This window comes from Streptacidiphilus sp. BW17 (genome assembly GCF_041262485.1).
In the GTDB taxonomy this organism is placed as follows: Bacteria; Actinomycetota; Actinomycetes; order Streptomycetales; family Streptomycetaceae; genus Streptacidiphilus.
Genome location: NZ_JBGCCR010000003.1, coordinates 1 through 57671, shown reverse-complemented (window position 1 = coordinate 57671; position 57671 = coordinate 1). Strand labels below are relative to the sequence as shown.

Annotated in this window: 53 protein-coding genes, 1 tRNA gene and 1 pseudogene (1 of these 55 running past the window's edge); 18 read left to right on the top strand and 37 right to left on the bottom strand. The window is 69.8% G+C overall.

From position 1 onward, the window contains the following. The 16 genes from ABH940_RS04320 to ABH940_RS04245 form a co-directional block, all read right to left on the bottom strand. Positions 1-809: the 5' portion of a LuxR C-terminal-related transcriptional regulator gene (locus ABH940_RS04320; protein ID WP_370104353.1), read on the bottom strand. Its footprint begins 7 nt before the window's first position; the window shows 809 of its 816 coding nt (coding positions 1-809); it begins with the start codon at positions 807-809; its stop codon lies off the left edge, out of view. A gap of 347 nt (positions 810-1156) precedes the next feature. Next, entirely contained in the window at positions 1157-2500 is a 1344-nt protein-coding gene (locus tag ABH940_RS04315; RefSeq protein ID WP_370061467.1) for an FAD-dependent oxidoreductase, read from the bottom strand. Positions 2501-2732: 232 nt separating this feature from the next. Further along, a complete protein-coding gene (gene galK, locus ABH940_RS04310) occupies positions 2733-3890 on the bottom strand; it encodes a galactokinase (protein WP_370104533.1) in 1158 nt (385 codons plus the stop codon). 61 nt (positions 3891-3951) lie between these two features. Beyond that, positions 3952-4935, bottom strand: a complete 984-nt coding sequence (gene galE / locus ABH940_RS04305; RefSeq protein ID WP_370104351.1) for a UDP-glucose 4-epimerase GalE — start codon at positions 4933-4935, stop codon at positions 3952-3954. Then, complete coding sequence (gene galT / locus ABH940_RS04300; RefSeq protein WP_370104348.1) at positions 4932-6074, bottom strand: galactose-1-phosphate uridylyltransferase; 1143 nt, start codon at positions 6072-6074, stop codon at positions 4932-4934. Before galT ends, galE begins: the two co-directional genes overlap by 4 nt. A gap of 239 nt (positions 6075-6313) precedes the next feature. Beyond that, on the bottom strand, positions 6314-6988 hold the full coding sequence (locus ABH940_RS04295) for a LuxR C-terminal-related transcriptional regulator (protein ID WP_370061473.1): 675 nt from the start codon (positions 6986-6988) through the stop codon (positions 6314-6316). 221 nt (positions 6989-7209) lie between these two features. After that, positions 7210-7282 (bottom strand) — tRNA-Thr (locus tag ABH940_RS04290). Between the two features lie 192 nt (positions 7283-7474). Continuing rightward, positions 7475-8872: a type VII secretion-associated serine protease mycosin gene (gene mycP, locus ABH940_RS04285; RefSeq protein ID WP_370104346.1), complete on the bottom strand. Its 1398-nt coding sequence runs from the start codon at positions 8870-8872 to the stop codon at positions 7475-7477. Positions 8873-8909: 37 nt separating this feature from the next. Next, a complete protein-coding gene (locus ABH940_RS04280; RefSeq protein WP_370061477.1) occupies positions 8910-10430 on the bottom strand; it encodes a WXG100 family type VII secretion target in 1521 nt (506 codons plus the stop codon). Positions 10431-10465: 35 nt separating this feature from the next. Further along, entirely contained in the window at positions 10466-10897 is a 432-nt protein-coding gene (locus ABH940_RS04275; protein ID WP_370061479.1) for a hypothetical protein, read from the bottom strand. Between the two features lie 458 nt (positions 10898-11355). Beyond that, positions 11356-11982 carry a hypothetical protein gene (locus ABH940_RS04270; RefSeq protein ID WP_370061481.1) on the bottom strand — a complete coding sequence of 209 codons (627 nt, stop codon included), beginning with the start codon at positions 11980-11982 and terminating at the stop codon, positions 11356-11358. Between the two features lie 8 nt (positions 11983-11990). Beyond that, positions 11991-14180, bottom strand: a complete 2190-nt coding sequence (locus tag ABH940_RS04265) for a hypothetical protein (RefSeq protein ID WP_370061483.1) — start codon at positions 14178-14180, stop codon at positions 11991-11993. Between the two features lie 14 nt (positions 14181-14194). Continuing rightward, complete coding sequence (locus ABH940_RS04260) at positions 14195-14587, bottom strand: hypothetical protein (protein ID WP_370061485.1); 393 nt, start codon at positions 14585-14587, stop codon at positions 14195-14197. A 273-nt stretch (positions 14588-14860) separates the two neighbouring features. After that, complete coding sequence (locus ABH940_RS04255) at positions 14861-15943, bottom strand: hypothetical protein (RefSeq protein ID WP_370061487.1); 1083 nt, start codon at positions 15941-15943, stop codon at positions 14861-14863. 211 nt (positions 15944-16154) lie between these two features. Next, entirely contained in the window at positions 16155-17288 is a 1134-nt protein-coding gene (locus tag ABH940_RS04250) for a hypothetical protein (RefSeq protein ID WP_370104344.1), read from the bottom strand. A 149-nt stretch (positions 17289-17437) separates the two neighbouring features. After that, positions 17438-19279: a hypothetical protein gene (locus ABH940_RS04245; protein WP_370104342.1), complete on the bottom strand. Its 1842-nt coding sequence runs from the start codon at positions 19277-19279 to the stop codon at positions 17438-17440. A gap of 200 nt (positions 19280-19479) precedes the next feature. Here ABH940_RS04245 and ABH940_RS04240 point away from each other — a divergent pair. The 6 genes and pseudogenes from ABH940_RS04240 to ABH940_RS04215 form a co-directional block, all read left to right on the top strand. Then, positions 19480-19785 (top strand): annotated as a pseudogene (locus ABH940_RS04240) (SAM-dependent methyltransferase); the annotation flags it as partial. A gap of 74 nt (positions 19786-19859) precedes the next feature. Continuing rightward, on the top strand, positions 19860-20831 hold the full coding sequence (locus tag ABH940_RS04235) for a hypothetical protein (protein WP_370061493.1): 972 nt from the start codon (positions 19860-19862) through the stop codon (positions 20829-20831). A 226-nt stretch (positions 20832-21057) separates the two neighbouring features. Continuing rightward, positions 21058-21444: an ESX-1 secretion-associated protein gene (locus ABH940_RS04230; protein WP_370104340.1), complete on the top strand. Its 387-nt coding sequence runs from the start codon at positions 21058-21060 to the stop codon at positions 21442-21444. Then, positions 21441-21743: a WXG100 family type VII secretion target gene (locus ABH940_RS04225; RefSeq protein ID WP_370104338.1), complete on the top strand. Its 303-nt coding sequence runs from the start codon at positions 21441-21443 to the stop codon at positions 21741-21743. Before ABH940_RS04230 ends, ABH940_RS04225 begins: the two co-directional genes overlap by 4 nt. Before the next feature lie 54 nt (positions 21744-21797). Beyond that, entirely contained in the window at positions 21798-22589 is a 792-nt protein-coding gene (locus ABH940_RS04220; protein ID WP_370104336.1) for a hypothetical protein, read from the top strand. A gap of 2 nt (positions 22590-22591) precedes the next feature. Then, positions 22592-22828 (top strand): hypothetical protein, encoded by a 237-nt coding sequence (locus ABH940_RS04215; protein WP_370104334.1) that lies wholly within the window; start codon positions 22592-22594, stop codon positions 22826-22828. A gap of 17 nt (positions 22829-22845) precedes the next feature. Here ABH940_RS04215 and ABH940_RS04210 read toward each other — a convergent pair whose 3' ends face one another. After that, a complete protein-coding gene (locus ABH940_RS04210) occupies positions 22846-23400 on the bottom strand; it encodes a DinB family protein (protein ID WP_370104332.1) in 555 nt (184 codons plus the stop codon). A gap of 104 nt (positions 23401-23504) precedes the next feature. After that, the gene (locus tag ABH940_RS04205; RefSeq protein ID WP_370104330.1) at positions 23505-23999 is read right to left on the bottom strand and encodes a hypothetical protein; all 495 of its coding nucleotides are present in this window, start codon (positions 23997-23999) and stop codon (positions 23505-23507) included. A gap of 124 nt (positions 24000-24123) precedes the next feature. Between ABH940_RS04205 and ABH940_RS04200 the strand changes: the two genes are divergently transcribed. The 8 genes from ABH940_RS04200 (at position 24124) to ABH940_RS04165 (ending at position 29529) form a co-directional block, all read left to right on the top strand. Continuing rightward, positions 24124-24804: a WXG100 family type VII secretion target gene (locus tag ABH940_RS04200; protein WP_370104328.1), complete on the top strand. Its 681-nt coding sequence runs from the start codon at positions 24124-24126 to the stop codon at positions 24802-24804. A 2-nt stretch (positions 24805-24806) separates the two neighbouring features. Then, positions 24807-25985 (top strand): putative T7SS-secreted protein, encoded by a 1179-nt coding sequence (locus ABH940_RS04195; RefSeq protein ID WP_370104326.1) that lies wholly within the window; start codon positions 24807-24809, stop codon positions 25983-25985. A 5-nt stretch (positions 25986-25990) separates the two neighbouring features. Continuing rightward, positions 25991-26530, top strand: coding sequence for a hypothetical protein (locus tag ABH940_RS04190; RefSeq protein ID WP_370104324.1), 540 nt, complete (start codon positions 25991-25993; stop codon positions 26528-26530). After that, positions 26527-27303: a hypothetical protein gene (locus ABH940_RS04185; protein WP_370104322.1), complete on the top strand. Its 777-nt coding sequence runs from the start codon at positions 26527-26529 to the stop codon at positions 27301-27303. The genes ABH940_RS04190 and ABH940_RS04185 overlap by 4 nt, the downstream gene beginning before the upstream one ends. 164 nt (positions 27304-27467) lie before the next feature. Beyond that, positions 27468-27983, top strand: a complete 516-nt coding sequence (locus ABH940_RS04180) for a hypothetical protein (protein WP_370104320.1) — start codon at positions 27468-27470, stop codon at positions 27981-27983. A gap of 4 nt (positions 27984-27987) precedes the next feature. Then, positions 27988-28422, top strand: a complete 435-nt coding sequence (locus ABH940_RS04175; protein WP_370104318.1) for a hypothetical protein — start codon at positions 27988-27990, stop codon at positions 28420-28422. Positions 28423-28609: 187 nt separating this feature from the next. After that, entirely contained in the window at positions 28610-29020 is a 411-nt protein-coding gene (locus ABH940_RS04170; RefSeq protein ID WP_370104317.1) for a hypothetical protein, read from the top strand. Beyond that, positions 29017-29529 carry a hypothetical protein gene (locus ABH940_RS04165; RefSeq protein WP_370104316.1) on the top strand — a complete coding sequence of 171 codons (513 nt, stop codon included), beginning with the start codon at positions 29017-29019 and terminating at the stop codon, positions 29527-29529. The genes ABH940_RS04170 and ABH940_RS04165 overlap by 4 nt, the downstream gene beginning before the upstream one ends. A 22-nt stretch (positions 29530-29551) precedes the next feature. Here the strand turns inward: ABH940_RS04165 and ABH940_RS04160 are convergent, their stop codons facing one another. Continuing rightward, complete coding sequence (locus ABH940_RS04160) at positions 29552-31336, bottom strand: ABC-F family ATP-binding cassette domain-containing protein (protein WP_370104315.1); 1785 nt, start codon at positions 31334-31336, stop codon at positions 29552-29554. 174 nt (positions 31337-31510) lie between these two features. Between ABH940_RS04160 and ABH940_RS04155 the strand changes: the two genes are divergently transcribed. Then, positions 31511-32098 carry a Uma2 family endonuclease gene (locus ABH940_RS04155; RefSeq protein WP_370104531.1) on the top strand — a complete coding sequence of 196 codons (588 nt, stop codon included), beginning with the start codon at positions 31511-31513 and terminating at the stop codon, positions 32096-32098. 15 nt (positions 32099-32113) lie between these two features. Here the strand turns inward: ABH940_RS04155 and ABH940_RS04150 are convergent, their stop codons facing one another. The 10 genes from ABH940_RS04150 to rsmI form a co-directional block, all read right to left on the bottom strand. Continuing rightward, positions 32114-32368, bottom strand: a complete 255-nt coding sequence (locus ABH940_RS04150; RefSeq protein WP_370104313.1) for a MarR family winged helix-turn-helix transcriptional regulator — start codon at positions 32366-32368, stop codon at positions 32114-32116. Next, positions 32365-33006, bottom strand: coding sequence for an SMI1/KNR4 family protein (locus tag ABH940_RS04145; RefSeq protein WP_370061521.1), 642 nt, complete (start codon positions 33004-33006; stop codon positions 32365-32367). Before ABH940_RS04145 ends, ABH940_RS04150 begins: the two co-directional genes overlap by 4 nt. A 179-nt stretch (positions 33007-33185) precedes the next feature. Continuing rightward, a complete protein-coding gene (locus ABH940_RS04140; RefSeq protein ID WP_370061523.1) occupies positions 33186-34190 on the bottom strand; it encodes a 4-(cytidine 5'-diphospho)-2-C-methyl-D-erythritol kinase in 1005 nt (334 codons plus the stop codon). Positions 34191-34282: 92 nt separating this feature from the next. Then, entirely contained in the window at positions 34283-35233 is a 951-nt protein-coding gene (gene rsmA, locus ABH940_RS04135) for a 16S rRNA (adenine(1518)-N(6)/adenine(1519)-N(6))-dimethyltransferase RsmA (protein WP_370061525.1), read from the bottom strand. A 30-nt stretch (positions 35234-35263) separates the two neighbouring features. After that, positions 35264-35839, bottom strand: coding sequence for a Uma2 family endonuclease (locus tag ABH940_RS04130; protein WP_370061527.1), 576 nt, complete (start codon positions 35837-35839; stop codon positions 35264-35266). A 164-nt stretch (positions 35840-36003) separates the two neighbouring features. Next, positions 36004-36678, bottom strand: coding sequence for a transglycosylase family protein (locus ABH940_RS04125; protein ID WP_370061529.1), 675 nt, complete (start codon positions 36676-36678; stop codon positions 36004-36006). Positions 36679-36781: 103 nt separating this feature from the next. Next, positions 36782-37660: a TatD family hydrolase gene (locus ABH940_RS04120; RefSeq protein ID WP_370061531.1), complete on the bottom strand. Its 879-nt coding sequence runs from the start codon at positions 37658-37660 to the stop codon at positions 36782-36784. A gap of 299 nt (positions 37661-37959) precedes the next feature. After that, a complete protein-coding gene (metG, locus tag ABH940_RS04115; protein WP_370061533.1) occupies positions 37960-39564 on the bottom strand; it encodes a methionine--tRNA ligase in 1605 nt (534 codons plus the stop codon). Positions 39565-39712: 148 nt separating this feature from the next. Next, positions 39713-40210 carry a hypothetical protein gene (locus ABH940_RS04110; protein WP_370061535.1) on the bottom strand — a complete coding sequence of 166 codons (498 nt, stop codon included), beginning with the start codon at positions 40208-40210 and terminating at the stop codon, positions 39713-39715. Between the two features lie 337 nt (positions 40211-40547). Next, a complete protein-coding gene (rsmI, locus tag ABH940_RS04105) occupies positions 40548-41405 on the bottom strand; it encodes a 16S rRNA (cytidine(1402)-2'-O)-methyltransferase (protein ID WP_370061537.1) in 858 nt (285 codons plus the stop codon). A 232-nt stretch (positions 41406-41637) separates the two neighbouring features. Here rsmI and ABH940_RS04100 point away from each other — a divergent pair, with 232 nt between their 5' ends. Together ABH940_RS04100 and ABH940_RS04095 are read left to right on the top strand one after the other, a co-directional pair. Further along, positions 41638-43443, top strand: coding sequence for a dolichyl-phosphate-mannose--protein mannosyltransferase (locus ABH940_RS04100; RefSeq protein ID WP_370061889.1), 1806 nt, complete (start codon positions 41638-41640; stop codon positions 43441-43443). A 188-nt stretch (positions 43444-43631) separates the two neighbouring features. Next, on the top strand, positions 43632-45308 hold the full coding sequence (locus tag ABH940_RS04095; protein ID WP_370061539.1) for a penicillin-binding transpeptidase domain-containing protein: 1677 nt from the start codon (positions 43632-43634) through the stop codon (positions 45306-45308). 48 nt (positions 45309-45356) lie between these two features. On the opposite strand, the gene ABH940_RS04090 is transcribed toward ABH940_RS04095, so the two are convergent. From ABH940_RS04090 to ABH940_RS04075, 4 genes are all read right to left on the bottom strand, one after another. After that, positions 45357-46901: a N,N-dimethylformamidase beta subunit family domain-containing protein gene (locus ABH940_RS04090; protein WP_370104311.1), complete on the bottom strand. Its 1545-nt coding sequence runs from the start codon at positions 46899-46901 to the stop codon at positions 45357-45359. Positions 46902-47086: 185 nt separating this feature from the next. Beyond that, positions 47087-48256, bottom strand: coding sequence for a glycosyltransferase 87 family protein (locus ABH940_RS04085; protein ID WP_370104309.1), 1170 nt, complete (start codon positions 48254-48256; stop codon positions 47087-47089). A gap of 355 nt (positions 48257-48611) precedes the next feature. After that, positions 48612-49385: a response regulator gene (locus tag ABH940_RS04080; RefSeq protein ID WP_370061546.1), complete on the bottom strand. Its 774-nt coding sequence runs from the start codon at positions 49383-49385 to the stop codon at positions 48612-48614. Then, positions 49378-50928 carry a sensor histidine kinase gene (locus ABH940_RS04075; protein ID WP_370104307.1) on the bottom strand — a complete coding sequence of 517 codons (1551 nt, stop codon included), beginning with the start codon at positions 50926-50928 and terminating at the stop codon, positions 49378-49380. Before ABH940_RS04075 ends, ABH940_RS04080 begins: the two co-directional genes overlap by 8 nt. A gap of 342 nt (positions 50929-51270) precedes the next feature. Here ABH940_RS04075 and ABH940_RS04070 point away from each other — a divergent pair, with 342 nt between their 5' ends. Further along, positions 51271-52617 carry a glycoside hydrolase family 18 protein gene (locus ABH940_RS04070; protein WP_370104306.1) on the top strand — a complete coding sequence of 449 codons (1347 nt, stop codon included), beginning with the start codon at positions 51271-51273 and terminating at the stop codon, positions 52615-52617. Between the two features lie 203 nt (positions 52618-52820). Here the strand turns inward: ABH940_RS04070 and rbsK are convergent, their stop codons facing one another. The 4 genes from rbsK to ABH940_RS04050 form a co-directional block, all read right to left on the bottom strand. Beyond that, a complete protein-coding gene (gene rbsK / locus ABH940_RS04065; RefSeq protein WP_370061553.1) occupies positions 52821-53726 on the bottom strand; it encodes a ribokinase in 906 nt (301 codons plus the stop codon). 119 nt (positions 53727-53845) lie between these two features. Continuing rightward, a complete protein-coding gene (locus ABH940_RS04060; protein ID WP_370104304.1) occupies positions 53846-55381 on the bottom strand; it encodes a peptidoglycan D,D-transpeptidase FtsI family protein in 1536 nt (511 codons plus the stop codon). Continuing rightward, on the bottom strand, positions 55378-56919 hold the full coding sequence (locus ABH940_RS04055; protein WP_370061557.1) for an FtsW/RodA/SpoVE family cell cycle protein: 1542 nt from the start codon (positions 56917-56919) through the stop codon (positions 55378-55380). Before ABH940_RS04055 ends, ABH940_RS04060 begins: the two co-directional genes overlap by 4 nt. Before the next feature lie 159 nt (positions 56920-57078). Continuing rightward, positions 57079-57582 carry a DUF1269 domain-containing protein gene (locus ABH940_RS04050; protein WP_370104302.1) on the bottom strand — a complete coding sequence of 168 codons (504 nt, stop codon included), beginning with the start codon at positions 57580-57582 and terminating at the stop codon, positions 57079-57081. Positions 57583-57671: the final 89 nt, after the last annotated feature.

The following is a 57671-nucleotide window of genomic DNA, read 5'->3' as shown; positions in this document are numbered from 1 at the left end:
GGCAGGTCGACCGGGCCGACCCCGGCGCGGCGGGCCAGCGCGACGGCGGCCAGCGTGGAGTGGACCCCGAGCTTGCCGAGGACGTTCTGCATGTGCGTCCGCACCGTGTGCGGGGAGAGGAAGAGCCGGTCCGCGACGGCCTGCCGTCCCAGCCCCGCCACCATGCAGCGCAGCACCTGTTTCTCGCGCGGCGTGAGCATCTCCACCAGCCGCTCGCTCTCGGTCCGGTCCCGGCGGGCGGCGGTGAGCTCGCGTATCACCCCGGTGAGCAGGCTCGGCGGCAGATGCGTCTCGTCCCGCATCACCCCGCGCACCACGGCCATCAGCCGCCCGAGCGAGCTCTCCTTGGCAACCCAGCCGCCCGCGCCCGCCTGCAGCGCGCGGACTGCGCGGTGCGGGTCGTCGACCGTGGCGAGCACGATCACGCGCAGCTCCGGATGCACGGCGCGGGCGCGCGTGATCAGCGCGATCCCGTCGGCCTGGCGGTCCGGCGAGACGCCGGCGGGGCCGGGCGGAGGCGGAGGCTGTGATGGTCCGGAAGGCACGGCGGGCACGGCGGGCACGGACGCGCCCAGCGGGCGCCGCTGCGCGGGCACGTGCGGGGCGGAGGCGCCCGTGCCGAGGTCCGCGTCGACCAGCATCACCTGGAACGCGCGGGACTCCCCGGCGGCCCGCTCCAACGCCCGCTCTGCGGCGCCTGCGCTCCCAGCCGCCGCGACCTCCACATCCGGCTCGGCGGCAAGCGCCGTCGCCAGCGCCTCCGCGAATATCCGGTGACCGTCGGCCACCAACACCCTGATCCGCCCCACGCCCCCACTCCCCCCAACGCAGCACCAGCCCCCTACACCAACCAGCGTAGGCTCGCGCGCCGCGCCCGGACCCTTTCATGTCAACCGTTCACCCGAACGGAACCTTCGGGGAGGCAAGCGGGAACACCCCAGGGGCGCGGGGCTCTGCTGATGTGCGGCTCCTCCCCCTGCCTTCGGCGGGGGGACCCCCAGCGTGGGCGCGCCAAGCCACGCTGCGAGGTGGAGCCCCGAACGTACAGGGCCATCCGGTCATCAGTGGTTACTCGCGCCCACGCGGCGGAGGCGCAGACCAGCAGAGCCCCGCGCCCCTGGGCAAAGTGCAACTTCCCCGGCTGCACAGGGTTCAGCTACGCCCCTGACGCGTCAAGCATCTCGTCGCGCGAGACGACCTTCACCCGCTCGCGTCCCTGCGGCTCGCCAAGAGCACGCTCGTGCGCGTCGAGGCGGTACCACCCGTCGCGCGTCGTGTAGCGAACACCCCGCTCCGCGAGGAACCGCTCGACCGCCTCCGGCTCCGGCTGCGTCGGGGCCGGGAGGAGGCCCGCCGCGTGGTCGGCCAGAAGGGAGGCGACGGTCTCGTTCGCGTCGCCCTTGGTGTGGCCGATCAGGCCGACCGGGCCGCGCTTGATCCAGCCGGTGACGTACGTCGCGGGCTCGACGCGGCCCGCCTCGTGCGGGACCGTCCCGGACTCGACGTCGAAGGGGAGCTTGGGCAGCTCCTCCGAGTAGTAGCCGACCGCCCGGTAGACGGCCTGCACGTCCCAGTCGCGGTGGACGCCCGTGCCGCGGACGTTTCCGGTGCCGTCCAGCTCCGTGCGCTCCGTGCGGAGGCCGACGACCTGGCCGTCCTCGCCGAGGATCTCCACCGGGGACTCGAAGAGGTGCAGGTGCAGCCGGTGCGGGCGGTCGCCGACGTCGCGGATCGCCCACTTCTCGAGCGTCGAGGCCACCATGTCCGCCTGCTTGTTGGCCCGGCGGGTGGCGATCGAACCCTCGTCGTAGTCGATGTCCTCGGGGTCGACGATGACCTCGATGTTCGGCGAGTGGTCCAGCTCGCGCAGCTCCATCGGGCTGAACTTGGCCTGGGCCGGGCCGCGTCGGCCGAAGACGTGGACCTCGACGGCCTCGTTCTGCTTGAGGCCCTGGTGGACGTTGTCCGGGATCTCGGTGGGCAGCAGCTCGTCCCCCGTCTTGGCGAGGATCCGGGCCACGTCGAGCGCCACGTTGCCGACGCCGAGGACGGCGACCTTGCGGGCCGTCAGCGGCCAGGTGCGCGGGACGTCGGGGTGACCGTCGTACCAGAAGACGAAGTCGGCCGCGCCGTAGGAGCCGTCGAGGTCGACGCCCGGGATGTCGAGCGCGCGGTCGGCGTTGGCGCCGGTCGCGAAGACGACCGCGTCGTAGAACTGGTGCAGGTCGTCGAGGGTGAGGTCGGTCGGGTAGTCGACGTTGCCGAAGAGACGGATCTGCGGCTTGTCGAGGACCTGGTGCAGCGCGTTGATGATGCCCTTGATCCGGGGGTGGTCGGGCGCGACGCCGTAGCGGATCAGGCCGAAGGGCGCGGGCATCCGCTCGAAGATGTCGATGGACACACCGGGGTCCTGCGCGGCGTCGGACTTGAGCAGCGCGTCGGCGGCGTAGATACCGGCAGGGCCGGATCCGACGATGGCGACCCGGAGAGGGCGTGTCATGGCAGCGAGGTCCTTCCTCGGACGGGCGCGAGCACGGGCGGGCAGCACGCAGCAAAACGCGGGTAAGGCGAGCCTCACCCGCGTCCGACTGTCACAGTAGTCGGTCTGGCTTTATGACCTCATAAGAGGTGCTTATGTGTCCGTACTCGGACAACAGCATGCGGAGCAGGCTGCGCAGTCGGCTGCGATGCAGCCTCCGGAGCAGCCTTCCGAGCAGCCTTCAAAGCAACCTTCAGAGCAGGCGGCGCGCGCCGGCCGCGGGCGTCGCCGTGAAGCAGGCCGGAGCGTTCCAGCCCTGGGCAGCGTAGTGGGTCTTGATCGCGGACGCGATCACTCCGATCCGGTCCGGCTCGGTCAGCACGATCACGCAGCCGCCGAAGCCGCCGCCGGTCTGCCGCGCGCCGAGCGCGCCCCCGGCCAGGGCCAACTCGACCGCCGCGTCGGACTGCGGGCAGGAGATGGCGAAGTCGTCCCGCTGCGATGCGTGACCCTCCGTCAGAATCCGTCCGAGCGCGGCGAAGTCGCCCGCCGCCAGCAACTCGGCCGCGCGTAGCACCCGGGCGTTCTCGGTGACGACGTGGCGGGTCAGGCGGCGCAGTTCCTCGTCCGGCAGCATGGCCAACGCCTCGTCCAGCTTGTCGGCGTCGACGTCGCGCAGGGCGCGGACACCGAGCAGCGCGGCCGAGCGCTCGCAGCCCTCGCGGCGGTGCCGGTAGGCGCCGTCCGCGTGGCCGTGCTCGACGCGGGTGTCGACGATCAGCAGCCGCAGCCCGGCCGCCAGCAGATCCAGCGGCACCTGACGCTGCGCCATGTCCCGGGTGTCCAGGAAGAGTGCGGCGCCCGCCGTGCAGCACAGTGACGCCGTCTGGTCCATCACGCCCACCGGCGCGCCCACGTAGTCGTTCTCGGCGCGCTGTGCCAGCCGGGCCAGCGTCGGGCGCGGGATGCCGAGACCGAGTAGGTCGTCGCAGGCCAGCAGCACCGCGCACTGCAACGCGGCGGACGAGGACAGCCCTGCGCCGAACGGCACGTCGCTGTCGAGGTGCAGGTCGAGGCCGGGCAGCAAGTGCCCCTCCTCGCACAGCACCCACAGCGCACCGGCCGGGTACGCGGCCCAGCCCGCGACCGATCCCGGTCGGAGCGAGGCGAGAGTGAACTCCGTCACACCACCCGCACCGCCCACACCGCCGTTGCCCTGCGCACTGTGGACCCGGACCAGGCCGTCGTCGCGCCGCGCCACCGCGATCCGAGCGGCGCTGGGAAGCGCCATCGGCAGCACGAAGCCGTCGTTGTAGTCGGTGTGCTCGCCGATCAGGTTCACGCGCCCCGGCGCCTGCCACACGCCCTCGGGCCTGCGGCCGTAGAGGGCCGCGAAGGCGTCCGCGTACATGACGGCGTCCGGTAGCTCCGTGGTGGCGCTGCCTGTGGCCTGGTCCGGTCGGGTCACTGCTTCACCTGGTCCTTTCGTCCTTTTCGGAGGCGAGCGAGAGCGCGAAGTTCCATGCGTCGCGGACGATCCCGTCCAGGTCGGCGCGGCGCGGACGCCAGCCCAACGCGTCGTGGGCGCGCGCCGCGGAGGCGACCAGCACGGCCGGGTCGCCCGGACGGCGCTCGGCCATGACCGCCGGGATCTCACGGCCCGTCACCCGGCGGACCGCCTCGATGACCTCGCGGACCGAGAAGCCCTCGCCGTTGCCGAGGTTGCAGATCAGGTGCTCGCCCGGACGCGCCGCGCCCACCGCCAGCAGGTGCGCCTCGGCCAGGTCGGCGACGTGGATGTAGTCGCGGATGCAGGTGCCGTCCGGCGTCGGGTAGTCCTCGCCGTAGACGGAGATGTGCGGGCGCTTGCCCAGCGCGGCCTGGATGACCAGCGGGATCAGGTGCGACTCGGGGTCGTGCCGCTCGCCCTGCGCGCCGTACGCGCCGGCCACGTTGAAGTAGCGCAGCGAGACGGCGGCCAGCCCGTGGGCGTTGGCCTCGCTGGTGATCATGTGGTCCATGGCCAGCTTGGTCGCGCCGTACGGGTTGGTCGGCGCGGTCGGCGCGGTCTCCTCGATCGGGGTGGTCTTCGGCTCGCCGTAGACGGCGGCAGTGGAGGAGAAGACCAGGCGGCGCACGCCGGTCTTGCGCATCGACGCCAGCAGTTCGAGCGAACCCGCGACGTTGTTGCGCCAGTACTTCTCCGGGTCGGCCACCGACTCGCCGACCTGCGAGCTGGCCGCGAAGTGCAGCACGCCGTCGAACGACCCGCCCTCCAGCACCTCACCCGCGTCCTGGATCCGGCCGTGGACGAACTCGGCCCCCGCCGGGACGGACTCCCGGAAGCCGGTGGACAGATCGTCCAGCACCACCACCTGGTGGCCGGCCTCCAGCAGGTGGGCCGCGACCACACCGCCGACATAGCCGGCGCCGCCGGTGACCAGGTACTGACTCATCGCTTGACCTCCCGCAGGCGTCGCGCGGCATCCTCCGGCGCGACGTCGTTGATGAACACGTCCATGCCGGATTCCGACCCGGCCAGGAACTTGAGCTTCCCCACCGTACGACGAATGGTGAACAGCTCCATATGGAGGGCGAGCTCACTGCCGTTCCCGGGCGTGTGCCGGACGGGTGCCTGGTGCCAGGCGGCGATGTACGGGGTGCGGTTCGCGCGGCGGTCGGCGCGGCGGGGCGACTCCCGCCCAGGGACGGGCTCTTCAGCTGCGAAGAGGAGATCGAAGCGGTTCAGCAGGTCGAGGTAGAGCGTCGCGAACTCGGCGCGCTCGGCGTCATTCAGGGCGCGCAGATCGGCCACGCGCCGGTTGGGATACAGATGAACCTCATAGGGCCAGTGCGCCGCGAACGGCACGAAGGCCGTCCAGTGCTCGCCGGACAGGACGACGCGCCGCCCGTCGGCCCGCTCGGCGGCGAGTTGGTCCTCGAAGACGTTGCGCCCGGTCCGGCGGCGGTGCGCGGCAGCGGCGGCGATCATCCGCTCCGTGCGCGGGGTGACGAACGGGTACGCGTAGATCTGCCCGTGCGGGTGCGCCAGCGTGACGCCGATCTCGGCACCGCGGTTCTCGAAGCAGAAGATCTGCTCGACGCCGGGCAGCGCGGAGAGCTCGGCGGTGCGATCAGTCCACGCCTCCAGGACCGTGCCGACCTGGGCGGGCGTCAGGTCGGCGAAGGAGGCGTCGTGGTCGGAGGTGAAGCAGACCACCTCGCACCGGCCCGCGCCGGGCCGGATCGTCTGCGGCGCGGGCGCCTGCACCTCCACGGGGTGCGGGTGCGCGGCCAGCGAGGGGAAGCGGTTCTCGAAGACGACGACCTCGTAGTCCGCCTCCGGGATCTCGCTCAACCGCCCGTCGCGGGACGGACAGAGCGGACACTCGTCCGCCGGCGGGTGGTACGTCCGCCCCTGTCGGTGCGCGGCGATCACCACCCACTCGTCGAGGACGGGGTCGTAGCGCAGCTCGGACAGCGTCTCGGTGCTCGGCAGCGGACGCCGGTCCCGCGCGGTGCGGGACACGTCGTCGCGGGAGTCGTAGTAGATCAACTCACGGCCGTCGGCCAGTCGCGTGCTGGTCTTCTTCACTGCCGGGTTCTCCCCACTGCGCCTGCTTCGCTCTTGGTGAGTCGGTCGCAACATAATCAAACATAACTCAGCAGTAGTCAACAGGAGATGGCGAGCCGAGTCGCACCAGCGAACAGCAGATACCACGGATGGGTCACGTGAACAGGGAGCTTGTTCGGATCTGTTCGGTTACGGTCGACCGCGTCACCCGCTCAGCGGGTGCACCGGATTCGCTCAGCAGGCGTGCAGGGTCCGCACGCTCAACGCGTGGCGCGGCCGACCCGCTCCAGCAGCCCCGTCCGCGCGGCCACCGCAGCGGCCTCCAGGCGCGTCCGCGCACCCAGCTTCACCAGGACGCGCTGCACGTGCGTACGGGCCGTGCTGGGCGCGATCTGCATGCTGTCGGCGATCTGCTGCGTGTCCTGCCCCTCGGCGATCCGCGCCAGCACCTCGGCCTCGCGCCGGGTCAGCAGTCGCAGCAGCCGGACCGCCTCGTCGTCCGACTCGACGGCGGGGCGCAGCAGTTGGTCGAAGGAAGCGCGAAGCAGCTCCGGCGACACGGCCGCCTCCCCCGCGCGAACGCGACTCAACGCCCGCTCCACGACGTCGATCCGCTCGTCCTGGCGCACATATCCCGCCGCGCCCGCGGCGAAGGCGGAGGCCACGCCGGCCAGGTGGTCCGCTGTGCCCATCACCACCACGGCTACCTCGGGCCGCTCCTGCCTGATCCGCCGCACGACGTCGAACGCGGCCGGATCCTCCGGCTGCGAGACGCCGAGCAGGCAGGCCTCCGGCCTGCGGTTGACCACCAGGTCGGCGGCCACGCCGGTCGGAGTCCCCACGGCCAGCACGCGATGCCCGCGCAGTTGCAGCGCAGCCGCGAGCGCCTCGGCCAGCAACCTGTGGTCGTCGACGACCACCAGCCGAACACCCACAGCGCCTCCGCCTCCCCCAGGCACGTCTTGTGACGCACCATCACAACGCATTCCGCCTACGAAGCGCCACACGCCCGCGCTCGTTCGCGCCCGTTCGCGCTCGTTCGCGCTCGTTCGGGGGATCGCCGGACGTTTTGCCCCCAGCCCCCACAACCCTCCGCGCCCGCTGCGGGAACGCCGAAGGCCCGTGTCCACGATACGGACACGGGCCTTCTTTGCAGAGCCCCCATGCGGAATCGAACCGCAGACCTTCTCCTTACCATGGAGACGCTCTACCGACTGAGCTATAGGGGCGAACGAGGAAGACCATACCTGGTCAGAGGCCCTGATAGGAAATCCGCGCGAGCGGGTCGCCATGCATGCACACAGCGTCACGGCGACCACAGGCGTCGGCGGACCTCAGCATCGAGCCCACCATGTCCTTGGCCACGTCACATGGCTGCGGACAGGGTGGGCTCGCTCACCCCGGCGATCAGTGATGGAGTGTCACTGCGGCGGGTTGTTTCCGTAGGGGTTCGGCAGGTTTCCGTACGGCGCGTTGGGGCTCTGCGCGCCCGGCCCGCCCTGGTTCGGGTAGCCGACCGGGCCCTGACCCTGTGGGTTGCCCTGCGGCTGGTAGCCCGGCGCCGGATACCCGTACTGCCCCGAGCCACCGGCCGGTCCGGCACCCGGAGGCGGCGGCCCGTTCCGGTCGTCCTTCTTCCCACGCCGCATCAGCGCGAACGCGGCACCGCCACCGCCGAGGACGACCACGGCGGCGCCGACGCCGATGTACAGGCCGGTGTTGCTGCCTCCGCTGCTGCTCCCGCCGGACGCGACGGGCGGAGCGCTGGCCTTGCCGGACGCAGGCGTCGACGGCTTGGCCGACGGCGAGCCGGACGCGGACGCGGGGATCAGCGGGTTCACATCCGCCGGCCCGGGGTCACCGGGGTTCGTCAGCGCGATGCGGGGACGGACGACGCCGTACCCGAAGTGCGGATCCCGCTTCCCGTTGCCATCAGCGGTGTTGATCAGCACGCGCATGACCTGATCGGCAGTCCAGGTGGGATGCGCGGACCAGACGAGTGCAGCGGATCCAGAGGTGATCGCCGTGGCATCACTGGTCCCGTGAGACTCGCAGTAGCCAGTAGGGCCAGGACAGGCGTCGTACATGTCCCAGCCCGGTGCTGTGATCGCAACCTGCGGGCCGTACTCCGACTCTTTCGTCACCTGCGCTTGCTCATTGATCGCAGCTACACCAAGCACCCCGGAGTATCCGGCCGGGTAGTCGACCGGGTCGCCGGCAGCGCCGTCGTTGCCCACGCCGACAACTAGCAGCTTCCCCTTCGACTCGGCGTAGGCGACCGCAGCCTTGACGGCAGGAGCGTCCACTGGCTGCCCCTGGGAAAGGTTGATGATCTGCGCGTTGGAGTCGGCCGCATAGTTGATCGCAGCGGCGAGCTGCGCCGAGTAGTCCGCCGAGAAGGTCGCTTCATTAGTTCCTTGGCCTACAACGCGAAGAGGCAGGATCTTGACCCCGGGGGCCAGCCCTTGCGCGCCTTGGCCACCGCCGTTCTTCGCTGTCCCGGCGATGAGCGAAGCCATCTGGGTCCCGTGGCCATCCTTATCCACGTCCGTGTCAGCACCACCCGGCAACGCCGAGAAGTTCTTCCCCGGAAGAACCTGGCCCACGAGGTCGGGAAGGTCGGCCTGCACGCCACTGTCGATCAGCGCGACGGTGATTCCAGAACCCGTGGTCTCCTGCCACATGGTGGCGGCCTGCATGGGGCCGAGCCACCACTCCTCGGCCTTGATGCTCGTAGCAAACGCTGGTTGGGCCGCTGTGCTCAGCCCAAGTGCCAACGCGCTGGCTGCAGCCAGCGCAGCGACCCAACCCCGTGCCATCGACTTGTTCCCTTTCGCCGAGCGATCGGTTGGAGGACTACTCGATCACGGCCGGGTTCGACTGCCCCTTAGCCGCATTCCAGGTCTCCTCATCCTCGGCAAGATAGCCTGCCCGGCTTCCGCGCTTACGTCCACGGCCCGCCGCGTTGGCCAGACCACCCATTCCGCCGCCGCCCATCATTCCGCCGGACGTCGACGACTCACCCGCAGCCCCGCCTGCAGCGGAACCGCTCCCTTCGGACGCGTACCCGGCTTGCGCCGTGGTCGATCCGCTGACGCCGTCTCCGGCGACAGCCGACTCGGACGAGGCGCCAACCGAACCACTAACGGAGCCACCTAGGCCACGTCCGCCGATTCCGCCACCCACGCCTCCGGACCCGAGCCCGGACTCAGCCATGCCCCCGGAGATCCCACTGTCGCCCTTCAGGCCACCGCTGATCCCGGACTCACCGCCCGAGCCTCCGCCCTCTCCTCCGGCACCAACGCGCCCACTGCCATCGCCAAGGCCGCCGGGTGAGCCGGAACGCCCTGTCCCAGAGCCGCCACCGAGCCGCCCGGTTCCGCCCGATCCGGGCGGCGGCGCGATGACACCACCGCCACCACCGGACGTACCACCGCCCCCGGCACCGCCCGTGGGTCCGCCACCGGGCGTGTGAACGGTCCCGGTTCCGGTTCCTGTGGTGGGCGGATTCACCCCCTGGAGGGTGCTACCGGGGCCGCGTCCGGGCGCTGTTGGCTGACGGGCGACCATGCCGCCACCGTTGTTGCCGTTGTTCGTGGAGCCGGTGACAGAACTCGTCCCAGTCACGGAGCCAGTCCCAGTGACTCGCCTCGTGGTGGTCGTCCCGCCTCCGTTCGGCCCCTGGACATACGTGCTGCCTCCGGTAATTCCGCCTCCCTGAGGCGGCATCACATTCGCTGGCGGCGGCGGGAAGACCGGCTCCGCGTTGAGGTCCATCGTCTGCGTCGCGCCGACGTACGCGCCGCCAAGGCGCTCCATCTGCGTGATGGCTTCCTGATGCGCCTGGTCCACGGCAGTCTGGGCAGCGTACGCCTGAGCCTGGGTGATGCCGCCACCGAATTGCGGTGTCGTGCTGACCGCGGCCGGTGGTTGGACTCGGCCACCGACGACCGTGGGCAGCTGGCCAGGGTTCGCAGTTATCAACTGCTGCCGCTTGTAGGCCGCGATCAGCTCCATCTCCTTCTGCGGGACGGGCGGCATCGCGGCCTTGACGGAGGACAGCGTGGATCCGGCCGTCTGAACGGCCAGGCCCGCGTTGTTGTGGAAGACGGAGAGGTCGTCCGCCGCCTGGACGATCTGACGCGCCCAGGTCTGGAATGACTCCGCCGCTGCGCCGCTCCACTCCAGCTTCGAGAGATGGGTGTTGAGGTCGTCGGCCACAGACTGCACCTGCGTGCTGGCGGTGCTGAGCGTGTCGCCGATCGACTGCACGCTGCTCGGATTCGAATTCGCGACCATGTCGTACAGCTGCTGGTGCGACATGGTCTCGAAGTTCGTGGTCGCGCTCCAGCCGCCACCTGGATCCTCAATCCGCATGATGAGCGCTCCCCTCTGCGCCTGGGACTGCTGCGTCAGAGCCCATGGTGTGCCCCGCCGGTGTTGCCGGTTGTACCGGTCGTGCCCGTGTTGCTACCGGTCTGCGTGACAGCCGGCGGCTGTGCCGCAGCGCTTGCCTGGTCGTGGATCTTCCACAGCAGTGCAATCTGCGTGGCTTCCACGTTCTGGTAGCCCTCCTGAGCGCACTGGACACTGATGACTATGGCGTCGATCATGTTGCTCAGCGTCTGCGAGAGCTGCGTCAACTTGTTGTACGTCTCGTGGTAACGGGCGGTCAGCGCGTCCGCTTCGCCGAATCCCGTGCCGAGATGGTCTGCACCCATGATCTGAGCCGAGATGCTCTTCGCCGACCCCTTGCCAGCCTCAAGGTCCTGAAGTACTTGATCGACCCTGGAGCGGAAGTTTCCGAGTGTCTCCAACTCAGCCGAGGCCTGAGCGCTCGTCATACCTCCAGCCACGGTGTCCCCCTTCCATGTGGCTCTGACAACTGCCGATAACTTTACTCATCGTCTCTGACATCCGTACGGAGGGTCAGCGGGTTCGCATCACACTTATGCCACAGTCTTGGAACCAACCGAAGCAGGCCTTCCGCGGAACGCAAGAGTCCGCGTTTGCTGTTGTAGCCATGAGAGTTGGAGTCCGTCGGCTACTACGTCAGCCCGGCGGCCACCCGGGCGCCGGATGTCCCGCCAGGGACACGCCCGTCCGCTCCGGCCAGCAGTCGCGGGTCAGTCGATCAAGGACGTCCCGGCAGGCATTCTGTCGCAAGGTCACCGTGGCCCGCAGCCTCCACCACAGCCCGCAAGGCCACCCGCGGCCACGACCGAAACCACGGCGGCGCCCCATAGTCGGGACTTCTCCAGCCCCCACCATCTCCAATTTCACGACTCCTGAGTCGCTAACCTCAGTACTGTGGTTCAGGCTTCAGCTCGGGGACCGAGGCCGGGAAGTCCAAGTGATTACTGCAGGGGACCTTTGTCGCCGCGACCTTCGCCAGCTTGAGCGCGATGTTCGCGAACCCGTTTCGCGTGGTCTCGGACGTAGAACCATTCGAGTCGACGCCGCCGTTCATGATCGTGACCTGCAGGTCACCGTACGTCGAACCGTTGGGGATTCCGACGCAGCGGAAGTAGAGATCCACTGAAGAGGAATCAGCAACCAGAACAATCCCCTGGGCCAACGTTACGGGCGTGGAAGAAATCGCAGCCTCACTGAGGGCACTACTATTGGCGGCCCCTAGGCCGGCAGAGGCCACGTCCCTTCCATTCCACTTGAAGTAACAGGAATTAAGGCCGAAGTACCCCCCGCCCGGAGAGTTCGAATTCGGCGCCAGGGCGCCGAGACTCACAGTGGTGGCCGTCCCGTCCGGTCCGACCGCCGGGCGAATGTCGTTCTGGTCGAGGATTCCCCAGCAACCGCTCTTCGGCAGCGTGAGCGCCCCCGACTGCCACGGCTTCCACCACAGCCCGACGACCGCCCCAGCAGCCACGACCACGATTGCGGCGATGGCCCCTGCCCGGGTCCGCTTCATATTCAGCCTCACTGACCCTGCGTCGTCGTGCCCGTGCCGTCACCGGCCGAGAAGCCGGACTGCGCTCCGCCTCCCGCCGACTGAGCGATTTCAGTTCCATCCGGGCCCTTGTACCACTGCGTGACTGCCAGCGATGCAGCGTTCTGAGTAGCGACCGAGGCATCGTGGTAAGCGTCCGTGCCCTGCGTGATTGCTTGCGCACTGTTGTCCACCTGATAGCTACTACCCACCGCGTTGATGTAATCCGATACGCCACTGTTGACGTATCCCCCGACCACAGGGATCTTCCCGACAAGCGCACCACCGGTCATGGACCACACAGTGTTGGCGATTCCTGTATTTCGGGAGATCGCCGCATTGTACTGGGCGTCGCTCGCGGCGCTGTTCTGCTGGATTTCCTGGACCCTGGACTGGGCCAGAATGCCGTTGGTAAACGCCCCGCCTTGAGCAAGATTCCTCACCTCACCGTCCAAGTGCGGGTCGTTCGGATGCTGCTGAACGTAGCTCTGGATCTGGGCACCGGTATAAGCGTTCTGCGCCTGGAGCACGACACCGTAGGCGTTTGGATCCCGACCCAGAGCATGAAGCAGTTGAATTGCGTTCGCCCCGTTTACGTTAGCCGCAGTGCCGAACGCCGGCGCGCTGGCGACGGATGGATTCATGGCGTGATCCACATCTCCGATGTAGGAGGCGGTGATGTGGCTGACGCTGTTGTTCAGCTGCGAGAAGTACGCCGTCCCGTGGTCGCCACTGAGCAACGACGGCTTTCCCCCGAACGTGTTCATGACGTTGGTGGCAACTTCGGCCATGCCGGGCGAGTGCTGCGGGATCGGCGTGCCACTGGGAGCGTCGAAGGCCATGCCGGTGGTGGCCGACTGCAGTGCGTCTCCCATTGCGTTGATCTGGTCCGCATGCGCGGCCTTGGCAGCGTCCGGCCCGGGAGCCGTCGAATCTGTGAAGAGCATGACGTTGTTGTCGGTGGGGTTCGTGAGGTAGGCCAGGTTCCCCTGGGTATTGAAGTAGTCCGTCGACGCCTGCGGGCTGCGTCCCAAGCCCAGGAGAACTCCGGTCATCGGGTTGTAACCAGCAGTGGAGTCAAGGAAGTTGAGTCTGTCATTGGTTCCCTGCAACGACTCGTTGACCCAAATGCTCGAGTTCTTCTCGGACATGTTGGTGATGTCCTGGGCCACCGGCAGCAGAAAGTGCTCGTCATACTTGCCGGTCCGCAGGTAATTGCTCAGGATCTGGTAGCCGTAGACCTTGCCCTGTGGGTCGTTCGGGTCGTTCGTGTCCAGCTGCAGTTGTTGCCCGCCGACCTGGCGCAGCTGCGCCTCCCATGTGTCGGTCAGGTGTGGCCAGTTGCCCGTGTTCGTGGCCGTGGCCAGTGACGTGCCGAGTTGGGCCTCTAGGTCTTTCAGCACCGCCACACGGCCAGGATCGTTGGCCGCTCCGTTGCCCGCGCTGCCCCAGGCGAGCTGACCGTAGAAGAGGAGCGACTCCTTGGGGCCGAGGTCCTGATAGAACGCGGTGGTGAAGCGCGGGTCGTTGGCGTTCGCCTTCAACAGCGCGTCCAGCTGGGCGAGCTGGGCATCGGTGAGGTTGTTGCCCTGCGCGGCCAGAGCCGCAGCCTGCTGGGCTTCCTCCTCCGCGATGCCGCCGACCGGCTTGGCGTTGAACGACGTCGTCGAGGAGCCGGTGTCCGCGGCGAGTGCGGAGGCGACTTCGTCGTCGGCATCACTCGCCGCCTTCACCGCAGCCGCGATGCGGTCGGCGATGGGGCTGGCTATCTCCGAGTAGCTGCTGGCGTAGCCCGGGTCGTGGCGCTCAGCCGGCGTCGAAGGCGGCGGCCAGTGCACACCGCCGTTGTCGTCGACGGTCAGGCCCTGCGCCTGGGCGTCGGTGACCGCCTGCTGAAGGCTCTTCTGCGCCGACGCCAGTTGGTCATGCAGGTCACGTAGCGCGCGAGCCAAGGAGCTGGCCTCGTCGAAGGCGTCGACGATCTGGGTGCGCGTCTGCGTCAGTGTGCCTGCGGCGGCGTCCGCAGCGGGACCCTGCCAGCCGGCACCGGTGAGGGGCCGGATCACGTCGCTCTCGTAGCTCGAGTCGAGATCCCACGTGCGGGTCATCTTCTCGAAGGAGGAGGCGACGGCGTCCACCGTGTCCAGCCTCAGGTTCGCGAGTTGGTCGTAGGTCACCATGGCGCATCCCCCGATTACTGGAGCCGCATGTGGGCGGCGATGTGCTGATCCGTCTCGGCCGTGCCGTTCGCGTTGTCGATGAGGTTCTGGCCGATGGTGCCGAGGGTCGACGCCAGGTTCTGGTACTGCTGCTGCCAGACGCTCCACCCCGTGTTGAGCGCAGCACTGGAGGAGAAACCCATGAGGGCAGTCACGGCATCGGTGACATCGAGTTGAGGAGCCCCGAGCTCGACAGTCACACGGCTGCTGAGAGCCTGCGCCTTGTTCCCGCACGACGCGAGGACAGCGGTGTCCATCTGAACGACACCGGATGCACCGGAACTGGTGGTGATCGCCGCTGGAGTTCCGTTGAGGTCCGGAAACTGCTGCTGAGCTGCCGGTGTCATGTTCCCGGACTTGTCGAACATCCAGGGATTGAGCGCACGATCCAAGTCCCCCATGAGGCCCCCGCCACTTCGTCACGTCGCCATTCCGAAGGCCCGACCGTACCTGGACGAAACAGCGGTGTCATGAAGTTGAGGCAAGTGGTCAAGATCTTTTATGTCGACCAGCCGTCCAATTGACGACAGAGCAGCACCATGCCCATCTGCCACCGACCAGGAAGTTGCGAGTCCCTGAGGACCCGCGCTCCCGCGGCCGGAGAAACCAATCGATATTGAGAAGCTCTCAGGCCCTCGGGATCAGCTGAAGTTCGGCCCGAAGTGGCCGTCGTCGGCGACGTGCTGGATCCAGGCAGCCTTCGCGCCGGGTGAGGAAGCGACGCTTTGGACCGCTGCGAAGCCGCCGAGGAGCACGTCGACGTAGTAGGCGTTGCTCTGGCTTGGCGTGGTGGTCCAACTCCCGTTCAGCTCCTGGCCGGTGCGGATGTCGTCGCAGTGGGCAGAGAGCGAGAGCGGGTAGCTGACCCCGCCCGGGTCGGTGTACCAGTCCGACGCCGTCGCCTGGCCGGGGCCGCTGGGCTCGCACTCGAGGACCTGGCCGCTCGCGGTGGTCCTCGTGAGGATCCCGCGGATCGATCCGTCGAGTTCCGGGAAGACGTAGAAGGTCGTGGCGGAGCCGTCGGCGTTGACCGATTGGGCGTAGTAGTAGCCGTTGTGCGGGGCCGGCACGATCGGCGGAGCGCCGAGTTCGAAGCTGCCGGACTCCGTCTCCTGCTCCGCGCCCCAGTTCGTCACGGTGGTCCTGGTCGTCTCGCCGGGGAAGATGATCCAGCCGTTGACCGTTCCGGTGCCGATCGACTGGTTCCAGAACGAGGTCTGCCCGTCCCAGATCGTCGGATCGGCCAAGCCGCCGACGGGGCCGGAGAACCACAGGTCCGCGACCACACCGAGGCTTACGTTCAGTGTGATGTGGTAGGCGCGGCGAGCCGGATCGTAGACGGCCGATCCCTCCGGGGAGGTGATAGACGGCGGGTTGTCCGAGACCGCGTAGCCCAGCGGTACCGGAACGGGCTCCTCGAACCAGCCGTTGGAACCTTGCAGGGCCTGGTCAGCCGGGGGAACCGACCCGACGACGGCGATCGCGGGAACCGGCGATCCCAGTGCCGGGGTGGTGTTGTAGCTCAGGAACAGCTTCGCGCGGCTGTTCGGGTCCTGGGCGGCGAACCAGACTTCGTTGTCGGCCTGACCGGCCCGGTCGACGATCCCGGACGTGGACCCGATCCCGAAAGCGCTCGGAGGCTCGGCCGCCCACGCCCCGACGGCAGCGAGCAGCGTCGTGGCGAGCGCCGCCGCGAGGGCGCCGATCATGCGACGAACAGGCACTTTCCGTCTCCTCCGATGGACCTAGAGGCTAGGGGAGCAATGGGGACGAGCGACAGGCAAGGCCCCGCACCCCGATGGTGATGACACGTCAAGTATTCATCCTTATGGTTGAGTTGCCGTATGTCGACACCAAGCCGGGGGCGGTGGCCAGCCCGCCACGAAGCCGAGCGCCGACGAAGGGAAGGGCGCTGACGGTCGCCCGGATCGCCGGTCACGGTGTGACGGCGGCGGCTGGGAGGCCGGGCGGTGATCCGTGCACTCGCGTGGACATGAACGCACCCCTGCCGTACGCGCAGGTGCCGGACACGACGGCGGGCCTACCCCCGCGCAGGGCAGCGCGGACGCGGGCGATGCCGCGGGCGGTGACGGACGGGCCGATGGCGACGTCGATGCCGCCGACGGGTGTGCGCGGGACCAGGCCCGCGCAAGCGCGGCAGATGCCTGGTCGCGGGATCGGGACGGCGCATTTGCCGCACTCGGGTGGCCGCCGTTGCGCCGGGGCGGCGAAGCAGGGCCCGGGCGGGCGCTTGCGGGTGAGACGGTTCCGCAGCAGCGCGACCGGGGCGTAGATCGGCGTGGGCAGATCCTGCAGCAGCGCGGCGGCCAGGTCGCGTTCGGTCGCGCCGAGCGCCAACCACTCGGCGACCAGGGGCGCGAGGGCCAGGGCCTCGGGCTCGCCGAGGCGCAGGCGCGGCTCCGGGCACAGGACGCGGAACAGCGTCGCCACGGCCTCGCGGGTCTCCGGCGAGGTCTCCTCCACGCCTGGCGAGGCGGGCACGCCGTCCGCGTCCGCGTCGGCGTCGGCGTCGGCGTCGGCCTCGGCCTCGGCCTCGGCCTCGGACCCAGCGTCAGCGGGAACCGGGAGGGAGGGTGGTTCTTTCTCTCCGTACTTTGTCTCCCGGTTCTTTGAAAGGACGTCAGCGCCGCCGGTGAGTGGTTCACCGGATCCCGACGTTCTGGCATCCGGCTTCCTGCCGTTGCCACCAGGGTTCTTGCCGCCGGGCTTCTTGCCGCTCAATGTCTTGCCGCCACCCGGCCCCGGCAGCGATGACATCTGCGGCCGGTCGAAGACGTGCGACTCGCTGATGATCGTCCCGTCCGGTTGCCGGACCTTGTCGACGCGGTAGTACCCCACGTGCGTCAGCTCGCGCAGCCCCCGCGCGACCGAGCCTCGGCCCGTCGGGCTGTTGTCGGCCATCTGTCGACCGTCCTCACGCCACCTGTCGGGGCGCGAGAGCATGTCGACCAATAGGCCCTTGGCGTTGTACGACATCCTGCGGTCCTGCAGCAGGCTGTTGGGAAGGACGGTATAGCCGCTGTTCCAGCGGGTACGATGTACGTGCACGGGAGGTTCTGCTCCTTGTGCCGGACCCCGGGGTGTTAGCCGCACCGCCGGGGTCATCTATTCGGTTGGTGGACTAATGACGCTACCACCCCACACGGACACCAATCACTGTTTTCTGCATACTTTGTGATCGAACATCAGCGTCCGCGTCAGCGACGCCAGACCACGAATCCCTGGGCCGGATTCGCCTTGGCGACATGCCAGCCGTGGGGTGCGCGGGGCCAGCTCGCCGTCGCAGGGGCGCCACGTCGGGTCGGCAGCACGGCGACGTCCGCCGTCGGCGGGATCGGGGCCCGGGCGAAGTCGACGATCCACATTCGCTCCTGGTAGAGCTCGAACGGCTGCTCACACTTCAGGACCCACGGCAGGCTGTAGCTCATGGCGACCCGGTCGTCGCTGTGCAGGCCCGCCGCGCGGAGAAATCCCGTGGTCAACCAGCGCGGCGCCTGCTGCGGCTCGGAGACCTCCGCGGTGATCACCGTGGTCGCGACCAGAGCGAAGCCGGCCAGGAGGACCACGGCGCTGCGGAGCCCTCGGCGGCGTCCGAGCAGGCAGGTGCCCGCCACGCAGAGAGCGAACACCACGACTGCGGCGATTGTCGTCCGTGCCAGGTGGAACGCGTGGTCGTCGCCGGCGAGGAAGGAGGAGTCCGGCAGGCCCCACAGCACGAACAAGTCGTGACGCAGCCGCGTCGCAGCCAGCAGGAACACGCCTCCACCGCACACCCCGATCAGCGCGAGAGTTGCCGCCGCGTACCGGAGCAGCGCCATGCGCCCGAGACGGTACAGGGCCGCCATACCGACCACGAACAGCGCCGGGGCGAAGATCGAGAGGTACCGGGCGTAGACGTTGTCGTCGAGCCGGTGGTCCTCGGGCAGGGCGGTGGCAGCCGCACCTGCCACCAGGACCACCGTGATCAGCAGGACCGCGCTGACGGCGCGGTCGGCCGGGGTCGCCCGGCGGCGCGCTGCCACGGCCGCGCACACCACGGCGCCCAGGCCGCCGATCCCCCACGTCGAGGTGACGAGGTACCAGATCTGGCCGAGCACCCGGCCGGTGCTCCGGCCCAGCAGCGAGGTGTTCAGTAGGCCGTTCAGCGCGAACTGGCCCACGGTCGCAGGAGAGGCGTCGGAGAACCGTTGCTGCAGGTAGGCGGCGAGCACCTCGGCGCCCAGCACCCCGACGGCCAGCGCGGCACCGGCGGCAAGCGCGGCCCGCCACGGCACCCAGCGGCGGACCAGGGCCACCAGGAGCACCCCGATGCTGACCACCACCAGCACCACGCCGCGGTCGTGCACCGACATCGCATAGCCCGCCGCGAGCCCGAAGCCGACGCCGCACCGTGCACGTAGTTGGATCTGACTCTCCGTCAACCATCCGTGCAGGCACAGCAGCCAGGCCAGCACGACCGACGGCAGGACCGACTCGGTCATCGCGAACTGCGAGTAGAAGACCACCGGCGGGAGCAGTCCGACCGTCCCCGCGACGACCAGCGCCGACCGGCGTCCGATCCGCTCCCGCCCGATCCGCCGCAGCGCCGCGTAGGCGAGCGGCACGATCAGCGCGCTGACCACGGCGTTGATGACCAGCACCAGCCGGTAGGCGGCCACCGGGCCGCCCGCAACCGCCAGCGCGGGCGCGATGAGCAGGGGGTAGCCGCCCGGGACCACCACCCCCGCCGGACTGGCGGTCGCCGTCCCGCCCGCCAGCACGCGGGCGACGACCAGGTACGCCTCCTCGTCCGGATGCACGCTCGGCGCCGTCTGGTCCCGGACCAGGTACAGCCGGAAGACGACCTCGGCGAGGTAGACCGCCAGGACCATGGCCGCCCAGAAGAGCCGCCGCCGAGCCTCCGGCCGGTCGAGCGCCGACCCGAACCTGCCGAGCATGCCGAGCCTGCCGGAGCCGCCGACTCTCTCGACCCCGACGGGTCGGCGTTGGCGGTTGGCCAACTGCGCGAGTTCCGGTGCCTCGGTGGTCGTGTCAGGCATGCAGGTTCACTTCCGCCAGAAAGGGGCCACAGTTGCGCCGACCGTTCCGGCGCACAGCCCATTCTGCGCTCTGCACAGCAACCCGATAGGCACCTCCGTGATCGGGGTTTCGGATGAACGGAGCTCAATTGCAGGTCAGATATCGATAATCCCCCGGCTCCTTTCCAGACTCTCACCAGAATGAGATGCAAATGGCACTCCCAGGCCATCGAACGTTCACGCATGACCGAGGGTTCGCATCTGCTGACCTCCGCATCTATGACGGGGCACCAGAACCACGCCCGCAGGGCGCATCCCGCGCTGCGGTTCGACGAGGCGCGGATGAAGGCGCTGCCGATCGAGGACGGCGCGCTCGCGCACTACTCGGTGATCCACACCTCGCCGAAAGAACTGCTGTCCTGGGCCGGACTCGTCCCGTTCGCACGCAGCGACTGGTCCACGATCCAGCCTCCGAGCGTGGTTTCCTCGACGCGCACGTGCTGGCCCGCCGCAGCGCCACCACCTGAGACAGCCCCCACATCCTCCACGCTAGAGTGCCAGCAGTGACAGGTGTACATCACGTCAATCACGGGGGATTGCTGTGGCACCAACGCGGAACCCACGTATCTGCAATACGACTGCCGCGCTGAGCTGGGGCGTCGTCTCGGGGCTCGGCTTCGCCGCTGCCCTGCTCTACGAGCAGACGGGCGCGCAGGCAGCGGAGAAGCGGGTGTACCCGCAGGGCGTCCTCTACCTCACGTCCGTCCCGCTGGGCGAACAGATCGCGGGAACTCTCGTGCTGGCAATGGCCGGTGTGGCGCTCGGCATCGTCGTCCTGCTGCTGCGCCGACGGTGCTCGCCGCGGGTCAGGCGGGCTGCCGTGCTGGTCATCATGGTTCCCGCCGCCGCCACCATCCCGCTCTGCTTTTCCAACTTCTCAACTCCGCACGGCAGCCCGCTCTTCGCACTCCTGCTGGCTGCTGGATTCCTCTCCGGGGCCTACGGGTTGGGCGTCCAGCTGATCAAACCGCTCGACCTCGCCCCGGGGGCGGTGAACGCGCTCGGCCTTGCTCTGACGCCGGGGAGCAGCGCGAGCCCGCTGGCGCAGACTCATCAGCAATTGGCCCTGCACATGCTCGCCTTGGCACCACGGGTCAGCTACAGGGCCCGGATCTCCGAGGCGCCTCTGCCCTTCTCGCATGCCGTCTGGCTCGGGCACCTCTACGGGTACGTCTACAGCGGGACCTTCAACCCCGTGATGGGCATGGGGCTTCGCGAGAGCAGCGTGATCGGCTACGAGTTGGTCTTCACGCGCGACGACCGTCCCGACGCCCGCCGTCGCGCCGAATGGATGCGCAGCCCCGCCGCCGACCCCGCCTACCCGCCACCCGTCGCCTGGCACCACAACGGCGGCTTCGGCTTCTGCCCGCCCGGCTGGGACCCGAACGCGCGTCTGATCATCACCCATGAGGTGGCGGCATCCCTGCACAACAGCGACGACCAGCTCATCCGGACGCTCAACCTGCCTCGGAGCGCGGAGAAGCGTCGCTCCGTTCCGAGTCCCCTCCCGTAGAGGGCCTCCCGTCGCGGGTCTCCTCGACGGCACCCGGTGGGAGCCAAACAGGTGCTCCACGCCATGGCGGGTCCCTACGGTGCCGGCGCCCACGGCCCCAGGAGTTACGCCCTTCCGAGGGCAGAGCCGGTGGCGTCGGCCGCCTTTGGGGCGGCGGATGGGTCGTCATACTTCCCCGTCACCGTGTTCCGCACTCAACCGCGCCGGTATCCGCGGACCGCGGAACGTGGGGAATGAGAACGGGGAGACGCAGTTGCTCATCCAGCAGCAGTACGAGGTGAATCCGGAGGCTCTCCTGGGCCTCGCCGGGATGTACGACGGCGAGGCGGCCGCGCTCTCCGGGCAGAGCCAGTCCTTCGCGGGCAGCGCCGAGTCCATCCGGCAGGCCTTCGGGCTGCTCGGCATCCGCGACGGGGCGCTCCAGAAGTACGTCTCGCTGCTCAACAGCACGGTCAAGGCGCTCGGGCAGCTGGGCCAGGTGCTGGACAGCGACGCGGAACGGCTGCGCTCCAACGCGTGCGTCTACACGGAGGCGGAGCGCCAGATCGCCACGAACATACGCTCCGTGGGTACGGACGCTGGCGCGGGTACCGGCACGGGCGGGCCGGCATGAGCGTCAACAGCTGGATCGACGGCAAGGTCCTGGAAATCCTCCAGGCGTGCGGCGTCGAGCTCCCCGGTGGCGACAGTGCCATGCTCCGCACCATCGCGAGCGGCTGGGACGGCATGGGCGAGTACCTCACCTCCATGACGTCCGCCATCAGCCGCAACGTCGCCGACACCGACCAGCAAGACTGGTCCGGCCCTGCCCGCATGGCGTTCGAGCAGCATTGGCAGTCCCAGGCCTCGTCGATCGACGACATGGCGAACAACTTCCACAAGATCGCCGACGGGCTGCGCGCCTACGCGTAGGAGATCGACAGCATCAACGAGTCGATCATCGACATCTGCGTCCAGATCGCCGAGATGGAGGTCGGAGGCGCCATCCTCTCCATCTTCACGGCGGGCATCGCCGACCTTGTCGCCAACACGGCGGTGGTGGCCAAGGTCATCGACCTGGTGAAGCTCTTCACCACAGCGGCGGAGAAGGTCGCCAAGCTGCTGGAGGACTTCTTCGAACTGAGCGAGGAGACCGCGGCGACGCTGGCCAAGGTCCTCGGCACGGTGGCCAAGTTCAGTGCGAACTTCATGAAGACGGGCTTGGAGAGCTTCGTCACGAACTTCGCCGCCGACACCGGCAGCCAGATAGCAAGCCAGGCGCTGACCGGTCAGAAGGTCAAGTGGGGATCGGACGCGACCAGCGGCGCCTGGGACGCGGCGGGCTCCGCCGTGTTCACCGCGCGCGGCGCCGGCATCGCCGAAGGTGCCGGGATGACCGGCCGCATCGGGCAGATGCTCAGCGGCAACGGCCTCATGGGGACCACCGTGAACGGCGCCGTCGGCAACATCGTCGGTGGCGTCACCATGGACGTGGCCAACGGCTCCAACTTCAACACGATCGCCGCGGACGCCGCCACCAACGCGGCGACCGGCGCGCTCGGCAACGCGGCCAACGACAAGATCTTCGGCGCGATGGAGGACCACGGCAGTCTCGGCGGCGAGAACCTCAGCGACCGGGGCAAGCTGGCGGACGCCGCGTTCAAGGACGGCTTCAGCACCGGCCTCAACACGGCCATCTACACCGGCGGTTCAGGCATCGAGTCCGACATGCAGAACCTGGAAGGCCAGGATCCGAAGCTCACCGTGGGCGGTAAGTAGAGATGCACCAGCAGGTAATGACGCTCGCCACGGGCACGATCAACCCGAACCATCCGGCGACGATGCACGGGTTCGCGTCCGTGCTGCTGTTCCTCTTCTCGCTGGTCTTCCTGGTGCCGGCAGTGATCCTGCTCGTCAAGCTTCCGCGGATGGAGCGCAAGGCGAAGGCGTTGGGGCCCGGTCTCGTGCTCCTCGTCCTGGGCGCGCTCGTCGCGCTCGGCGGGATCGCGCTGCTGTAGCTGGACTTGGAGCGGCGTCAGCCGTGCAGTGACGACCGGTGCGCGTAGAGGTCACGGAGCACGCCGACTTCGGCGCTGTGGTGGATCACCTCGTCCAGGACGTGCATCGCCAGGTCGAAGGTGTTCGCGGTGGCGAAAGGCCCCCAGCTCGGTCCCAACGGGTCAGCCCACCCGCTCGGGCCGAGCTCGTCGAGCCCCATGTGCCACGCACGGTAGTACCCGTCGAGGAAGGCGGCCAGATCGGCGACGCGGGACGGGTACCTGATGTTCCGGGTGGTCAGCGTGCCGTCCCCGAAGCGACGCATCGCGAAGCCGCCCAGCGCCATGCCCCCGAGGTGTCCCAGCCGCCACGCGATCGTCGTCACCGGCGCCGGCTCCGGCGCGGGCCCACCTCCCCCACGCCCGTCCAGCCGCCACCGCCCGTCCTCGCCCTCACGCAGCGACCAGCACCCGTCGACGGGCTCCCAGAAGTACTCGTCGTCCGTCAGCCTCTCCAGCCGACGGGTCAGGCGCTCCCAGACGTAGTCGTACGTCGCCATCAGCGAGGCCGCGGTCGCGGCGGTCACGTCCATGGTCCGATCCTGCCGCAGGGAGGCTTCTCCCGGCTGTCATCGCGCGCGCAACTGCCGCATGTCGGCGCGTCTTCGGTTCGGCTCGGCCCTGTGGAGCGGACTCCTCAGAAGTTCCCTTGGCTCTTGAGTGCCCTGAGGACGTGGCCGGCATAGATCGTGAACGTACACAGCGCCTCGAAGGCACCCGGCAGGTCGTCGACCATCCAGCCCGGGAGCCTCAATCCGTCCGTCTTCTCGTCGATCATCGCTGTGATGACTGCGCCCGCGTCCCGATACGCACGTTCCGTACGCGCGATGTCCTCTCGGATCTCGGACTCCGGCAGGCCACTGCCCTTGGCGGCGGCACGGGCGACATCACTGGCCGACGGGAGGGTGAGGACGTCGTCGGTCAGACGAAGACCTCCCTGCAGACAACCGGCCGCGGCGAACTCGGCCAACTCGTAGATGAGCATCGCGCCCCCGCGCGTCCCGTACTCGTCCAGCCAATCGCTCAGGATGCCGGAAACCTCCGCCATCCTGAGCTGGTAAGCGAGCAACGAGACCTGTTGCACCGTCTCGCTGCACTCCTCCATCATCCGCATCATGCGCTTCGGTCCCATCGGGCAACTCCCCCATTTCCGTCCCTGCCCGCGTCGGCCTCATCCGCCTATGTCCGGACCTAAGTGCCGACCAACATCACCCGCCGTGTACACTCCAACACCCGGTAACTTGCATGGGGGAATCATGGGATCGGGTTTTGAGGTAGACGTCCGCGCGCTTCAGACGCTGGCGTTCGACCTTGGCGACGCCTCCGGGGTCTTGGGCAAGGCGCAAGGCGAACTCGCCGGCTCAGCGCAGGGGCAGACGGGCGACCCGTCGCTGGACAAGGCCTGCAACGACTTCCAGTCCAAATGGGGCTACGGAATCGGGCAGTTGGCGAAGACCACGCAGGCGTTCGCGGACGGCCTGAAGGCCACCGTCCAGGCGTACCAGAGCGCAGAGGACGAGATCACCAAGCTGTTCGGCGGTCAGCCCGGCGGCACCACGACGTACCAGCCGGGCCCGGTCCACTTGGGTCCCACCAAGCCAGGCCCGACGCCGATGCCTCCGCCGCGCATCACACCGGAGCCGACACCAGGGCCGCTTCCCGGACCCGGCCCGGAACCCGAGCCCGGGCCTGGTCCCGAACCCCGGCCGCCCTGGGGCTACGGCGCGCCGCCGATCAACACTGAGCCGACGCCTGGGCCGCCCGGAGGCTACTTCGGTCCGATCGAGCGGGACCCGGTGTTCCTCCCGCCGATCCACCAGCCCACGCTCCAGCCTGACCCGCCGGTCATCCAACCCCCACGGATCGTCGACCCGCGGGAGAACCCGTACTCGGGCCCGATCTACCCCGGACAGTACGAACCGATGGAGACTGAGTAACGATGACCGGCATCCTTGAGTCGACCTACCCCGGTCTCGGTTTCAATCCCGCGCCCGGCAACCTCGCCGCCATCACCGAGCTCTCCATGGCGATGACCTCGTCCCAGCGCATGCTCACCGAAGCGCTGCACCTCATCACCAGCGTCGGCCGCTCCGACACCTGGGAGGGCGACGCGGCCAACGCGTTCCTCAGCAAGGTCGGGCAGCTCCCCTCGAAGCTCCAGGAGGCAGAGGACTCCTTCGGCACTGCGGCAAAGGACCTGAACGGCTGGCAGAACGAGCTGGCGTCCATGCAGCAGCGGGCGCAGGAGCTTGAGCAGGAAGCGGTCACCGCGTGCCAGCAGGTGCAGACCGCGCAGGCCAACCCGGCGTTGCAGTTGGCTGGCCGGACCGTGTCGAGCTCCATCCAGCTGGAAGAGGACCAGCGGGAGTACGACGCGGCCGTGCACGAGCTCTCCATGGCCGAGGGCGATCTCAACGCCATCATCGAGCAGGCCAACCGGCTCCTCGCGCAACACACCGGCCTGGCGCAGGAGGCCGCGAAGGCGATCGACGCTGCCGCCCAACTCGCGCCTGACGCACCGGGGTTGTTCGACCAGCTGCTCGGTGACCTGGAGAACGTGATCGAGGGTCGCTACAAGCTGATGGAGGACCTCACAGGCTGGATCAGGGCCCACGCCAACGGGGTAAACGCGATCGGCGACATGCTCGCTCTCGCGGGCACCGTCTACGGAACGCTCGGCCTCGCGGCAGACATCATGGGCCAGCCAGAGATAGGGGAAGGGCTCGATGGCGTCGCAGGTGTCCTGTCGGCCGCTGCTTTGGCCGCTCATGGGATCGCCTGGGCTGGCGGTGCATCAGTGACTGGAAGGACCTTCGCTGAAGATGCGCTGGGCGTGGTCTCCTTCGGAGTCGCCAAAGGCACCAAAGCGATGGAGGCTTCCACCATCTTCGCCAAATACATGACGGAAGGCGACAGCTTCCGCAAAGCTGCCGATCTGGCCGGGATAGTGGCCCCCTGGCAGGACGCGGCGCAAAATCCGTCAAGCCTTGGTGTCTTTTGGCCACACAGTTGGAAGCAAGGTGGCGAGTGGTTGCTCGGCGGCCCTCTGCTCGTCGGCTTCCAGAACGCATGGCATGACGGCTCCGCCCAGGACCGCGCTGCACATGGTGGGGGCTGAGACTGATGCGTCGCCCCGACTCTCACGAGGATTTCGCAGCTCGCCTACTGACCCTGGCACCGGAAGTCGTGTACACCGGCGGGCACCACGCACGCGACTACTCAATTGCCATCTGGATAGGTCGGCTGTACGGGTACAGCTACCCGGACATCCACCAGGCGTGGGGCAACAGCCAAGGACTCATCGGCTACAAGGTCACGTTCACCAGGAACGACGATCCGGAGGCTCGCCGGATCGCCGCGTGGATGCGCAACCCTAGCGGCGACCCGACACTCAAGCCGCCGATCACTTGGCGCATGGATCGGGGTTTCAGCGGCTTTCACCCGCCCGGCTGGCATCCCGCTGTACGCATGGTGATCACGCGCGAGATCGAAATGGAACTCCGCCAGTTCGACCAGTACGTCACCCACACCCTCGACCTCGGATGGTTCGACGGGCTGCCACGCAAACCGCAGCCGCTACCACCGGGGCCGATCCCGCCACCTCCTCCGCCTCCGCCTCCGCCCGCGACCATCGCGTACCCCGACGAGGAAGAGCGCCCATGACTGACACAGTCGAAATCGCCGTTGAACTCGAACTACCGCCAGACTTCCGCCCGTTGACTATAGGAACCAGTCTCGACGAAGCCCGGGCGGCTGTGACCGGGGAAATCGGCGAGAGGGCAAACGAAGTCTCCGCTGCCGCTGTGGACGCTTTGGCGGAGGACTACGCTGCGGCGTCGCAGTGGGCAGTCAAGGCAGGGGTGTTCTACGCCGCTACCTGTCTCGGACTGCTGGACGGGGAGCTGACTTTTGCCACGTTCACGATGGCGCGGGCCGAACTGGACTGTAAGGACCTGGACGCAACTGTCGACGGCATTGTGAAGATCCTCGGTGCAGCTGGCCCGGAAGGTCGGGCAGCAAAGCGCTACGAGCTGCCCTGCGGGCCGGCAGCTGTGGCAGTAGGGGCGGCGGTGCAGATGGTGGTGCCCGCTGACGAAGCCAGGAACGATGAAGACATTCCAGTGCAGGTCGCCTCGCTGGAGGCGTGGATCCCTGTCCCCGCGACAGTCGACCCGATGCAGCAGAGTGCGGTCGTGCTGCGCTTCAACACGCCAAGCATGCAGCACTGGGAGGCCTACTGTCCTGTCCTCGTTCAGGCCCTGCAAACAGTCCGCTTCCCTGACGACGAAGGTGGTGGCAGCGCAGCGGCCCCGTTCACGCCTCTTGCCACTGCGCCGGACGCGGATCCGTTCGCTGGGGCAAGCTCGGATACCGATACAGGCTCTGGCCCCGCCCCCGCCGCGAGTGCCAACCGGATCACGTCTGCGCTGGGCTGACCCAGTACCCAGGCGGGGCGGACGCATCCGGAGCTGGTGATCGATGTACACCAGAACTCGCCGTTGGCGAGTGAGCATTCCCACGCCACACGGTGCCGGTCCTACCGACCGCTCCTCTTCCTCCGCCTCGGACACCATCGCTTACTCAGACGGGCTGTAAACGCATGCATGAGACAACCCATCATGAATTCGCCCTGCAGATGCTGTCCATGCAGCCGAGCATCCCTTTCGCTGCCCTCATCTCTTCAGCGCCCAGGCCCTTCTCACACGCGGTCTGGCTCGGGCGCTTGTACGGATACAACTACAGCGGGGCTCACACGCCGGTGATCGGGGGTGGCCGCGTGCAAACCGAGGAAGGCCATGAGCTGATCTTCACCCGAGACGATGAGCCTGGCGCGCGTCGTCGCGCCGAATGGATGCGCAACCCGGCCGGAGACCCCGCCTACCCGCCGCCCTGCGCCTGGCACCTCAATGGCGGGCTGGGTTTCTGCCCACCCGGCTGGCACCCTGACACGCGACTGATCGTCACTCAGGAGGTCGCCGTCGGCCTCCGCTACAGCGACGACCAGTTCATCCGCACGCTCGGCCTTCCGTCCTGGACCGCCAAGCGACACCGCTCCGTCCCCGATCCCCTCCCCCTGCAGCCACCGATCAACATGTCTTACCCAGCTGGGCGGTGACGTCATGCAAGAGACCCCACTACCGGTATTCGCCCAGGAGATGCTGTCCTTGGCGCCGTACGCCAACTGTGCTGTCAACGGCAGTGCAAGTGCCCGGTCGTTGGCCTTCGCTGCCTGGATCGGCAGCCTGTACGGGTACACCTTCTATCGGGCGGACTACGTTACTGGTGGACGCTACGACGTGCCGACGCGCGACCTCATCTTTTCGCGGAACGATGACCCTGGCGCGCGTCGTCGCGCCGAATGGATGCGCAACCCGGCCGGAGACCCCGCCTACCCGCCACCTGTCCGTTGGCACCTCAACGGTGGCTTCGGGTTCAACCCACCCGGATGGCACCCCGCTGTCCGGCTCATCGAAACCCCAGAGGTCGACAGCTTTCTGCGCAGCGAGAGCAAGCTGTTCGTCAAGAGGCTCCACCTTTCGTGGCTGAACAGATGAACGCCGCCCGCCAAGCCCGCATCCCATCAACACCTCCGTCCGCGAATACCCAGTCCCGGGAAGGTCATGAACAGCACCGCAGTGCCTGAAGGCGTCGCTGCTCGAATGCTCACCCTGGAGCCGCGATTCACCATCACGACCGGCTTCAACCCGCGAGAAGGCGCGGTCCTGATCTGGGTGGGGGCGCATGTACGGCTACGCGTTCGACGAGAACCTGAAGCACGTCGGCGGCCAGAGGGGGAACCCTCTTTTGCTTCTGGAGTTCACACGCAACGACGAACCGGGCACACGCCGTCGTGCCGAATGGATGCGCAACCCGGCTGCCGACCCTGCTTACCCACCACCTGTCGCCTGGCATCTCAACGGCGGCCCAGGGTTCCATCCACCAGGCTGGCACCCGAACGCCCGGATCATCATCACCGCCGAGGTCGAGAGCTCCTTGCGTTTCAACACCGAGCAGATCGCCCGGAAGGCCCGGGACAGCGGCCTTTCAATGCCGGACCGGGAGATGCCCTCCTTCGCAGTTCTGCCTTCGCTGCCGCCACCTCCGCCCCCACCGAGCACCATCGCCTACCCGGACGAACCACCGACACCATGAACCTCGAAGAGCTCGCGGCGGAGATGCTGCGCCTGATGCCGAGCTTCATCCGACCCTGGCGAGGAAACCGGCACGATTACGCCCTGACGGTCTGGATCTGCAGGCTCTACGGCTACGACGTGCGGGTCCGTCAGGACGACCCCAACAACGGGAAGATCTGGCTCGACGCGGACTTCACCCGTATCGACGAGCCGAGCGCACGACGGCGGGCCGAATGGATGCGCAACCCCGCGGGCGATCCAAGCTACCCGCCTCCTGTGGCCTGGCACGTGAACGGAGGTTTCGGGTTCCACCCGCCTGGCTGGCACCCTGCTGCGCGGTTGGTCATCACGCCGGAGGTCGAGCGCTCCCTCGTCTACAACGAGGAGGCGTACAGGCAACAGCTCCACAACCAGGTCGGGGGTTGGAGCCGCCCGACGCGTCGCCCTGACCCGGATCTGCCACCCGCTCCGCCGCCACCACCCCCGCCGAGCACCATCGCCTACCCGGACGACGAACGGCAGCGGTGAGGCGACCCCCCGCCGGGGACGCTCACGCGTCCTCGGCGAGCTCCAGCCACTGCATCTCCAGCTCGTCGCGCTCGTCCTTGACCGCCCGCAGCTGCGCATCCAGTTCGGCGATCTTGCCGAAGTCGGCGGCGTGCTCGGCCATTTGGGCGTGGAGCTTGGTCTCCTTCTGCTCCAGCTTGGAGAGCTGACGCTCGATCCGCTGGAGTTCCTTCTTCGCCGTGCGCGTGTCGCCGCCGGTCTTCTTCGGGGCCGGAGCCGGGGCCGTGGCCTCGACCAGGGCGGCGCGGCGCTCCAGGTACTCGTCGATGCCGCGCGGGAGCATCCGCAGGCGGCGGTCGCCGAGCAGCGCCCAGACGGTGTCCGTCGTCCGCTCGATGAAGAAGCGGTCGTGGGAGATGACGACGAGCGAGCCGGGCCAGCCGTCGAGGAGGTCCTCCAGCTGGTTGAGGGTCTCGATGTCGAGGTCGTTGGTCGGCTCGTCCATGAACAGGACGTTCGGCTCGTCCATCAGCAGACGCAGCAGCTGAAGTCGGCGGCGCTCACCGCCCGACAGGTCGGAGACCGGCGTCCACTGCTTCTCCTTGGTGAACCCGAAGGTCTCGCAGAGCTGGCTCGCCGACAGCTCGCGCCCCTTGCCGAGGTCGACGCGTCCGCGGATCTGCTCGACCGCCTCCAACACGCGCAGCGTGCCGGGGAGTTCGGCGACCTCCTGGGAGAGGTACGCGAGCTTGACCGTCTTGCCGACGATCACCTTGCCGCTCGCGGGCTGCGTCTCGCTGTCGGTGGCCCACGCCTGCTGCATCGCGCGCATCAGTGAGGTCTTGCCCGCGCCGTTCACGCCGACCAGACCGATGCGGTCGCCGGGGCCGAGCTGCCAGGAGAGACGTTCCAGCAACAGCTTGTCACCGGCCTGGACGGTCACGTCCTCCAGGTCGAAGACGGTCTTGCCGAGCCGCGAGTTGGCGAAGCCCATCAGCTCGACCTTGTCGCGCGGCGGCGGCACGTCCGCGATCAGCTCGTTGGCGGCCTCGACGCGGAACCGCGGCTTGGAGGTGCGGGCGGGCGCGCCGCGACGCAGCCAGGCGAGCTCCTTGCGGACCAGGTTCTGCCGCTTGGTCTCCTCCGTCGCCGCGATCCGGGCGCGCTCGGCGCGGGCGAAGACGTAGTCGGAGTAGCCACCCTCGTACTCGTGGACGGCGCCGGACTGAACGTCCCACATGCGGGTGCAGACCTGGTCGAGGAACCAGCGGTCGTGGGTGACGACGACCAGCGCGGAGCGGCGTGCCTGCAGGTGGCCGGCGAGCCAGGCGATGCCCTCGACGTCGAGGTGGTTGGTGGGCTCGTCGAGGACGAGTAGGTCGTGGTCCTCGATCAGCAGCTTCGCGAGCGCGATGCGGCGGCGTTCGCCACCCGACAGCGGGCCGATGACGGTGTCCAGGCCCTGCGGGAAGCCGGAGAGGTCCAGGCCGTCGAACAGGCCGGTGAGCACGTCGCGGATCCTGGCGTCGCCCGCCCACTGGTGGTCGGCCTTGTCGCCGACGACCTCGTGGCGGATGGTGGCCTTCGGGTCCAGCGCGTCGCCCTGGGCCAGCACGCCGATCTGCAGGCCGGTCACGTGCGTGACCCGGCCGCCGTCCGGCTCCTGGCTCTTGGCCATGATCTGCGTCAGCGTCGACTTCCCGTCGCCGTTGCGGCCGACGACGCCGATGCGGTCACCTTCACTCACGCCGACGGACACGCCGTCGAGCACGGCTCGGGTGCCGAAGATCTTGCTGACGTCTTCGACGGTGACGAGGTTGACTGCCACTGGTGCTGTACTCCTGAGCGACTACGCGTACGACGGACGGCCGACGTCCCAGCCTAGTCGCCCCGCGCCACCCCCGTCCGCGCGGTTGTTCGCGGCGTGCCCTCGGACCGTGCTTATCGTTGGACAAGGCAACTGTCCGTACCCATGCGGCAGCGGGGAGGAGCCACGGTGACCATCGCACTTCACGACGACAGGACCGACATGGCCGACGAGAGCGAAGAGCTCACCCTCGACGCGATGTTCGAGGCGCTGGAGCGGATGCCAGTCCCCGAGGGCTACAAGGTCGAGATCGTCGAGGGGGCCCTCTACGCGACGCCGCAGCGGGACGTCCACTGGGACGTCATCCTGGACGTCGTCGAGCAGCTGCGGACGAAGTACGCCCGAGCCCGGGTGAAATCGGACGTCCGGATCGACTTCCCCGGTCGCCTCAACGGCTTCGCGACCGATGTGACGGCGCTGGCGAAGGATGCCACCAAGACCGAAAAGGGCCGTTGGCGCTACCAAGACATCGAGTTCGTCGCCGAGGTGATCTCCAAGGACACGGCGGCGAACGACTACGGCCCGAAGAGGTCCGTGTACGCGGTCGCGAAGGTCCCGGTGTACCTGATCGTCGACCCCTACACCGCCCAGTGCCACCTGTTCACCCTGCCCAAGGACGGGGATTACCGGAACGAGCTCACGCTCGACTTCGGCGACCCGGTGGATCTGACCGGGACGGTCGTCGGCCTCGTCCTCGCGACGGACGAGTTCCCCCGCGACTGAGCGTCGCCGTTCCGCTCACTCCCCGACCCGCCGCGTGACTTCGGTGAGCAGGCGGGCGAGGAGCTCCGTCAGGGCTGTGCGTTCGTCGGCGGTCAGGTCGGCGACGAGAGCGGCCTCGCGGCTGAGGACGGCGTCTACGGATTGCTCGATCAGGGCGTGGCCCGCGTCCGTGAGGCTCACCAGAACCGCGCGGGAGCCGGGTTCGGCGGAGGGGCTGCGCACCACCAGGCCCTCGCGCTCAGCGCGGGCCGGGGAGTCCGGGAAGGTCACTCAACGCGCAGTCGGACGGTCGCGCCGTCCGGCAGGTCGTGCACCTGCTGAGCGATCGGGCCCCGGATGCGCATCGCCGCCACCGCGTCGTGCGCGACGAAGTTGTCGAAGTCGTAGCCCCCGCCACCCACGAAGAACGTCCGCGGAACCAGCCGGTGGGCCGGGTCGAGCGGGCCGTTCTCCTGCTGGTACGCGTAGGCGAACGACGCCGCGCCGTTCACGTCCGGGTCCGCCAGCAGCCAGGCGGCCCAGGCCTCCAGGCTGTCGCCGAGCACCTCGCGCCCAGCGGTCTCCGGGTCGAAGCGGACCACCTCGCGCCCTTCGACGACGGCGAACTGCGTGCCGAAGATGTCCTGCGCGAAGCAGAACAGGTCGTCGGCCAGGCCGTCGTAGGTGTCCTTCCAGATGTCCTCGCGGTTCCACGTCAACACGTCGTGGCCGAGGCCCTGGTCGCCCGCGCGGAAGACCTGGACGCCGGCGTTGAAAAGGAAGAAGCCGTTGATCCGCGACAGCACGGCGCCCAGTTCGGCGAGCGGGCCGCCCGTGGTGCCGAAGTCGAGCTCGATCGACGGGCCCATCGGGCCACGGGCGCGGCCGAGCAGGGTCTCCAGCGCGTTCGAACCGGTCGCCTCGGTCATCATCAGATCCTGTTCTCGGTTCGCGTGCCGTCCTCGCGCCGTGCTTCGGGGCCGATCGCATGGGTCGGGGCAAGTAGTCAGTCACGCACCCTATCCGTCGCGAGCGATCGAGCGATCGAGCGGCCGGCCGGCCTGAGGCTTCGCCGGAGTGACCGGATGACGATCGGTCAATTCCGGCTTCAGGCCAGGGAGGCTCCGGCAACAGGGCCGACCGCTGTCCTGACGTTACGACAGGTACCGGACGCGGCAAGGGCGTTGGCGACGGCGGCGGCGTCGGACGCGTCCTTGGTCAGGAAGGCGCAGGTCGGGCCGGAGCCGGAGACCAGGGCGCCGATCGCGCCTGCATCCGTGCCGGCGCGGAGGGTGTCCGCGAGGGAGGGGCGGAGCGAAAGGGCCGCCGCCTGAAGGTCGTTGGTGAGTGCCGCGCCGAGCGCGGCCGGGTCGCCGGTGGCGAGGGCGTCCAGCAGCGCGCGGTCCGCTGCGGGCGTGGGCACGTGCGACTCGTCCGCGCCGCCCGGGCCACCGGCCTGCTCGCGCAGGCGGTCGCACTCGCCGTAGACGGCGGGCGTGGAGAGGCCGCCGTCGGCAACCGCGAAGACCCAGTGGAACGCGCCCTGCGTCGGAACCGGCGTCAGCTGCTCGCCGCGTCCCTCACCGAGGGCGACCCCGCCGTGCAGCGAGAACGGCACGTCGCTGCCGAGCTCGGCGGCCAGCGCGAAGAGCGTCTCGCGCGGAGTGGAGAGCCCCCACAGCGCGTCGCAGGCCAGCAGCGCCGCCGCGCCATCCGCGCTGCCACCCGCCATGCCGCCGGCGACCGGGATGTCCTTGGCGATGTGCAGCCGCACGTCCGCCGGGACGCCGTGGTGCGCGGCCAGCGCCTGCGCCGCGCGGGCGGCGAGGTTGGTGCCGTCGGTCGGGACGACGGCGGCGTCCGGGCCCTCGACGGTGATCGTCACACCCTCCCCCGGCTCCCCCGGACGCGCGGTGACCTCGTCGAAGAGGCCGACCGCGAAGAAGACCGTGGCCAGCGCGTGGAACCCGTCGGCCCGCCGACCGCCCACCGCGAGCTGCACGTTGACCTTGGCGGGCACACGGACGGTGACCGCGGCGGTGACAGCAGCAGCGGTGCCGGTGTCGGCCCCGTCCGTCACGCGGGCGGCGTCGGCGTGGTGGTCGGCGGTCATGGCGGAGGCACTCCTGGCACTCAGGGTTGACGGGTGGACGGGTTGACGGGTGGACGGGTTGACGACTGGGCGGGTTGGTTGCGGAACAGCCGCTACAGCGGCGGGTGTTCGGCCGCGGGCTTCGCCGGTTCCGGCTTGTGCTCGGCGATCGCCACGAACTGTTCCACCGTCAGCGCCTCGCCGCGCAGCCGGTGGTCGACGCCCGCCGCGCTCAGCGCCGCCTCGGCGGCGGCCGGGCTGCCCGCCCACCCGGCGAGCGCGGCGCGCAGCGTCTTGCGGCGCTGTGCGAAGGCCGCGTCCACCACGGCGAAGACCTCCTTGCGCGAGGCGGTGGTCTTCAGCGGCTCGTCGCGGCGGATCAGCGAGACCAGCCCGGAGTCGACGTTGGGCGCGGGCCAGAAGACGTTCCGCCCGATCGCCCCGGCACGCTTGACGTGCGCGTACCACTGGGCCTTGACCGACGGGACGCCGTAGACCTTGTTGCCCGGCTGCGCGGCAAGCCGGTCAGCGACCTCCTTCTGCACCATGACGAGCGTCCGCTCGATGCTCGGGAAGGTCTCCAGCATGTGCAGCAGCACCGGAACCGCGACGTTGTAGGGGAGGTTGGCGACCAGCGCGGTCGGCGCGGGGCCGGGCAGCTCGGTCACGGTCATCGCGTCGGCGTGCACCAGCGCGAAGCGGTCCGCGCGCCCCGGCATCCGGGAGGCAACGGTGGTCGGCAGGTGCTGCGCGAGCAGCGAGTCGATCTCGACGGCCGTCACCCGGTCGGCCACCTCCAGCAGCCCGAGCGTCAACGACCCGAGCCCGGGCCCGACCTCCACCACGACGTCCTCCGGCCGCACCTCGGCGGCCCGGACGATGCGGCGCACGGTGTTGGCGTCGATGACGAAGTTCTGCCCACGCTGCTTGGTCGGCCGCACACCGAGCGCTCCGGCCAGCTCACGGATGTCGGCGGGGCCCAGCAGCGCGGAGTCGGCGGTGGCAGGCGCAGACGGGGCGTCGGCGGGCTCGGCGGCCTCAGGGGCGGGATCGGTGGTGCTCACCCGCCAAGGATACGGGGCCGGAAGGTGCGGTCAGAGCTGCAGCAGGGCGGTGAGGTCGATGCTGATGGGGAAAGGAAAGTCAGTCCGGAGGTAACCCTCGTGCGCGGTGACCGGCGTGTAGACGCCGCTCTTCTCGTCTCGTCGGAACTCGTGCACCACGGGCTGGTCGTCGCTCCCACGCTCGACCCGCCAGAAGGCAGGCACCCCGGCCTGGGCGTAGAGCCCCGGCTTGGTCAGCCGGTCCTGGGCCCGACTGCCATGCGAGACCACCTCGACGCAGAGCGACACGGCGGAGACAGGCAGGCACTCCACCTCGAAGAAGTCCAGGTCGGTCGGGTCGAACACCAGGACATCGGGCTTGAGAACGGTGTCCTCCGCAAGGAGGGTGCAGCGCTCCACTCCGGTCGCGTACGGCTTGGCCCGCGTGCTGCGTAGGGCAAAGTGCAGCCCGTCCCGCACCTCGTCGTGCCACTGTGTCGTCATACCCCTGGGCACGATGACTCCATCGATCAGCTCCCAGTCATAGGGCAGGTCCAGGTCCTTGGCCTGCTCGTACGTCCACCCATATGGAAGCTGGGTCGTGTCGTCGACCGTCATCGCGGTCATCCTCCTCGCCTCCCTCGCCCCGGTGCGGATGACATCGCTATTCAGCCCAGGGGCCAGGGTGAGGTGCCGAATCGATTCTCTATCAGCCGTATCCGTCGAGCCAAGGCGCACTGCTCACGCGCGCTCCCATTGTGCTCCCACGCGCTGCGCGTAGGCGGAAAGGATCAGCGCTCGGCGCGGCGGCCGCAGGAGGGCCAGGGGGAGAGGCCGCGTTCGCGGTAGAGGGCGCGGGCGCGGGTGGTCTGTTCCGAGGGGGAGGCGTCCTGGGGCAGGCCGTGGCCGCCGAGGCTGTGCCAGGTGTGGGCGTCGAACTGGTAGAGCCCGCCGTAGTGGCCGCTCGGGTCGGTGACGTGCGGGTTGCCGCCGGACTCGCACCGGGCCAGGGCGAGCCAGTCCATGGCGCCGGTGACGTGGATGTCCTCCTCGGATCTCCCGCGATGGCGTCCACGTGGCGCGAAGCCGTCGCCCCACGCACTCGCCGCGTCCGCGCCCAGGGGGTCCATCGAGCGGCGGTGCGGCCTGGCGTGCCGGGCGCGGTGTGCCGCCTTGACGGTGGCGGGCGGGTTGGAGTGCTGCGGGGCGAGCAGTTCGCGCAGCAGCGGCGTGGCGGCGGGCGCGATGGGCATCACGGCGCTCTGGCTCAGCTGCTGGGTCTGGGTGGGCACTTCGTCAGCCACCGTGTCCGGCGTGGTGTCCGACGCCTCGCTGACGCGGTCGGCGTCGCCCGCGTGCGGCGGCTGCTCCGCGAGGAACGCGCCGGTCCCGCCCACCAGGAGGGCGAGGATCAGCGCCTGCTGCAGCGCGCGTGGCGAACGGACAGCGGTCGAGGGCTTGTTCACGGGTTGCCCAACGAGCGCGTCGCGACGGCGGTCACTGGGCCGGTCGGGTGGTGACGAGCCCGTTCACCGTTCGAGTTCTGGGCTCAGCATTCGACTTCTGGGCTCAGTAGTCGAACGCACGCGCGGTGTTGGCGGCAACGGCGGCGGCCATCTCGTCCTCGCCGATGCCCCTGACCTCCGCCATCGCCCGCAGGGTCACCGGGATCAGGTACGGCGCGTTCGGCCGCCCACGGAACGGCGCGGGGGTGAGGAAGGGCGCGTCGGTCTCGACCAGGATCCGGTCCAGCGGGGCGACCTCGAGCGCGGCCCGCAGGTGCTTGTTGGCCGGGAAGGTGACCGGCCCGGCGAACGAGAGGTAGTAGCCCGCGTCGGCGCAGACCTTGGCCATCTCCTCGTCGCCCGAGTAGCAGTGGAAGACGGTCCGCTCCGGCGCGCCCTCCTCGACCAGGATGCGCAGCACGTCCTCGTGCGCGTCCCGGTCATGGATGACCAGGGCCTTGCCGTGCTTCTTCGCCAGGGCGATGTGGCGCCGGAACGACTCCTGCTGCACCTCGACGCCCTCGGGCCCGGTCCGGAAGTAGTCCAGGCCCGTCTCCCCCACGCCACGCACCTGCGGCAACGCGGCCAGCGCGTCGATCTCCTCGATCGCCGCGTCCAACGCGGCCATCCCGCCGGGGGCGCGCTTCTGCCCGCTCCACCCGTCCGGGTCGCCGAGGACGATCCGCGGGGCCTCGTTGGGGTGCAGGGACACGGTGGCGTGAACGTTGTCGTGTTGAGCCGCGAGCTCCGCGGCCCACCGTGACCCCGGGATGTCGCAGCCGACCTGGACGAGGGTGGTCACTCCGACTGAGGCGGCCTTGGCGAGGATCTCCTCCGGCGTCGCGTCCTGCATGTCCAGGTGCGTGTGCGAGTCCGCGACGGGCACGCGGAGCGGCTCCGGCACCGGAGGCGGCGTGCTGTTGTCGCTCTTCGAGCGGGCCACGGAGGGTTCCTTTCGATCTTCGAGTCAGTTGCAGCATTGAGGGGCGCGGGGCTCTGCTTGATCAACTGCGCGCGCGAACAACCACCCTCCCCCGGCCGAAAGGCTGGGGGATTGGCGCGCCCACGCGGCGGAGCGGCAGATCAGCGGAGCCCCGCGCCCCTGATTGTGCAACCACCTGCGGCAGCACGGGCTCGACCACTCGTGCCCACGCCGCAGAGCCGCAGAGCCGCAGAGCCGCAGATCAGCACAGCCCCGCGCCCCCGGACAGTGCAACTACCTGCGGGAGCTCAGAGCACCCGTCAGTCCTTCTTCTCCTCAAGGCGCGGGAAGAGGATCTCGCCCTTGGTGACGGTCACCCCCGCCGGGAGCGTGCCCCACTGCGCAACCGCGTCGATCCGCTGGTCGGCGAGCGCACCCAGCGCTGCCTCCGCGCCGAGGGAGTCCCAGAGCAGGCCGGCGACCCGCGGCATGACCGGGTTCAGCAGGACCGCCAGCGCGCGCAGCGACTCCGCCGCCGCGTAGAGGATCGTGGCGAGGCGGGCCTGGCCCTCGGGCGACTCGTCCTTCGCGACCTTCCACGGCTCCTGCTCGGTGAGGTAGCCGTTGACCTGCTTGACGAAGTCGAAGATCGCGCCGATGCCGCCCGCGAAGTCCAGCTTCTCGCCGATCCTGTCGTCCGCCTCGGCGACGGCCTTGGCCAGGCCCTCCGCCAGCGCGGCCTCGGCCGGACCGGGCGCCGTCGCCTCGGGCAGCACGCCGCCGAAGTACTTGCCGACCATGGCCGCGACGCGCGAGGCGAGGTTGCCGAAGTCGTTCGCCAGCTCGGACGTGTAGCGGGCGGAGAAGTCCTCCCACGAGAACGAGCCGTCCGTGCCGAACGGGATCGCGCGCAGGAAGTAGTAGCGGTAGGCGTCCACGCCGAAGTGCGAGGTCAGGTCCTGCGGCGCGATGCCGGTGAGGTTGGACTTGCTCATCTTCTCGCCGCCGACCATCAGCCAGCCGTTGGCGACCACGCGCTTGGGCAGCGGCAGGCCGTTGGCCATCAGCATGGCGGGCCAGATCACCGCGTGGAAGCGGAGGATGTCCTTGCCGACCAGGTGCACGTCGGCCGGGAAGGTCGCGTCGAACTTCGCCTGGTCGGAGCCGTAGCCCACGGCCGTGGCGTAGTTGAGCAGGGCGTCGACCCACACGTAGATGATGTGCTTCGGGTCCCAGGGGATCTGCACGCCCCAGTCGAAGGTGGAGCGGGAGATGGAGAGGTCCTGCAGGCCCTGCTCGACGAAGCGGACGACCTCGTTGCGCGCGGACTCGGGCTGGATGAAGCCCGGGTTGGCCGCGTAGAACTCCAGCAGCTTGGGCCCGTACTCGGAGAGCTTGAAGAAGTAGTTCTCCTCCTTCAGCATCTCCACGGGCGTCTTGTGGATCGGGCAGAGCTTCTGACCGGCGAACTTGCCCTCACCGTCCAGGAGTTCACCCGGGGCCTTGTACTCCTCGCAGCCGACGCAGTACGGGCCCTCGTAACCGCCCTGGTAGATCTCGCCCTTGTCGTAGAGGTCCTGGACGAACTCCTGCACCCGGGCCGTGTGGCGGTCCTCGGTGGTGCGGATGAAGTCGTCGTTGGCGATCTCCAGGTGCTGCCAGAGCGGCTTCCAGGCCTCCTCGACCAGCTTGTCGCACCACTCCTGCGGAGTGACGCCGTGGGCCTCGGCCGTGCGCATGATCTTCTGACCGTGCTCGTCCGTGCCGGTGAGGTACCACACCTGCTCGCCGCGCTGGCGGTGCCAGCGGGTCAGCACGTCGCCTGCGACGGTGGTGTAGGCGTGGCCCAGGTGCGGGCGGTCGTTGACGTAGTAGATCGGCGTCGAGACGTAGTAGCTCTTGCCGGGGTTCTGGACGGCGGTCATGCCGTAATGATATCGGCCCGAGCCCTGCCCCTCGTCCGCGTGATCAGCCCTTGAGAGAGACGCGGACAGAGGCCCGCACCGAGGCCCGGAGAGACCCCCGGACAGAGACCCTCCTCAAGGGCAGGGGCAGGGGCAGGACGGGCCGGGGTCAGCCGTGGCGACGGCGCAGGTGCCAGTGGAACGGGAGGTGCAGACGGCGCCTCGGCCGGGGGTCGGCCAGTGCGAGCGGCGTGGGCTGCTCGGCCGTCTCCGTCGCGTCTGGAGCGTCTGCGGAGTCTGCCACGTCTGTGGCATCGGTGGCGTCGGTCGCCTTCACGGCCGCGCGGGGCCGGCGCGGCTCTCGCCGCTTGGCGGGGGCCGCGGGCTGGGGCGCGTGCCAACTGGCGACGGCCGAGGCCACCCGACCGGCGGCCATGATCCGGACGTGCTCGCCGCCGCAGCCGGGGCAGGACGGGTGGGTCAGCGGAGACGGGACCGGCAGGCCGTTGGCCAGGTAGCGATAGACCATCCGGCCGTTGCGATCGACCGCATGCTCGATCTCGTACGCCTGTTCCCAGCCGTAGCCGCAGCTCAGGCAGGCGAAGGAGTAGGCCTCGTGGGCCGTCTCCATGGGCGGTCGGCTGCTCGGCGCGGAGGTTTCGCTCATGACATGCTCCCGTTGCCCGCCGGAGCCCTCGCCCCGGCCGGGACTTTCTCGTCCCCATGGTTTCCCGGAGAAATGCCGTCGATCACGGTGACGCGAATTCTTTGGGGAGAGTTGGGACTTCTTGACGCAGCCCGGGATCTGCACAGAGGAATTCCGGGGCGTTTCTTTAGCCGCTATTTGCCTGTTCCGATACGGTACGCCCGTTTCACCCGGGACGTAAGCCGGTACGTCGCACCCCGAGCCGCACTCGAACGGCCGAGGGCGCCACAGAACAGCACCCCTCCGTATACAACTCCGTACACGGCGCATGCGCCGTGCGCATGCCCGCGCCTACGCGCTACGCACGCCCCGGGGCGGCGCTCTTCGCGGCCACCACCGCGTCGAAGACCTCGCGCTTGGGCAGGCCCGCCTCCGCGGCCACGGCGGCGATCGCCTCCTTGCGGTGCTCGCCCGCGTCCACCCGGAGAGCGACCCGGCGGGCCAGCTCCGCGGCGTCCACGGCGGAGGGCACCGCGGGCGGAGCGCCGGAGACGACGACGGTGATCTCGCCCCGGACGCCGTCCTCGGCCCAGGCGGCGAGCTCGGCCAGCGTTCCGCGCTTGACCTCCTCGTACGTCTTGGTCAGCTCGCGGCAGACGGCCGCGTCCCGCTCCCCGCCGAACGCCTCGGCCATCGCGGCCAGCGAGTCGTCGATCCGGTGCGGGGACTCGAAGAAGACCATGGTCCGCGGCTCGGCGACGAGCTCCCGCAGCCGGGCTGCGCGTTCCCCGCCCTTGCGGGGCAGGAAGCCCTCGAAGCAGAACCGGTCGACCGGCAGCCCGGACAGCGCGAGCGCGGTCAGCACCGCGGACGGGCCCGGGACGGCGGTGATCCGCACGCCCGCGTCGACGGCCGCCGCGACGAGCCGGTACCCGGGGTCGGAGACCGAGGGCATCCCGGCGTCGGTGACCAGCAGCACCCGGGCGCCGCCCTGCAGGGCCTCGACCAGCTCGGGAGTCCGGCCGACCTCGTTCCCCTCGAAGTACGACACCACCCGCCCGGTCGGCGCCACGCCCAGTGCCTGCGAGAGCCGCCGCAACCGCCGCGTGTCCTCGGCGGCGACGATGTCGGCCTCGGCCAGCTCCTTGGCGAGACGCGGCGGGGCGTCCTCGACGTCGCCGATGGGGGTGCCTGCGAGAACGAGTAGACCAGTCACCCGCCCATCGTCCCATCCCGGGGCCGATCCCCCGCGCCCCGACCTCCGCGCGGTGATCTCGGCACGACTCGACACGACCCCCTACGACGCCGCACGACTCCCCACGAATCGCGACAAGATCCCCACCAGCCGCACTCCAGCCCCACCCGTCCCACCGGCACAGGAACAGCCAAGCCCTCGCGTCGACAGGTTCCGCCCCTACGATGCTCGCGTGGATGAACACAGGACGGACATGCTGACCGCTGCGGCGCCCGGGGACGCCCGGGACGACGGCATGCCCGGTGCGAGCCCGCGCCGTCGCCATCCGCTGACCACCTGGCAGCGTCGGCTCGGCCGGTACGGCTACCACGCCGCCGACCGGACGCCGCTGCGGGAGCGGCTGGTGCCGCCGATGCCGGACGGCCCGGGCGTCGCCGTCGGCGCGCCGTCGCCGGTGCTGGCGAGGCTGGGGCTGCGGATCCCGCCGGGGCTGTGGCTGTTCCTGTGCCGGTGGGCCGGGTGGATCGGACCGCTGGCGATCACCCTGGTCGCCGGGGTGACGATCTTCTGGAACCTGGGCAACCCGCACGCGATCATCTTCGACGAGACGTACTACGCCAAGGACGCCTGGTCGATCTGGCACTTCGGATACGAGCGCAACTGGGCGGACAACGCCAACACGCTCATCATGCAGCACCATCAGCAGATCCCCACGCCGACCGGCGCCGAGTTCATCGCGCACCCGCCGGCGGGCAAGTGGGTGATCGGCATAGGCGAGATGATCTTCGGGCTCAACCCCTTCGGCTGGCGCTTCATGGTCGCCGTGCTGGGCACCCTGGCGGTGCTGATGGTCTGTCGGATCGGCCGTCGGCTGTTCCGTTCGACGCTGCTGGGCTGTGTCGCCGGTCTGCTGCTGACCTGCGACGGCATGCACTTCGTGATGAGCCGCACCGGCCTGCTCGACCAGGTGGTCATGTTCTGGGCGCTGTGCGCCTTCGGGCTGCTGCTGATCGACCGGGACCGCAGCCGGGCGCGCCTGGCCGACCTGGTCGGCGCGACCGTCGACAACCTGGACGCGGCGCCGAACGACGCCCTGGCCACCGCCGCGCGCCTGGGCTGGCGTCCCTACCGGCTGCTGGCCGGCATCTGCCTCGGCCTGGACTGCGCCACCAAGTGGAACGGCCTTTGGTTCGTCGCCTTCTTCGGCGTGATGACGGTGCTGTGGGACGCGGGCGCCCGCAAGGCCGCCGGTGCCCGGCGTCCCTACCGGACCGCGTTCCTGCACGACACGCCGCTGGCGTTCGTCTGGATGGTGCTGGTGGCCCTGGTCACCTACGTCGCCGCCTGGTCCGGCTGGCTCTTCACCAGTGGCGGCTACGACCGCACCTGGGCCGACGGCCGCAAGGGCCTGTCACCCTCCTCCATCGGCCCGCTGCACAACCTGCCGCAGTTCGACATGAGTTGGATGCCCGCGCCGCTGCGCAGCCTGTGGCACTACCACTCGGAGATCTGGGCCTTCAACACCAACCTGCACACCCCGCACACCTACATGTCCAACCCCTGGAGCTGGTTGGTCAACGGGCGCCCGGTCTCCTTCTACTACGAGTCGCCGACCAACGGTCAGAGCGGCTGTCACGTCGCGCAGTGCTCCAGCGAGGTGCTGGCGATCGGCACGCCGCTGCTCTGGTGGACGGCGACCTTCGCGCTGGTCTACTGCCTGTACCGGTGGCTGCTGCGCCGCGACTGGCGGGCGGGCGCGATCGCCTGCGCCATCCTGGCCGGCTACCTGCCGTGGTTCCAGTGGCAGCAGCGGACGATCTTCCTCTTCTACACGATCGCCTTCGAGCCGTACCTGGCGCTCGCGGTGGCGTTCCTGATCGGCGCGCTGCTCGGCTCGGCGAGGGCGCGGGGCGACCGGCGGCTGCTGGGCGGCATCGCGGCGGGCGTGCTGGTCGTGGCCATCATGGCCAACTTCCTCTACTTCCTCCCGCTCTACGACGCCCAGGTCATTCCGATCGACAGCTGGCGCGCGCGGATGTGGTGGCCCACCTGGATCTGACGGGCTGGATCTGACGGTTTGGCCGTTTCTGACCCACCATCGGCCTCCCAGCCCCGTTCCGGCGAGCACGAACAGGTCACAGAGTCCGCACAAGTTCACCGATTCCCCTGCTCCGACCGGCACGCACACATACGATCCGATTGATTGGGTCATATGTGTGCCCTCGTCGCGGGGGGATTCGGCAGACAATGAACAAAGCGGCGAAAATAGCTGTCGCCACCACGGTGGCGGCCGTCCTGGCCGGCGGCGCCTACGCCGCGGTCAACGTCGTGCACGCCGTGGTGGGGAGCGGCAGTGACAGCGGCGCCGGGAGCGCGGCGGCGACCTTCGATCCGACCGCACTGGCCACCAACCCGCCCAGCAGCGCGGACGCGCAGAAGCTCGCCACCGCCTTCCTCCAGTCCTGGCAGAGCGGCCCCGGCCACTACGGCGGCGCGGCCAGCGACACCGACTCCCCCACCACCGCGCAGGCCGCGCTGCAGAGCTACCACGACGGGCTCGCGCTGACCGGCGTCACCTTCACCGGCATCACCCCCGCCGGCCCCGACCCGCAGCTGACGGGCGCGACCAAGGTGAACTTCTCCGTCGCGGCCCAGGTCAAGGGCGGCACCTGGAGCTACCCGGGCACGCTGGACGTGGTGCAGAGCACCAACGGCACGTCGGCCGTGCACTGGGCGTCCTCCGTGCTCTACCCGAAGCTGACGGATGGTCAGAACGTCCAGGCCGGAGCGGTCACCGCCGACCCGGGGGCGACGACCGTCACCGACCGGAACGGCACGCAGCTGACCGCAGCCCAAGACCCCTCACTGAGCGACATCCTGGCCACCATCGCCAAGAACGGCCAGGCGAGCGGGGGTTCCGGCGGCGCGGGCGTCGAGGTCATCGACAGCTCCAACAGCCCGGTCGCCCCCGCGACCGTCTTCACGGCCCCCAAGGCCGCGACCATCCAGACCACCCTGGACGCGCACCTCCAGCAGGTCGCCGAGAACGCCGTGCGGCAGTCGGTGCTCCAGGGGATGGCGACCGGCGTGGTGGTGATCGATCCGCAGAACGGCCACATCCTCGCGATCGCCAACACCGCCTCCGATGTGAACCTCGCGATCAACGGCTCACAGCCGCCGGGGTCGACCATGAAGATCGTCACGTCCACCGCGCTCTTCGACAACACCGGCCTGACTCCGTCCAGCGTGCTGCCCTGCCCGAAGACCCTGGAGGCCTCGTCCGAGAGCTTCAACAACGAGTCCGACGTCCCGGACTCGGCGACCTCGACGATGACCCAGGCCTTCGCGGAGTCGTGCAACACCGCTTTCATCAAGGCAGCCGCCGACAACCTGACCCAGAACGGCCAGCCCGCCTCGGCGCTGCACGACACGGCGACGCAGGTGTTCGGCTTCGGCGACTGGTCCATCGGCGGCGGCGTGGCGACCCAGGACCCGAGCGTCCCGGCCGACCCCTCCGGCGGCGACCGTGCCGCCCAGTACATCGGCCAGGGCCAGGTCGTCGTCAGCCCGCTGGTGATGGCCTCGGTCGCGGCGACCGTGCAGAGCGGCAGCTTCCACCAACCGATCCTGATCCCGGGTCAGGCGCAGACCCCGGCCTCCACTGCGCTGTCGTCACGCGACGACGGCTATCTCCAGCACATGATGAGCGCCGTGGCCCAGTACGGCACCGCCGCACCGCGCCTCGGCGACCTGTCCGGCGTCGGCGCCAAGACCGGCACGGCGGAGGTCGCCAACGGCACGGACGGCTGGATGGTCGCCTACAACAGCAACATCGCTGTCTGCGCCCTGGTCCAGGGCGGCAGTTCCGGCGTCGACTCGGCCGGGTACGTGGTCCGGCCGCTGCTGCTCGCCGACGGGTCGTGAGCCACCGACCGAGCCGGGGAGCGAGCCCCCGGCGCTCATGATGCGACGTCAGGCGCCCGAGCCGTAGACGTCCTGCAGGTTGTCCTGCGGGGCCGGGCGGTGGTTGGCCGCCGGGCCGAGGGCGAAGGCGGTGAGCAGGTTCTCCGTCGTCCTGGTGACGAAGCGGGCCGTGCGTGCGTCCATGCCGTGGTCGTCGTAGTCGTCGTGGCCGCCCGCCATCAGGCCCTCGACCCAGCGCATCGTGCCGGAGGCGAAGACGCCCGCGCCGCTGCGGGCGGTGTAGTACGCCGTGTCCGAGTGGCTGTGGTTGCCGTTGCAGACCAGCGGGGAGTGGGCCAGGATCTCGATCGGCCGCGGCGTCGGCGCGCTCGGGGTGACCCGGTCGTACTCGACACCGATCAGGTGCGCGAAAGAGTCGCCCGCCTTCACCCCCGTGCCCGCGAAAAGCCAGTGGTCAGCCTGGTGCACCACGTAGGGGGCGTCGGTCGGGTAGCCCTCGTAGAAGACGCCGGTCATCGACGACTCCGGGTCGGGGGCCGGGCCGGAGCGGAAGTCGGTGGTGGTCAGCACCCGGTCGGTCCAGTAGACCGGGTCGTCGCGGTAGTCCGTCTTGTAGCAGACGACCGTCCGCCCGGCGTCCTCGATCCGGATCCGCCGGAAGCAGGTGTTCGCGCCGAGGAAGGCGACGTTGGTGCCCGTGTCCCGCGCCTTGGTGACGTAGCCGCGCTGCTCCGGGGTCCAGTACTCGTCGTGGCCGAGGGAGAGCACGGCGGTCGCGCCGCTGAGGATCGACGGGTCCGTGTGCACGTCGATGCCCGTCGTGTAGGCGAGCGGGAGGCCGAGCCGCTCCGCGAGGACGACCAGGGCGCGCTCGTAGACCAGGAACTTGACCGCGCCGTTGTCGTCGTAGGGCCGGTCGAAGGAGACCTTGAGCGCCCGCGCGTCGTAGCTGCCGTCCGCGCCCTGGTAGAGGCTGGTGCCGCCCCAGGTGTTGTACGCCTGCCAGGTCGCGGTGCCGTGCATCACCAGCACCTTGCCCTCGGCGGAGGCCGACCGGACCACCAGCGGGATCCAGCGCTGTGCCCGGTTCGCGTGGTTCTCGGCGTCCAGGCGCAGCAGGTACGCGCCCTCCGGCCAGCCGGTGGTGTCGACCGTGAGGCTCGGCTTCCACTGGGACTGGACGGTGCGGGTCGCGTCCACGATCTGCGGCGGCGGCTGCCGGTGCCCGGCGATCCGCCCGGACTTCCAGACCAGCCGGGCCTGGTCACCGCCGTACCAGCCGACGCGGTAGGCCGAGACGGTGAAGCCGGGCGCCGTGGTGGAGACCCGCAGCGTCAGCTTCTGGCCGGGGCGGAGGGACGCCTGGTCGGCGTAGCCCTCGACAGCCTCCGCCGCGCCCTGGTGGGTCATCCGCCAGTCGGACGCGCCGGGCTTGGCGTTCTCCCGGGCGGTCGCGTTCGCTGCGGAGGCAGGCGAAGCGTGCACCGATTCGGCGGACGTCGCCGCGTGCGTGGCCGGGCCCGAGTCGCACGCGGCGAGTCCCAGCCCGGCGCCGGCGGCGGCTGCCGCCCCCAGCACCGTTCGTCGTCGCACTCCCCGTCGACCTTCGTCCTGCACCGCCGGTTCCCCTTCCCGCAAGCATTCCTACGAACATTCCATGTGTTCCCTGAATGTTCGACTCCCCGCGACGACGATACGCCGCGGTAAGAACGCCAGCGTCCGGGAATCGGCCGCATGGAACAGCGCCGCAGGTGGGAGAGGTGGCCGCAGTTGCCGCGTCAGGACTCGCCGACGCCCGCCAGGACCTCCGCGGCGTCGAGCTCCTCCGGCTCGTCCTCCGCCGCCTCCGCGCCCTCGTGGAGCGCCAGTCTCGGCCACAGGAACAGCAGCGCGGGCAGCTGGAGATAGCCGAACCGCCCGGCCGGGGCCAGCAGGAACGCGGTGGCGACGCCGAGGGCCAGCCGGTCGCACGCGGCCCGCGCGTTCCGCGGCGGGCGGACCACCAGCCAGACGCAGATGGCCAGGCCGCCCAGCCCGAGCAGGGCGAGCGAGCCCATGCGCCCGGCCGGGCCGAGCTCTGCCAGCAGATGGCCGGGCAGCGGGCTGTCCGCCGGGGTGCGCACCGAGGAGAGGCCGAGCGGGAAGCGGATCACCTGCTCCAGCATCGTCCCTGGGAAGGCGACGGCGAACGGCACCACCAGCACGCCGCCCACGATCGCCGTCCACAGCGCACTGCGCCGTACCGCGCGCCAACCGCCGACCTGGTAAAGCAGCAGCAACCCGACGGGCACCGCAGGCCAGGCGGTCCACTTGATCGCGCAGACCAGACCCAGCACGACGCCCGCCCGGGCCGCGTACCCGCGCCCGGCCAGCGCCATGGCGAAGCAGCAGCCGCCGATCATCGGAAGGTCGACGCCACTGACCGCCGCAGGCAACGCGACCAGCGGCGAGGCAAGCACCGCCCCCAGCGGCACGGCCAGCCCCGCGGTGCTGCCGCCGCGCAGCAGCTTCCAGGTGGCGACGAGGAAGCCCAGGAAGGCGAGCAGGAACCAGATCCGGACGTCCCCCAGCGCCCCTGGCAGCACCAGGTGCGGCAGGCCGAACAGCGCCATGCCGGGGAGATAGGGCGTGTAACCCCGCCAGTCCTGCGGGTGGAGTATGTAGGGCGACCCGGTGTGCAGCAGCCTGGTCGCCGACTGCTGGACCACCCAGATCTCCGACTGGCCCTCGTTGCGGGCCAGCAGCACGGCCATCGGAACGACCAGCGCGAAGGTCAGCGCCAGCGCGACGGCCACCCGGAACGCACGCGCGCGCGGCAGCAGCGCCGCCGCCAGCGCGGCCAGACCGTAGCCGATCGCGGCGGACCAGCCCCAGTAGCGCTGGGCCGGAATGTTGGAGATCAGCGGGAACCCCAGGGCCCAGCCGGCGCAGACAAGGGCGCCAAGCACCCAGAGAGCGCGACGCACCCGCCAGGGAGCCTCCGGACCGACGAAAGCCGCGGTGAACCGCTCGACTCTCAGCCGCGGCACCCTGAGCCGGGTGGCGGCTCTCCTCGCCTCCCTCACACGCTCCCTCGAACGCTCCCCCGAACGGGCATGAGTCGTCGTCACGATCCCAAGCCTAGGAAGGGACGTACCGCGCTGTCGTCACACTGCAGGGTTGTTCACCCATCCACCCCCAGGTAGGGGTCCGCATGGTCCCGTAAGCCCACCACGATCGGGTTCACTCCCCGGTCCACTCCCCGGCTCGCTCGCCGGTCCACTCCCCGGTTCACTCCGCGGTCCGGTCCACGCCCCGCGCCGTTCACTCGGGCTGGTCGTTGCCGCCCGCGACGCCGTGCTCGTAGGCGAAGACCACGGCCTGGGTGCGGTCGCGCAGCTCCAGCTTGGCCAGGATCCGGCCCACATGGGTCTTGATGGTCTGTTCGGAGAGGACCAGCTCGTCCGCGATCTCCGAGTTGGACAGCCCACGGGCCACCTGACGCAGGACGTCCAGCTCGCGCGCGGTGAGCGCGGAGACCGCCTCCGGGCGGAGGTTCCCGGCGCGGCGACGGCGTGCCACGTCGGCGATCAGACGCCGGGTCACCGACGGGGCGAGCAGCGCCTGTCCGGCCGCGATCACCCGGACGGCGTTGATCAGATCCCGCGCAGGGGCGTCCTTCAGCAGGAATCCGCTGGCCCCGCGCGCCAGTGCCTCGTACACGTATTCGTCGAGGTCGAAGGTGGTCAGGATGAGGACGCGCGGTCCGTCCTCCCCGGCCGCGTCGATGATGGCGCCGGTGGCCGTCAGGCCGTCCATGCCCGGCATCCGGATGTCCATCACCACGACGTCGGGCCGGAGTTCACGCGCCAGGCGGATGGCCCGGACGCCGTCGCCCGCCTCGCCGACCAGCTCGATGTCGGACGCGGTGCACAGCAGCGCGCCGAGCCCGTCCCTGACCATCTCCTGGTCGTCCACGAGCAGCACCCGGATCGGGTCGCCCGAGCGGTCCCGCAGCTCCTGGGCCCGCTCCGCGCCTGGCACTGCGCCCGGCTCTGTGCCCGGCTCTGCTCCCGGCTCCGGAACCGCCTCAGCCATCGCCCCCGCCCCGGTCATCGATCACCTCGCCCGTCAGGCCGCCCGTGCGGCGGTTCGTCTCCGATTCTCCATGGTGATGCCGCCTCCAGAGCCTCTGGCCGTCCACCGACACGTCGGAGAGTTCACGCGCATCGTCGTCCTGCCCGGCTTCGGCCTCCGGCAGCTCGGCGGGCGCGAGCGCCTCGTCCGGGGTCGCGTCGAGGAGCCGTTCCAGCCGTTCTTCGAGGCGGCCGTCGAGACCGGCGACCTCCAGGCCGCCGTCCACCGGCCCGTCCGTGGGAAGTTCGGCGCTCACCTCGAAGCCACCGTCGGCGCGCGGCCCCGCGCGCAGCGTGCCGCCCAGCAGCGCGGCGCGTTCGCGCATGCCGGTCAGTCCGTGCCCGCCGTTACCGCCGGGCGGGGCCGCGTCGGCGCGGGCGACGGTGCGGCCGTCGTCGGCGACGTCGACCCGGACGCCGGACCGGGTGCGGTGCACCTCGATCGCAACGCGGGCCCCGGGCGCATGGCGGCCCGCATTGCTCAGCGCCTCCTGGACGATCCGGTACGCCGACACGTCGACCACGCCCGGCGTCCGCTCCGGGCCGCCGGTCAGGGTGAGGTCGACCTGCATGCCCGCCTGGCGGGCGGCACGGACCATGTCGGGAATGCTGTCGATCCCCGGCTGCGGCGCGCGCTCGGCGCCCTCGTCCTCCTCGCGGAGCAGTCCGATCACCCGGCGCATCTCGGTCAGCGCGGTGGTGGACGCCTCCCGGATGGCAGCCAGGGTGCGCCGGGTCTGCTCGGGCAGGCCCGGCTCCTTGTACGGCGCGGCCTCGGCCTGGATCGCGATCATCGACATGTGGTGGGCGACGACGTCGTGGAGTTCGCGGGCGATCCGGCTCCGCTCCTCCAGCACCGCCTGGCGCGCCAGCCCGGCCCGGCGCTGCTGCTCGGCCTGCTCCAGATGGCGTTCCGCCTCCAGCCGGGAGTGGATCGACTCCCCCAGCACCAGCACCAGCGTGACCGCCACCACCGCGACGCCGAAGACCACCGGCGGCATCCCGACCAGCAGCGTCGCGGGCAGCAGTACGGCGCACGCGACCAGCACGTCCACCGCGAAGGCGATCTCCCGGCCGTAGCGCTGGGCGACCACGAAGAGCAGCACCACGTAGCCGCAGCAGGAGCCGACCGGCCAGGGCCAGAACGGCGTGGGAACGTGACCCACCTCGGCGAAGGTCGCCAGCGTCATGCCGAGCGTGCAGATCCGCCAGGCGGCGAGCGGCCGGGCGACGACCAGGAGCAGCGGCAGCGTCTGCACCGCCGCCAGCGCCCACGCCAGGCTGCCGGGCACCAGCCCGGTCAGCTGCTCGTTCGCCGTCACGGCCAGGACCGCGACCACCAGGGAGCCGGCCACCGCGAGGCCGATCCGCGCGGGCAGGTTCAGCCCCGGGGCCAGGGCCACCGGCCGGTCCGGCGCTGCCCACGCGGCATCCCGGATCAGCCGGGCGCCGCGGCAACCCCGCCGCCAGACCCGCGCTGCCTGCTCCTGCAGTGCTCCGCCCATGACGCCTTCAGCGTAGATCCTGACGGGCCACGACGGCCGGACGACGGACACTCCGGCCGTGCGCGTCCTACCTCCGCTCGGGGGCGACGCGGCGGTCCACCCGAGGCGCCGGGACCCGGCCATTGACCCTTCGCCGGATTGGCCTATACCTTCCCTCTCATTGGTCTATGCCAATACCGCTGCTCCGCGCCACCCCGCGCTCCTCCCCGCACCGCCTCTGCACGTGCCCAGTGCCCGCTCGCACCACACCGCGCAACTGTGTCCGCACGCTCCAGGCGCTCCACGCGCCACGCACCACGCGAGCCGTGCGACTCCTGCGCACCACCCCGCCGAGGAGAGTTCATGCCAGCGATCCGTCGCGCCTCCGCCAGAAGAACCGCCGCCGCAAGAAGAGCCGCCGTCGCCACCGCGGCGGCCTGCGCCGTCGCACTGCTCGGCGGTGCGCCCGCCCACGCCGCCGCCCCCGCCTCCAGCGGCGGCGACCGGGGCACCGGCCAGAAGCAGTTGATCGGCTACTTCACCCAGTGGGGCATCTACTCCGGCTTCGACGAGAAGAACCTGGTCACCTCCGGCGAGATGAAGAACCTCACCGAGCTCGACTACGCGTTCAGCAACATCTCCACCGACGGCCTCTGCGCCAGCGGCGACAGCTGGGCCGACTACCAGCGCCCGTTCTCGGCCGCCGAGTCCGTCAACGGCCAGGCCGATGCTCCCGGCCAGGCGCTGATGGGCAACTTCAACCAACTGCGCGAACTCAAGGCCGCCTACCCGCATCTGAAGATCGTGATGTCGATCGGCGGCTGGTCCTGGTCCGGCAACTTCTCCGCGGCGGCCGCGACCGCCGCGTCGCGGCAGAAGCTCGTCGCCTCCTGCGTCGACCAGTATCTCAAGGGCGACATCCCCGGCCTGCCCGCAGGGGCCGCGGCCGGCATCTTCGACGGCTTCGCCATCGACTGGGAGTACCCGGACGAGCCCGGCAACGGCAACCCCTACGGGCCGCAGGACACCGCCGACTTCACTTCGCTCATGCAGGAGTTCCGCACCCAGCTCGACGCCGCCGGAGCGCAGAGCGGCGAGCGCTACCTGCTCACGGCCAACACCTCGGCCAGCCCGACCGTCGCCGCCAAGGTGCAACTCCGGCAGGTGGCCAAGGTCGTCGACTGGTTCAACGTCATGACCTTCGACTACCACGGCAGTTGGGAGCCGACCGGCCCGACCGACCTGGCCTCGGCACTCACGCAGGACCCGCGCGACCCCAACCCGGCGAACAACCAGTTCAGCGTCAACCAGGCCGTGCAGTACTACGAATCCCAGGGCGTCGAGCCGAGCAAGATCGGCATCGCCATCCCGTACTACGCCCACGAGTGGACCGGCGTGGCCCCGGGCCCGCGCGGGGACGGCCTGTTCCAGACGGCCACCGCCGGTGGCGGGACACCGAACTACAACCAGGTCGTCACCGCCCCCGGCAAGACGTACTGGGACCCGCTGGCCCAGGAGCCGTACAAGTACGACGCGGCCTCCGGCACCTTCTACACCTACGACAACCCGCTCTCCGTCTTCATCAAGGGCCGTTACATCCAGGAACACGGCCTGCGCGGCACGTTCGTCTGGTCCATGGACGGCGACACCAGCGACGGCAGCCTGACCGCCGCCCTCGGCGCCGGCCTCGGCATCGGTTCCAGAAACTGACCCCGCGCGGCGCGGACCGACGCCCGGCCGCCCGGACGGCCCGGCCGCTCAGTCCGCGCCGCGCAGGCGCGAGTGCTTGATGCTGTACCCGAACTAGATCAACGCAGCCCCCGTGAGCCACGCCGCGAAGAACCCGAAGGTCAACGGGTGCAGCCCCGTGATCACATGGATACACGCCGCCACTGACAGCAGCGGCACGACCCTCAGGCTTCGCCGAGCTCCCTGGCCAGCTCCTCGCGCGTCGGCAGCGACGGCTGCGCGCCCGCGAAGGTCGTGCTCAGCGCGGCGGCGACGTTGGCCCGCCGGACCGCTTCGTGCAGCTCGCGTCCCTCGACCAGGCCGGCGGCCAGCGCCCCGCAGAACGCGTCGCCCGCCGCTGTGGTGTCCAGCGGCCGGACCGGGTGCGGCGGCACCAGCAGCACCGCACCGTCCTCGCAGAGCAGCGCGCCTTCCGCACCGAGGGTGACCACGACCGCCGCCGGGCCGCGCAGTTGCCGCGCCGCGTCGGCGACGGCGTGCAGGTCGGCGAGCGGATGGCCGACGAGTGCGGCCAGCTCGGCGCGGTTGGGAACCAGCAGGTCGACCATGTGCAGCAGGTCGACGCTGAGCTCCCGCGCGGGAGCGGGGTTGAGCAGCACCAGGCCGCCCGCGAGCCGCGCCGCGGCGGCCACTGTCTCCGGCGGGATCTCGTGCTGCAGCAGAGTGACCGTGGCGTCCCGGAGCAGGGATCCCTCGGCGGCGCAGTGCTCCGGGGCGAGCGCGTTGTTGGCGCCGGGGCTGACGATGATGGAGTTCTCGCCGGTCAGCTCGTCGACCGCGATCAGCGCGCGTCCGGTCGACAGCCCGTCGACGGGCTCGACCCGGGTGACGTCCACGCCCTCGCGCTCCAACGCACCCCGCATCCGCGCGCCCGCGTCGTCCGCGCCCACCCGGCCCAGCATGGCCACGGCCGAGCCGAGGCGCGCCGCGGCGACGGCCTGGTTGGCACCCTTGCCGCCCGGATGCTCGGCCAGGTCCCCGCCCAGCACGGTCTCCCCCGGCAGCGGATGCCGCGCCACCGGGACGACCAGGTCGAGGTTGAGGCTTCCGACGACTGCGATCTTCGGCATAGCGCCCACCTTAGAACGCGCGGTGCGCGGTGGGGACGATCAGCCATGCGGACGATCAGCGGTGCGGACGATCAGCGGTGCGGACGATCAGCGGGGCGGACGATCAGCGGTGCGGACGATCAGCCGCCCAGGACCGCCTGCATCACGGCCTTGGCGATCGGGGCCGCCAGGCCGCCGCCGCTGATGTCCGCTCGGTTGGCGTTGCCGTCCTCGATCACCACGGCCACCGCGACCGGCGAGGCCGAGGACGGGGTCGGCTTGGCATAGGAGATGAACCAAGCGTAGGGCGTACCGGAGTTGCCGACGCCGTTCTGCGCCGTCCCGGTCTTGCCGCCGACGACGACGCCCGGGATCTGTGCGTTGGTCCCGGTGCCCGAGGCGACCACGTCCACCATGGCCTGCTGGATCTCGGACGCCACCTGCGGCGAGACCGGCTGGCTGAACTTCTGGTCGCCGAAGGTCTGGACGGTCGTGCCGTTGCCGCGGGTGATCCGGTCCAGCAGCCGGGGCTGCATCAGCGTCCCGTTGTTCGCGACGGCCGCCGCGACCTCCGCCATCTGCAACGGCGTGGCGGCCGTGTCGTACTGGCCGATCGAGGAGAGCGCGAGGAAGGCCTGGCTGGTCAGGCCGGTGTCGAAGTTGCTCTTCACCACACCGACGGGAATCGTCTGGTCGTTCTGGTTGAACCCGAAGGCCTCCGCCGTCTTCACCATGTCCGCCTCGCCGACATCGGCGCCGACCTTGGCGAAGACGGTGTTGCAGGAGACCTCCAACGCGTAGTCGAGGGTGGCGTTGCCACATGGCAGGCCGGGGTTCTCGTTGGTGATCGCGTGGTTCGTGTCGTTCGGGGTCCACGGATCGGGCGAGTTCGTCGGCACGTTGATGCCGCTGTAGAGACCGTTCTGCAGCGCCGCCGCGAGCGTGACCACCTTGAAGGTCGAACCGGGCGGATAGGTCTGCCGCAGCGCGCGGTTCAGCATCGGCGCGGTGCTGTCCGCGTTGAGCGTGGTCCAGTCGTTGACCGTGGACTGGCCCGCGCCGGTCAGGCCGTTGGGGTCGTAGGAGGGTGTGCTGGCCAGCGCCAGGATCCGCCCGGTCGCCGGGTCGACGGCGGCGACGGCGCCGCGCTTGTTGCCCAGCCCCTGGAAGGCGGCCTGCTGCGCCTGGGGGTTGATGGTGGTGAAGACGTTCCCGCCCGGCACCTTGGTCCGGGAGATCTGGTCCCACAGCGCGTTGGTGGACAACCGGCTGTCCTGACCGGTGAGCACGTCGTCCTCGACCCCCTCCAGCAGCGTGTTGCCGTACGTCTGCGAGGAGAAGCCGGTCACGGGCGCGTAGAGCGGGCCGTTGGCGTAGGTGCGCTGGTAGTCGTAGAGCCCGCCGGTCGCCGTGGACCCGGTGACGCGTCTGCCGGCGACGTAGATGTCGCCGCGCGGCTGGCCGTAACGGGCGATGATGCTGCGCTGGTTGGCGGTGTTGTCGTTCAGCGACTTGGCCTGGAAGACCTGAAGCCGGGTCATGTTGACCAGCAGGGCCAGGATCAGCACCAGGCAGAACAGGCCCGCCCGACGACCGGTCCGGCTCAGCGACAGCCGGACCGCTCCCCGCGGTGGTGACGGCTGCCCTTCGGGGGCGGGTGTGGGGTTACTGCTCATACCTGCGGCACCCCCTGTGTCTCCTCGCCGTCCGGGCCCTCGTCGTCCGGCTCATCCGGTTCCGTCCCGTCCGATTCCGACTCGTCCGGTTCCGACGCGTCCCGCCCAGGTCTGCGGGCCCACCTGGGCCACCTGGACTGCCGGCTCTCCAGGGCCTCCTGGATCTCCTCGATCTCGTCGAGCTCCAGCGGGGCGACCGGCGCCTCCGGGCGGCGGGCGGCGTCGCTCAGCCGGATCAGCAGGGCGATCAGGATCCAGTTGGTGACCAGCGACGAACCGCCCTGCGCCAGAAACGGCATGGTCATCCCGGTCAGCGGGATCAGGTCCGTCACCCCGCCCGCGACCACGAAGACCTGCAGCGCCAGCAGCGTCGCCAGGCCGATCGCGAGCAGCCGCCCGAACGGGTCCCACAACAGCCGCCCGGTCCGGTAGCCGCGGACGACCAGGATCGCGTAGAGCAGCAGCAGCGCGGCCAGGCCGACCAGGCCGAGCTCCTCGCCGAAGGTCGCCAGGATCCAGTCGGACTTCATCGCGAAGCCGATCAGGTAGGAATGGCCGAGGCCCAGCCCCGTGCCGAGCAGGCCACCGGCCGCGAAGGCGAACATCGACTGTGCCAACTGGCTGGGCCCCTGGCCCTGTTGGATGGTCCGCATCGGGTTGAGCCAGTCGACGAAGCGGACGTGCACATGTGGCTCCCAGAGCGCCACCGGCACGACCGCGAGCCCGACCAGCACCAGGCCGACCGCGATCCAGCCGATCCGGCCGGTCGCCACATAGAGCATGACCACGAAGAGGCCGAAGAAGAGCAGCAGCGTGCCCAGGTCCTGCTCCAGGAAGAGGATCGCCGCGCTGGCCAGCCAGATCAGCACGATCGGGCCGAGGTTGCGGCCCCGCGGCAGTTCCAGCTTCCACACCTTGCGGCCCGTCAGCGCCAGCGCGTCCCGGGCGACGGCCAGGTAGGCGGCGAAGAAGATCGCCAGCGCGATCTTGGCGATCTCCCCCGGCTGGAACGAGAGCGGACCGATCTTGATCCAGATCTTCGCCCCGTAGACCGCGGGCAGGAAGATCGGAACGATCATCAGCAACAGCGTGGCGAAGGCCAGCACGTAGGCGTAGCGCTGCAGCACGCGGTAGTCACGCAGCAGCAGGACGACACCGATGAAGCAGAGCACCCCGATGGCCGACCAGACCAGTTGGGTGGGCGCGGAGGCGCTGCCGGGCGTGGCCCGGTCCAGCCGGTAGATGACCACCAGGCCAAGGCCGTTGAGCAGGACCGCGATCGGCAGCAGCAGCGGGTCGGCGTAGCGGGCCCGGAACCGGACGACCAGATGGGCCGCCAGCGCGAGCACGCCGAGGCCCACCGCGTACTTCACCGTGTCCGACGGGACCATGCCGTCGATGTCGTAGCCGACGTCGGCGTACCCGTACGCGGAGATCGCCACGGCGACCAGCACCAGGGCCAGTTCGACCCAGCGGCGGGAACGGGGCTGTTGGGCGGCGTCGGGTGCGGGGGTCGTCCGGGCGGCGGTCGCTGCCATCGAGGAATTCTCGGTCGCTTCGATTCGGTCAGTCGATAGGTCGGTACATCGGTGGGTCCGTCAGTCGACAGGTCGGCACAGGAAGCGGCCACAGCTGGACAGACGGCTGCCTGAAGCGGGCCGGGCGGACGTGCGTGTCGGCGCGAGGAGTCCGAGCGGTCAGGCGTCGGCCGTGGACCGGGCGGCGGCCACGGCCTCCTTGAGGTGCTCCTCGTCGGCCGGGCTGAGGGAGGTCTGGATCAGCCGGCCGCCGAAGGGAGCGAGCTCCGGCAGGACCTTCTCCGTGACGGCGTCGCTGACCAGGGTGAAGACGGCCGCTGAGCCCGGGGTCAGGTGCTGACCGACCTGGCGCATGAAGTCGTCGTCGACGCCGAAGTCCCGGGCCGAGCCGACCGCCGCGCCGGTCGCGCCGCCGATGGCCGCGCCGAGGAACGGCATGAAGAAGAGGAGACCGATCAGGCCGCCCCACAGGGCACCGCCCGCGGCGCCCGCGCCCGTGGTGCTGACGGCCTGGTGGAGCTTGACCTTGCCGTCGGGGCGACGCTCGACGACGACGGCGTTCTCCACCTTGATCAGCTTCTGCTTCTGCAGCTCGATCAGCTTGTTGCGCACGTGCTCGGCGGTGGCCACATCGGGGTACGCGACGGCGATGAGGTTGCTCATTAGAGGACCATCCCTACTGCAGCCCTCTTCGGTAGGGTTGTGACCTCTCGGTCCCGGCGGGTGCATGGCTCCGGTCGCGAGCTTCTCGA

Coding starts and splice junctions, on each gene's coding strand:
- ABH940_RS04220 (WP_370104336.1), top strand. CDS start 21,798: ATGGAGGTCGGAGGCGCCATCCTCTCCATCTTCACGGCGGGCATCGCC.
- ABH940_RS04110 (WP_370061535.1), bottom strand. CDS start 40,210: ATGAGCGAAACCTCCGCGCCGAGCAGCCGACCGCCCATGGAGACGGCC.
- galE (WP_370104351.1), bottom strand. CDS start 4,935: ATGAGTCAGTACCTGGTCACCGGCGGCGCCGGCTATGTCGGCGGTGTG.
- ABH940_RS04280 (WP_370061477.1), bottom strand. CDS start 10,430: ATGCGGATTGAGGATCCAGGTGGCGGCTGGAGCGCGACCACGAACTTC.
- ABH940_RS04080 (WP_370061546.1), bottom strand. CDS start 49,385: ATGGCTGAGGCGGTTCCGGAGCCGGGAGCAGAGCCGGGCACAGAGCCG.
- galK (WP_370104533.1), bottom strand. CDS start 3,890: ATGTACGCGGACGCCTTCGCGGCCCTCTACGGCCGCAGGCCCGAGGGC.
- mycP (WP_370104346.1), bottom strand. CDS start 8,872: ATGGCACGGGGTTGGGTCGCTGCGCTGGCTGCAGCCAGCGCGTTGGCA.
- ABH940_RS04275 (WP_370061479.1), bottom strand. CDS start 10,897: ATGACGAGCGCTCAGGCCTCGGCTGAGTTGGAGACACTCGGAAACTTC.
- ABH940_RS04225 (WP_370104338.1), top strand. CDS start 21,441: ATGAGCGTCAACAGCTGGATCGACGGCAAGGTCCTGGAAATCCTCCAG.
- ABH940_RS04140 (WP_370061523.1), bottom strand. CDS start 34,190: ATGACCGCCGACCACCACGCCGACGCCGCCCGCGTGACGGACGGGGCC.
- ABH940_RS04145 (WP_370061521.1), bottom strand. CDS start 33,006: ATGACCGAGGCGACCGGTTCGAACGCGCTGGAGACCCTGCTCGGCCGC.
- ABH940_RS04315 (WP_370061467.1), bottom strand. CDS start 2,500: ATGACACGCCCTCTCCGGGTCGCCATCGTCGGATCCGGCCCTGCCGGT.
- ABH940_RS04215 (WP_370104334.1), top strand. CDS start 22,592: ATGCACCAGCAGGTAATGACGCTCGCCACGGGCACGATCAACCCGAAC.
- ABH940_RS04165 (WP_370104316.1), top strand. CDS start 29,017: ATGAACCTCGAAGAGCTCGCGGCGGAGATGCTGCGCCTGATGCCGAGC.
- ABH940_RS04185 (WP_370104322.1), top strand. CDS start 26,527: ATGACTGACACAGTCGAAATCGCCGTTGAACTCGAACTACCGCCAGAC.
- ABH940_RS04175 (WP_370104318.1), top strand. CDS start 27,988: ATGCAAGAGACCCCACTACCGGTATTCGCCCAGGAGATGCTGTCCTTG.
- metG (WP_370061533.1), bottom strand. CDS start 39,564: ATGACCGCCGTCCAGAACCCCGGCAAGAGCTACTACGTCTCGACGCCG.
- ABH940_RS04075 (WP_370104307.1), bottom strand. CDS start 50,928: ATGGGCGGAGCACTGCAGGAGCAGGCAGCGCGGGTCTGGCGGCGGGGT.
- ABH940_RS04265 (WP_370061483.1), bottom strand. CDS start 14,180: ATGGTGACCTACGACCAACTCGCGAACCTGAGGCTGGACACGGTGGAC.
- ABH940_RS04170 (WP_370104317.1), top strand. CDS start 28,610: ATGTACGGCTACGCGTTCGACGAGAACCTGAAGCACGTCGGCGGCCAG.
- ABH940_RS04100 (WP_370061889.1), top strand. CDS start 41,638: ATGCTGACCGCTGCGGCGCCCGGGGACGCCCGGGACGACGGCATGCCC.
- ABH940_RS04210 (WP_370104332.1), bottom strand. CDS start 23,400: ATGGACGTGACCGCCGCGACCGCGGCCTCGCTGATGGCGACGTACGAC.
- ABH940_RS04245 (WP_370104342.1), bottom strand. CDS start 19,279: ATGCCTGACACGACCACCGAGGCACCGGAACTCGCGCAGTTGGCCAAC.
- ABH940_RS04050 (WP_370104302.1), bottom strand. CDS start 57,582: ATGAGCAACCTCATCGCCGTCGCGTACCCCGATGTGGCCACCGCCGAG.
- ABH940_RS04070 (WP_370104306.1), top strand. CDS start 51,271: ATGCCAGCGATCCGTCGCGCCTCCGCCAGAAGAACCGCCGCCGCAAGA.
- ABH940_RS04270 (WP_370061481.1), bottom strand. CDS start 11,982: ATGAAGCGGACCCGGGCAGGGGCCATCGCCGCAATCGTGGTCGTGGCT.
- ABH940_RS04205 (WP_370104330.1), bottom strand. CDS start 23,999: ATGGGACCGAAGCGCATGATGCGGATGATGGAGGAGTGCAGCGAGACG.
- ABH940_RS04260 (WP_370061485.1), bottom strand. CDS start 14,587: ATGTTCGACAAGTCCGGGAACATGACACCGGCAGCTCAGCAGCAGTTT.
- ABH940_RS04200 (WP_370104328.1), top strand. CDS start 24,124: ATGGGATCGGGTTTTGAGGTAGACGTCCGCGCGCTTCAGACGCTGGCG.
- ABH940_RS04055 (WP_370061557.1), bottom strand. CDS start 56,919: ATGGCAGCGACCGCCGCCCGGACGACCCCCGCACCCGACGCCGCCCAA.
- ABH940_RS04195 (WP_370104326.1), top strand. CDS start 24,807: ATGACCGGCATCCTTGAGTCGACCTACCCCGGTCTCGGTTTCAATCCC.
- ABH940_RS04190 (WP_370104324.1), top strand. CDS start 25,991: ATGCGTCGCCCCGACTCTCACGAGGATTTCGCAGCTCGCCTACTGACC.
- ABH940_RS04180 (WP_370104320.1), top strand. CDS start 27,468: ATGCATGAGACAACCCATCATGAATTCGCCCTGCAGATGCTGTCCATG.
- ABH940_RS04095 (WP_370061539.1), top strand. CDS start 43,632: ATGAACAAAGCGGCGAAAATAGCTGTCGCCACCACGGTGGCGGCCGTC.
- rbsK (WP_370061553.1), bottom strand. CDS start 53,726: ATGCCGAAGATCGCAGTCGTCGGAAGCCTCAACCTCGACCTGGTCGTC.
- ABH940_RS04060 (WP_370104304.1), bottom strand. CDS start 55,381: ATGAGCAGTAACCCCACACCCGCCCCCGAAGGGCAGCCGTCACCACCG.
- ABH940_RS04130 (WP_370061527.1), bottom strand. CDS start 35,839: ATGACCGCGATGACGGTCGACGACACGACCCAGCTTCCATATGGGTGG.